The following is a 54,612-nucleotide window of genomic DNA, read 5'->3' as shown; positions in this document are numbered from 1 at the left end:
TTGGTTTTGTGCTGTTTTGCAGATCGCAGGCTTCGCCAGCTCCTACAATCTGTGAGATCTTCACGCCATTGGACTTTGCTGGAGTTGCTTGATGCTGTCACTGCTCACCAATCACCCGTTGCTTAGCGCGCTGATCCTGATTCTGATCGATCTGATGTTGTGGCGCTTGATCACGGCCAGTAGCAGCAACTGGAAACTGGCCGCGCGGGTGGTGATCTTCGCGTTGTTCAGCGTGCTGCTGTTCAACGAAGGCCTGAACCCCATGGCACCGGCGCCCTGGGCCGACAATGTGCCGTTGCACCTGGCGGCAACCGGTTTGCAGATCGGCTGGTGGCTTTACGCAGCGCGCACCCTGACGGTGTTGCTCGGCGCGGTGATGATGCAACGGGTCGGGCACACCGGGCGCTTGTTGCAGGACTTGCTCGGCGCGGTGATTTTCCTGATCGCGGTCATTGCTGCCCTGGCGTACGTGCTCGAATTGCCGGTCAAGGGCGTGCTGGCGACATCCGGCGCGTTGGCGATCGTCGTCGGCCTGGCCTTGCAAAGTACCCTCAGCGACGTGTTTTCCGGGATCGTCCTGAACACCACCAAACCCTATCAACTGGGTGACTGGATCTCCATCGATGGCACCGAAGGTCGGGTCACCGATATCGATTGGCGCGCCACACGTCTGCAAACTTCCCAAGGCAGCATGGCGGTGATTCCCAACTCCCTGGCGGCCAAGGCCAAGATCATCAATTTCAGCCGGCCCAGCGATATTTTCGGCGTCTCGATCAGTTTGCAAGTGAGCCCTCACGCGCGTCCGCAAACGGTGATCGATGCCCTGGAACGGGCCATGCAGGGGTGCCGCTTTCTGTTGGATAAACCGGCACCGTGCGTGGCATTGAAAAGCTCCGGCAGCACCGGCGTGGAATATGAAATCAGCGGCTTCGTGGTCTCCATGGATCAGAAACGCATGGTGCGCAATCTGCTGTTCGACCTGGCGTTCCGGCACTTGCAGGCGTCCGGCGTGATCCTGTTGTCGAACGTCGAGCCCAACGCTCCTGCTGTGTTGTCACGGCAGCGGGCGTTGCTGGACAGTTCGAGCATCTTCTCGACCCTGCGTCAGGAAGAGAAAGAAACCTTCAGTCAGAACATGAAGCTGCAAACCTTCCGCGCCGGAGAAATGATCCTGCCAGCGGGGGAGGTCAGCGATCATCTGTTCATCATTGAATCCGGCGTCGTGTCGGTGGAGCTGAGCCGCGGCGGGGTCAAGATCGAAAGCGGGCGCATGGGGCCGGGAGAGGTGATCGGCGAGGGCGGGATTTTGTCCGATATGGCGATGCCGGCGGATTTTAAAGCCAAGACGAACTGCAGCTTGTACCGGATCGAAAGGGAATACCTCCAGCCGTGCCTGGATGCGCGGCATGACATCGGTGAAGCGATGAAGGCGTTGCTGGATTTCCGCTTGAACAAGGCTCAGGCGCTGAGTCAGGAAACACCCAAGGTGGTGGAGAAAAAAGGGTTTTTGCAGTGGTTGCGCAGCCGTAGCCATGGGTAGCCCGGTGTTTTTGTATTGCCCATTCTGACGCCTTCGCGAGCAAGCCCGCTCCCACATCGGATCTTCAGTGAACACAAGTTCGGTGTTCGGCAAAGATCAAAATGTGGGAGCGGGCTTGCTCGCGAAGGCGTCGGCACCCTCTCTGAATTTCTTCTGGTCTATTGGCATCCTCAACTTCCCAATAATTGGCTATTTGTTCAACCTCAGGTCCGCATTAACGTAGCGCCAACACCCATTGTGATTGGAGCTCGCCATGCAAACCCGTATCGATTTCTACACTGCCTCCCCAGACGCCTTCAAAGCCATGATGGCCCTTGAAGCCGCTGTCTCGAAACTGCCCCTGGAAAAGTCGCTGATTGAACTGGTGAAGCTGCGTGCGTCGCAGATCAACGGCTGCGCCTTCTGCATCGACATGCACACTGCCGATGCCATGAAGGATGGGGAAACGCCACGCCGGCTGTTCGCCGTGACCGCCTGGCGCGAGGCACCGTTTTTCACCAATCGCGAGCGCGCCGCACTGGCCTGGACTGAGTCCATGACCCAAGTGAGCCTGACCCACGCGCCGGACGAAGACTATGCGCTGCTCAGCGCCGAGTTCAGCCCCAAGGAAATGGTCGACCTGACTGTGGCGATTTCCACCATCAACAGCTGGAACCGCCTGGCCGTGGGCTTCCGCAAGATGCCTCAGGCCTGACTTTTTGAGGAGCCGCCGGGCTCAATGAGCATCGGCGCTCGGCGCGGCCGGTGGTTGCACCTTGCGCATCAGGGGCACCATCGCCGTGGCGAGAATGAAGCAGACCATGATCATCAGGAACGCGTCGCCGTAGGTTTGTGTCTGCGCTTCGCGATACGTCAGCAGCCACAGCTGACGCAGGCTGGCGGTGAGGCCGATGTCACCGCTCTGGCCGAGGGCGGCGAAGTTATGGCCGACCTGGGACAGCCACTGATTGAGTGCTTCGTTAGTGCTGTTGAGGTTCTCCGCCAACCGGGTGAAGTGCAGGTTGGTGCGGTCATTGAGAATCGTCGCGCACGCGGCGATCCCCATCGCGCCGCCAAGGTTACGCATCAGGTTAAATAACCCCGAAGCATGTTTGAGCCGCGCCGGTGCCAACCCGCCAAGGGTCAGGGTCACCGCCGGCGGCACCGCCAGTTGTTGCGCGATCCCGCGCAAGGCTTGCGGCAGCATCAATTCTCTAGCCCCCCAGTCATGGGTGATCGGGCTGAAATCCCACATCGACAGGGCGAACAGCCCAAGGCCGGTCATCATGATCCAGCGCAGGTCGATGCGATTGGCCAGAAAGGCGTACAGCGGAATCGCCATGATCTGGAACACCCCGGTGGAAAAAACCGCCAGGCCAATGTCCAGCGCGCTGTAGCCACGCACCCGGCCGAGAAACAGCGGCGTCAGGTAAATCGTCGCGAACAGGCCGATCCCCGTAACGAACGAAAAGAAGCAGCCGAGGGCGAAGTTGCGGTCCTTCAAGGCGCGCAGATCGACGATCGGATTGGCCACGTGCAAGGTTCGACCGATGAAGGCCAAACCCGCCAGGCCGCTGATCCACGCGGTGGTCAGAATTGTGCTGTCGCTGAACCAGTTCCAGCGCGGGCCTTCTTCGAGGGTGTATTCCAGGCAACCGAGAAACACCGCCATGAACAGCATGCTCAGGTAGTCGGCGCCTTTGAGCAGCGACAATTCCGGCTGGTCGATTTTCACCAGCATCGGCACCGCCACCGCAACGAAAATCCCCGGTACCAGGTTGATGTAAAACAGCCAGTGCCAGGACGAAATGTCAGTGATCCAGCCACCGATGACCGGCCCCAATGTCGGTGCCAGCGAGGCCACGGCGCCGATGGTTGCAGCGGCGATCACCCGTTGCTTGCCGGTGAAGAAAAAGAAGGCGGTGGTGAACACCAGCGGAATCATCGAGCCACCGAGAAACCCTTGCAGGGCGCGGAAGGCGATCATGCTCTGGATGTTCCAGGCCACGCCGCAGAGCAGGCTGGCCAGGGTGAAGCCAATCGCCGAGGCGCAGAACAACCAACGGGTCGAGAACACCCGGGACAACCAGCCCGACAGCGGAATCACGATGATTTCGGCGATTAGGTAACTGGTCTGCACCCAGGCAGTTTCGTCGGTGCCGGCCGAGAGCCCGCCGCCGATGTCACGCAGCGACGCCGAGACGATCTGGATATCCAGCAGCGCAATGAACATGCCGATGCACATCGTGGCGAAGGCGAACACCTTGGTCGCCGTCGCCATGTTGGCGGCGTTGAACGGTTGCGCGGGGGCGGCGAGGGCGCGGCTCATGGCGCGCTGGCCACGGTTGGGGTTTGCGCTTCAGGCTCGGCGCGGGTGTCCACTTCGGCAGTCACCGACAGGCCTGGACGCAGATGACCGAGTACGCCATCCGCCGGGTCGAGCAGGATCCGCACCGGCACCCGCTGGACGATTTTGGTGAAGTTACCGGTGGCGTTTTCCGGTGGCAGCACGCTGAACTGCGAACCGCTGGCCGGCGCCAGGCTGTCCAGATGCCCGTGGAATTCACGCCCCTTGAGCACGTCGGCATGCACGATCACACGTTGGCCCGGCGTCATCCGCGCTAGCTGATCTTCCTTGAAATTGGCATCGACCCACAGCCCGCTGGCCGGCACCACCGACAACAGTTGCGAACCGGCCTGGGCATAAGCGCCGACCCGCGCCCGGCGATTGCCGATCACGCCATCGACGGGGGCTTTCAACTCGGTATAGCCGACGTTCAACTGCGCCAGATCACGCTCGGCCCGCGCCTGTACCAATGCGGCACGGGCTTGTTGTTTCTGGGTTTCGATCACGTTCAACTGGCGTTGCGCGGCCAGCAGTTCGGCCTGGGCCCGGGCACTCTGCGCCTGGGCCGTCTTGAAGGTAGCGTCGGCCCGTTGCGCGCTTTCCACCGAGACGGCATTGCTGCCCACCAGGCGTTTGTAGCGGGCATTGTCGTCCCGCGAGCGCGCGGTTTCGGCGCCCGCGGCATCGATACCGGCGCGGGCCTGGCCGATCACCGCGTGTTGCAGTTGTTCGGTGGCGTCGAGGTTGGCGAGCAACGCTTCTTCAGCGGCCACCGCGCCTTCAGCCTTGGCCAAGTTGGCGCGATAGTCACGGGCGTCGATCCGGATCAGCACATCGCCGGCCTTGACCCTCTGGTTGTCGGTCACCAGCACTTCTTCGATATAGCCGGCAACCTTCGGGCCAATCACCGTGACGTCGCCACCAATGTAGGCATCGTCGGTTTCTTCAATGAAGCGCCCGGCAGTCCACCAATGGTTCGCGTACAGCCCGATAAATACCAGGGCTGCGATGGCTGCCGTCAGCAGCACCAGCCGTTTCAGCAGGGGAGGCTTGGGTGGGGTCGCTGCGACGGCAAGGTCGGGTTCGAGGCTGGGCATGCTGGTCATGGAGAAATACCTGTGGAAAACGAGGCTTTATTATGGATGTAATATGACGTAGGTAATATTCAGTGACAATGGGTTTTTGCTACCGGTCGTCTGGTGCCGGACGTTTCTATCGCTGGGGAGCCTTGCACATACCCTGTGAGAGCGGGCTTGCCCGCGAAGCCTTTAAACCTTCAACACTTTGCCGCCAATCGCCACGGCCACCAGCAACACCGCCATCAACCCAAAGGCAAAACTCAAACTGCTGCCATGGGCGATGAAGCCGATCACCGCAGGTCCGGCGAGAATCCCGGCATAGCCCAACGTGGTAATGGCCGGCACGGCAATGCTTTCGGGCATGACGGTCTGTTTGCCGACGGCGGTGTACAGCACCGGCACAATGTTCGAGCAGCCAGCCCCGAGTAATGCATAACCCACCAGCGCTGCCTCCCACGTCGGTGCGAATGTCGCCAGCGCCAGACCTGTCGCAGCCGTCAGCCCACCGAACACAATCACGCGCGTATAACCAAGACGCCGAACGATCCTGTCACCGGTCAAGCGCCCGAGTGTCATGGTCAGCGCAAATGCCGCATAACCCAACCCGGCATACGCGGTGTCGATCCCGCGCTCCTGCGCCAGGAACACCGCGCTCCAGTCGAGTGCCGCGCCTTCGGCCAGAAACACGATGAAGCACATCCCGCCGATAAACAGCACGATGCCATGGGGCACGGCAAACGCCGGGCCGGAGCTTTCACTGCCGTAAGGCAGCAGGTGCGGCGCGGCTTTAAGCAATGCCAGCACGAGCACCACGATCACCACCAACATCGCCCCCAGCGGCGAAAAACCCAACCCGAGCAGGGCGCTGACCCCCGCCGCGCCGACGATCCCGCCGAGGCTGAACAGCCCATGAAAGCCCGACATCAAGGTCTTGCCGCTGGCCCGCTCGACGATCACCGCTTGCAGGTTCACCGTCGAATCCACCGTGCCCAGGCCGGCGCCGAACATGAACAACGCCGCGATCAACGCCGGAATCGAAGACACCGTCGCCAACAGCGGCAGCGCCGCGCAGATCAACAAGGTGCCGCCGCTCAACACCCGACGGCAGCCGAAACGCGTCGCCAGAATCCCGGCCATGGGCATCGCCAGAATCGAACCCCCGCCCAGACACAACAGCAACAGCCCGAGGGTGCCTTCATCCAGCCCGGCCCGTGCCTTGGCGTAAGGCACCAGCGGCGCCCAGGCCGCGATGCCGAAACCGGCGATGAAAAAGGCGATGCGCGTGGACATCTGTTCCAGACGTCCGGGGACGAAGGCGGCTTGGGTGTTGAGGCTGGTCATATCGATCCTTGGCAAAAAACGTCGCGTCCCCAAAGGACAGTGAACAACCGCAAAGGGTTCGATCACCACGTTCGGGTGGGGCAGCAGCAGGCAGGGTGACATCCTTGCACAGCCAGCGACTGTTTCGCGATATCGTCGACGTTTCAATTGTTCATGCAAGGGGGAACCATGACGCGGATGTACGATGCACGAGGGAATATCTACGTAGTGGTTGCGCCGGACAATGTGCGCGGTAGCGGTATCGACCTGCCTGAACAGGCCAGCCACGCCGCGCAAACCCGTGAGGCCTGGGCGTTGTCTGCCATCGAGGCATTCTGCGGCTGGGCTCCCGGGACACAACCGCCCGGCAGCAAGGCGCATCGTTGCGATGGCTTGCTGGTGGGGCCGTTTCAATCTTCGCCGCCGTTTGACCTGTTGATCGTCAACACCGATGGAAGCCTGGCCGAGCGCAGTGGCAATGGTCTGACGATTTTTTCCCAGGCCCTGATAGAACAAGGGCTGATGCCGAGGGAGGAGGCTTGCTTGCTCAGGGTTCATCACGACAAGCGCGATGCGCTCTCGCCAGTGGCGACTTCGGTGAAACCCGCCGAAATCGATGGTGTGCAAGGGTTCTGGCTGGACTTGGGGCAGCCTTCGTTCGGGCCGGAAGCGGTCGCTGCACAAGGGGTTGAACCGGTGACGTTGAATGGTCGTGAAATCAGTCATGTGCGGCCATTGTCTGCGCTCGATCCAGCCTGGAACCGCAGCCAGTTCGTGCGCATCGGTAATCCCCATTGTGTGACGCTGGTGACAGGCGCCGATGCGTTGCCCAGTAATGCGCAGATGCGTGAGCCGGGGTTGTCCGACGGATTGACCCGCATCGCTTACGCCACGCCAACCGGGGCAGGACTGCCGTGTGAGGCCGGGGTGAACCTGCAATGGGCGATGCTTGAATCCGAAGGGCGAATCGTTGCGCGGGTGTTCGAGCGTGGCGAAGGACCGACCGAGTCGTCGGGCACCAGCGCCAGTGCGGTGGCGTGCGCGGCGTGGCGAGTGGGGTGGGTGGCGGCCGGGGCTGTGAAAGTGGTCATGCCCGGCGGCACGGCGCCGATTCTGCTGGAAGAACGGGAGGGCGAATTGAGTCGGGTCAGGTTGTTTGGGACGGCGCGGTTGATGGGGTGATTTTAAGACTGTCATCGCGAGCCTGCTCGCGATGACGCCCGAACGGTCAGCGAAGATTCAGGGCCGATCCGCCCACTCAACCACCGGCATCTGCCGCTTCATCAACACCTTGCCCCCGCGAATCGAATACAGCGGCAGGCCCTGGCTGCGGATCACTTCGTAATCGCTGTCCGCCGACAGAATCAGCAGATTCGCCGGTCGGCCCCGTTCCAACCCGTAGCGATCGCCCAGGTTCATCGCCTTGGCACTGTTGTCCGTGACCAGGTCCAGCGCACTCTGCAAATTGCGATAACCGAGCATGTGGCAGATGTGCAAACCGGCCTCGAGCACCCGCAGGATGTTGCCATTGCCCAGCGGATACCACGGGTCGACGATCGAGTCCTGACCGAAACACACGTTCATCCCCGCTTCGAGCAACTCATTCACGCGAGTCACGCCACGGCGTTTCGGGAAGTTGTCGAAGCGGCCTTGCAGGTGAATGCTTTCGGTGGGGCAAGAAACAAAACTGATCCCCGAATGCCCGAGCAGTCGAAAGAGCTTGGCGCAGTAGGCGTTGTCGTAGGAGCCCATCGCCGTGGTGTGGCTGGCGGTGACGCGCGAGCCCATGTCGCGGCTGCGGGCCTCTTCGGCCAGCACTTCAAGGAAGCGTGAGTGCGGGTCGTCGGTTTCATCGCAATGCACATCCACCAGACAGCCCGTGCGTTCGGCCAGGTCCATCAGGAACTTCACCGAGCTCACGCCCTGGTCCCGGGTGTATTCGAAATGCGGAATGCCCCCGACCACATCGGCGCCCAGGCGGATCGCTTCTTCCATCAACTCCCGACCATTGCGGTACGACTCGATGCCTTCCTGGGGGAACGCGACGATTTGCAGGTCGATCAGGTGGCGGCTTTCCTCGCGGACTTCGAGCATCGCCTTGAGCGCGATCAGTTCCGGGTCGGTGACATCGACGTGGGTGCGCACGTGCTGAATGCCGTGGGCGGCGAGGGTCTGGATGGTTTTTTTAGCGCGTGCTTTGGTGTCTTCCTGAGTGATGGTGGCCTTGCGCTCGCCCCAGCACTCGATGCCTTCGAACAGCGTGCCGCTCATGTTCCAGCGCGGTTCGCCGGCCGTCAGGGTGGCATCGAGGTGAATGTGCGGTTCGACGAAGGGCGGCACCACCAGATTACCGCCGGCATCCAGATCGTCAGGTCCCAGTGACGGGGCTTCGGTTTGCCGGGCGATGCTGTGAATCAGGCCGTTTTCCAGGTGCAACTCATGCAGGCCTTCTTGGTTGCGCAGGCGGGCGTTGATGATGTGCATCAGGCGAGTCCTTTTATAGATCTTGTAGTGGTGCTTCGGCGGTACGGGCACCCAGTACGCCGGTCAATAACACATACGTTAGCGCGGCAGCGGCGATCCCTACCAGTGGCGCGACCCACGGGGAGCTGAATGCCGCGACGGTGCCGACTGCATAAGCGCTCAGGCCTGGCCAGTTGAATGCCGGCAACCGGGCATCGGCCAGGCGCGGGTATTGACCACGATGGCGGAAGAAGAAATCCGCCATGATCACTCCGCCAATCGGCGGAATCACCGTGCCCAGCAGAATCAGGTAAGGCACCAGCATGTCGTACATGCCCAGCAGCGCCAGCAGCGTGCCGAGCACCGCGCCGGCCAGGGTCACGGTTTTGCGCCGGCCGGTGCGTAACAGATTGCAGCCGGCGACGGCGAAGTTGTAGATGGTGTTGTCCTGGGTGCTCCAGATATTAAGCAGCAGCATCGCCATCGCGGCCATGGCGAAACCTTGCAGCAACAGCACTTCGACCACGTCCGGTTGCTGATAGACGATCGCGCCATAGGCACCGATCAGCACCATCAGGCCATTGCCGATGAAAAAGCCGATCAGGCTCGCCAGCACTGCGACCCGCGCCGACCGGGAGAAACGTGTCCAGTTGGTCGCTTGCGTCGCACCGCTGACAAAGGTGCCGAACACCAGGGTAATCGCGGTCGACCAGTCCAGTGTTGCTGTCGGCACCACCGCGAGCAAACCCTCGAGCCCGCCGACTTTCACCGTCGCGACCCACATCGACAGCATCAGCAACAACATCATGGCGGGTACGGCGATGTACGACAGAATCTCCAGCCCGCGATAGCCGATATACGCTGTGGCGCAAAAGCCCAGGCCGAACAGGACCATCAGCCCCAGAACGGTGCTTTCATTCAGTTCGAAATATTTGCCGAGTACCACGGCGGCGGTCGCGGTGCCCCAGGCGTACCAGCCGATCTGGGTGAAGCCGAGGATCAGGTCGCTGAGCTTGCTGCCCACTTCGCCGAAGCAGAAACGGCCCATCAACACCGAATTGAGGCCGCTTATGAAGGCGATGTAGCCAAGCCCGGCGGCGTAGATTCCCAGCAGCAGGTTGCCGACGATGATCACCGTCAGCATCTCGCCGAAACTGAACGCCACCCCCAGCTTGCCGCCGGCAAACATAGTCGCTGTGAAGAAAGTAAAACCCAGCAGCACCATGGCCGTGGAGGCGAGCCCCTTGCGGGCATGCATCGGGACTTCGCTGAGGGGATAGTCGTTGCCCGGATCGTTCTGCGTCATGTGGCGTTCCTTGCTGGATGGGGACGCGAGGGTGTTGCAGTGCTCGTGCCAATGGCGCGAGGGTGTTGTTATTTATAGACGAGCAGGCGGATTTGGCCTGAAGAGGGGCACGAAAGCAGTGCGGCTGTGGTTCAAATTGGGACGCAGCAATCAGGTAGTCACAAAGCCCCCTCGCCACAGGGTCTCCGTCAATCAGGCGTTCTGTGCCAACGGCAGAAACCGCAATATCGCCGCCATGATCGCCTCCGGTGCATCCTCCTGCACCAGATGCCCGGCATTCGCAACGGGATGAAACTGCGACCCCGCAATCATCTGATGCAATGCCCGGCCACGCTCAATGGGAATCCACTGATCGTCTTCCCCCCAGAGAATCTGCACCGGGCAGCGAATCGTCGGGTACAGCGTTTCGATCTCGCGGGTATAGCGTTCATCCATCTGCGCGATCTGCCGATAGAACGCCGCTTGCCCCGAATCACCCAGCCAAGGCAGCACGTAGGGCGCCAGCTCCTGATCGGAAATCTCGCGCTTGATCGCGCCACGAATGTAGGCCGGCACAATCGCCCGCTGAATGTAATCGGGCAGGCCGCTGAACGCCGCTTCATGCTGACGCACATGCTGCACGAACGGCGAACCCCATGGCGACAGCGCCACCGGGTCGATCAGCGTCAGGCTGCGGTAATCCTTGCCATTGAGCAGATGCGCGCGCAACGCAGTGGCGCCGCCGAAATCGTGAGCCACCACGTCTGGCCGTTCCAAGCCCCAGTGTTCCAGCAATTGCGCCAACAGTTGGTTTTGCACGCCCAGGGACACATCGCCGTCCGGCTGTGCGGACTGCCCGTAACCCAGCAAATCGAAGTAATGCACCCGGTGCGTGGTGATGAAGTGCGGTGCGATCCGGTGCCACACATGAGAAGAGAAGGGCGTGCCGTGCACGAACACCAGCGGCGGGCCGTCGCCACGTACGGCGTAGCGAACGGAGTGCCCGTTGAAACGATAGGTCTGAGCCAGCGGCCAGTCAGTCATGGGTGCGTCCTCTTGGCGTGTGCGAGCCCAAAAGCATAGGCATAAAAAAACAGCCATTGAAGGCTGTTTCTCTATTCACTGACGAAACGCATTTTCCTGGTAGGAGCCCTGTGGCGAGGGGGCAAGCCCCCTCGCCACAGGGATTTGCGTTGCTTCAGGCTGTTTACTCACCGCGATAGATGCAACCGCTGGTGCAGGTCTCGTGGATGCGGATCGCGCTGAGTTCCGGCAACAATGGCTTCAACTCATTCCAGATCCACTTGGCCAGCACTTCGCTGGTCGGGTTTTCCAGGCCGGGAATGTCGTTCAGGTAGTTGTGGTCGAGGCGCTCGTAGAGCGGCTTGAAGATTTCTTTGATTTCCGAGAAATCGCGGATCCAGCCGGTGTGCGGATCGAGGTCGCCGCTCAGGTGAATCGCCACTTTGAACGAATGACCGTGCAGGCGGCCGCACTTGTGGCCGTCCGGTACGTGGGGCAGGCGATGGGCGGATTCGAAGGTAAATTCTTTGAAGATTTCCACAGTGATGTTCAGCTCTTTCAGGTGGCGATCGCCGCGGCGATGTGGGCAGGTGGCGAGTTTACCAGAGCTCCGGGCAAAACACTGACTAAAGGGTCAGCAAGCGCTCGCCGAGGCGACCGTTGGCGGTCAGTTCGAGGAACTCATCGCCCAGACGACGGCTTTCATCCATCGTCGCGCGCCAATACTTCTGCCGGCTCGGGGCATCGCCCATGAAGCGCTTGAAGTCGTTGCGGTCCGGCAGTTTGCCGTAGGGCAGGCGTGCCAGGTATTCCTTCGACGGTGCCAGCAGCAGAACATCCTGCAGGCGCTCGGGGCAGGCGCGGCGCCATGGCAGCGTCTTGTCGAACCAGCCGGGGATCACCCGGTCGGTGAAGTGCGGATACAACACGATGTCGTTGCCGCTGTAGGGCAGGTCGAGGTGATAGTCCAGCAGACCGCCGTCGCGGAACGTCCCCGCGCCGGCCCCCGGCAAGTCGCGTACGCCTTGCATGAACATCGGGATCGAACCCGAGGCCAGCAGGGCCTGGCGCAGGTTGCCGGCATTCAGTGAGATGAAGCGCGACGGGAAGTCATTCAGCGCATTGACCGGTGGCGCCTGGCGCGGGTCGTGGATGATCAGCCGCTCGAAGTGCCGCGACAGCCGTGCGCGACCGCGCAGGTTGTCGGCGATCACCGACGACAGGCCCAGCCCCAACCGGCCGCGATGATCGTCCGCCAACAGGCCGTGGCTTTTGACCACCATGATGTTCAGGCGGTAGTGGGCGTTATCCAGAATTGCGGCATCGTGGCTGTCGAGCAAGTCATTGAGCATGCGCCGGGAGCTCTGGCTGATCTGCGCCATGGTCACGCCCTTGGCGAAGTTCTGCTCGGTGTACAGATGGCCGAGGCGGCGGATGCCTTCGGCGGCATCCGGCAGGCAGGCACTGGCGAACCGCCAGGAACCCACCGAGGCGCCGATCAGCGAACGCTCCCGGGGCGCCGCCGGCAACCATTCGCCAAACAGCGCCAGGTCCAGACCCTGAATCCCCAGCGCTTTCGGGCCACCGGCGGCGCCCGGCAACGTGCCCACATCGGCAGCGCTCAAGCCGTTGGCACGGATGCGCGCCAGAGCACGCGGACCGGCCTTGAGGGTCAGGGCAGGGAACTTGATGTGGATAGCGGTCATACCGGTCTCGATGTCTGACGAACGGGGATTATGTGGGAGCAGGCTCGCTCGCGAAAGCGGTGTAACCGTCGACATGTTTGTTGAATGTTAAGCAGCCTTCGCGAGCAAGCCTGCTCCCACAGGTTTTGTGCTTGTCCGTGATGGCGCATTGAGACCATCAGTGATGGCAATTCAGTTTCAATTAAGTTCGAATCGCTAAGGTCGCCTCGTAGCAACACATAAGAAAATACGGAGCCACCCCATGAAAATCCTGACTGCCCTGTTCACCGCGTCCCTCATCTGCCTGACCGCCAGCCTCGCTCATGCCCGCGACCTGGGCCCCGACGAAACCCTGAGGCTGCGCGACGCTGGTACCATTGTGTCTTTCGAGAAGCTCAACGCCACCGCTCTGGCCAAACACCCCGGCTCGACCATCACCGGAACCGAGCTTGCAGAAGAGTACGGCAAGTACAAATACCAGATGGAACTGCGCGACCCGCAAGGCATTGAGTGGGATATGGAATTGGATGCGGTCAGCGGGCAGGTTCTCAAGGATCATCAGGATACGTAATGAAGGTGCTTTCATTTTCAAGCATGGCGCTGGTGCTTCTGGCTTTTTGCTCGGTAACCGTGGCCCGCGACCTGGATCAGGACGAAGCCCTGCGCCTGCGCCAACAGGGCGTGATCCTGCCGCTGGAGCAGCTCTTGCAGCAAGCGCTGGACCGCTATCCCGGGGCCAAGTTGCTGGAAGCCGAGCTTGAAGAAAAACACGACGTCTATGTTTATGAAGTCGAGCTGCTGACCGCCGAAGGCGTGGTGCGCGAGCTGGACGTCGATGCCACCACCGGCCACGTGCTGAAAGACAAGGAAGATTGATCGATGCGTTTGCTCCTGGTGGAAGACCATGTGCCGCTGGCCGACGAATTGATGGCTGGCCTCAACCGGCAGGGTTACGCCGTGGACTGGCTGGCCGACGGCCGCGATGCGGTGTACCAGGGCAGCAGCGAGCCTTATGACCTGATCATCCTCGACCTCGGCCTGCCGGGTTTGCCGGGGCTTGAGGTGCTGGCGCAGTGGCGGGCCGGTGGCTTGGCCACGCCGGTGCTGATTCTCACCGCGCGCGGTTCCTGGGCCGAGCGGATCGAAGGCCTCAAGGCCGGCGCCGACGATTACCTGAACAAACCCTTCCACCCGGAAGAACTGCACCTGCGCATTCAGGCATTGTTGCGCCGCTCCCACGGCCAGGCCAATCAGCCGATGCTCAAGGCTGCCGGCCTGCACCTGGATGAAGGTCGTCAGTGCGTGACCCGCGACGGCGCCGACATCCAGCTCACTGCCGCCGAATTTCGCCTGCTGCGCTATTTCATGCTGCACCCCGAACAGATCCTTTCCAAAAACCACCTCGCCGAACACCTCTACGACGGTGAAACCGAGCGCGACTCCAACGTGCTAGAAGTCCACGTCAACCACCTGCGCCGCAAGCTCGGCCGCAGCGTGATCGAAACCCGTCGCGGTCAGGGTTACCTGTTCGGCGGGCAAGCCCAGTGAGGTCGATCCAGCGTCGCTTGAGCCTGGGCCTGATCAGCGTGATGGTGATCGTCGGCCTGGTGCTGGCGCAAACCAGCCTGTGGCTGTTCGAAATGGGTTTGCAGCGCTACCTCGAAGCCGGGTTGCGCAACGACAGTGAAAACCTGCTGGTGGCGCTGGTGCGCGGCCCACAGGGGTTGCAGCTGGATGAGCGACATCTGTCGCCGGCCTATCAGCGCCCGTTTTCCGGGCACTATTTTCGTATCGACTTTGCCGACAGCCATTGGCGCTCCCGCTCGTTATGGGATCAGGACCTGCCGCGGCTCGAACACCCGGGCCTGAACAGCAACCTGCAACTGGGGCCGGAAGGGCAGCAGTTGCTGGTGCTGCGTTCGGACTACCGGCGGCTGGGCCAGGCGATTTCCATCAGCGTCGCCCAGGACTACACGCCGGTGCGCGAGAGTTTCTGTCGCATGCAACAAGTCGGTCTCGGGTTGGGGCTGGCGGGGCTGTTGCTGATTTTGCTGTTGCAACGGATCACCGTGCGCCGCGCCTTGCGCCCGCTGGAAAAGGCCCGCGAGCAAATTGCCCAGTTGCAGCAGGGCCAGCGCTCGCAACTCGACGAAGCCGTGCCGGTGGAGCTGGAACCGCTGGTGGCGCAGATCAACCATTTACTGGCCCACACCGAAGACAGCCTCAAGCGCTCGCGCAATGCTCTGGGCAACCTTGGCCATGCGTTGAAAACCCCGATGGCGGTATTGTTGAGCCTGGCTTCAAACGAAAAACTCGATGCTCACCCGGAACTGCGCAAAGTCATGCAGGCGCAACTGGAACAGGTCCAGCAACGACTCAATCGCGAACTCAATCGCGCCCGATTGTCCGGCGATGCACTGCCGGGGGCGTTGTTCGATTGCGATGCCGAGTTGCCGGGGTTGCTGGCCACGTTGAACATGATTCACGGCGAACACCTCGACCTGAGCTACCGCTCACCGGCTGGTTTGCAACTGCCGTGGGATCGCGAAGATCTGTTGGAGTTGCTGGGCAACCTGCTGGACAACGCCTGCAAATGGGCGGATGCGCAGGTTCGGTTAAGCGTGGTTGAAACGGCTGAAGTTTTTCAGTTGAGCGTGGAAGACGATGGACCGGGGATTCCCGAAGACCAGCGTGATCAGGTATTCAGTCGCGGCACCCGTCTGGATGAGCAGACCGATGGTCATGGGTTGGGATTGGGTATCGTGCGTGACATCGTCGACGCGTGGGGCGGGGTGTTGAGGTTGGAGGAAAGCGAGTGGGGCGGGTTGAAAGTGATGATCGAACTGCCCAAACGCTGACCCCGCACTGAAGGGTGCAGGTTACCTGTGGCTAGGGAGCAAGCTCCCTCGCCACAGGTGTCAGGTCACACGCGAAACTGGTCCATCAAGCTCTGCTGCTGATTCGCCAGGCTGTTAAGCGACTGACTCACCCGCGCCGATTCATTGGCTTGCCCCGACAGCGATTCGGTCACGTCCCGAATGGTCGCCACGTTGTTATTGATTTCCTCGGCCACCGCGCTTTGCTCTTCCGCCGCACTGGCAATCTGCAGGTTCATGTCGCTGATCACCGTCACTGCGTCTCCAATCTGCCGCAACGCCGTCACCGCCTGACCCACCTGTTCGACACTGCCCTGAGCCTGGCGATGGCTGTTGTTCATCGAGCTCACCACATCCTGGGTTCCGTCCTGCAATTGCTCGATCACCTGACGGGTTTCCTCCACGGATTCCTGAGTACGTCGCGCCAGGTTGCGCACTTCATCGGCGACCACGGCGAAACCACGTCCTGCATCACCGGCCCGGGCGGCTTCAATGGCGGCATTCAGCGCCAAGAGGTTGGTCTGCTCGGCAATGGCGCGAATCACCTCCAGCACCGAACCGATTTTCTCGTTGTTCGCCGCCAGGCCTTCGACCTGCACCATGGCTGCGCTCATGTCGGCGGCGAGGTGGTCGATGCTGGTGGTGGTGCGGTCGATCACGGTCAAGCCCTGACGGGTGGCCTGATCGGCATCGCGTGCTGCTTGTGCCGCCTGCGCGGCGCTGCGGGCGACGTCCTGGGCGGTGGCGCTCATTTCATGGGAGGCGGTGGCCACTTGGTCGACCTGGCGGTATTGCTGTTCCATGCCGGCGCTGGTCTGGGTGGCGATGGCGGACGATTGGTCCGCCGTGCTACGGGCGTCCTGCACCGAGCGTTTCACTTGGGCGATGATCGGTTGCAGCTTGTCGAGGAAGCGGTTGAACCAGCCGGCCAACTGGCCCAGTTCATCTTTTTTGTCGTAACCCAGACGCCGGGTCAGGTCGCCTTCGCCGCTGGCAATGTCTTCCAGCATGCGGGCCACGCCGAGGATCGGTTTGGTCACGCTGCGGGCCATCAGCCACACCAGTAACAAACCGACGAGCGCCGCCAGTACACCCAGGCACAGTTCAACCAGGGTGCCGGCGGCGTTGCTGTCGTCGAGTTGTTTTTTCAACGCTTCGGCGGGGCCGACCAGCACCTTCTCCGGTACGTCGAGCAACACGCCCCAGGATTTGCCACCGGGAATCGGTTGGAACGGCGACAGCACTTTCAGTTGCTGGTTGCTGTGCAGGCTCTCGGTCTTGCTGCTGGCGGCGAGCCGGCGCAGCAGTTCGGCGCCGTTGCTGGTGTCCACGGCGTCGAGGCGCTGGCTGAGCTTGCTGGCGTCCGGGCTGTAGCCGGCCAGCAAACCGACCGGGCTGACGATGCTGACGCTGGTCTGGCCGTCATAGAGTTTCTTGCTGGCGCTCTGGCTGATCGCTTGCAGGCTGTTGAGATTGATGTCCACCGACAGCGAGGCGATGACTTTGCCGTTGACCATCAGCGGGAACACGATGCTGGTCATCAGCACGTTCTGGCCGTCGATCACATAGAAGTAGGGTTCGATCACGCAAGGCTTGAGCGTAGTGCGCGGGCAGGTGAACCAGGCGTTGGCCGGTTCGCCGCTGGGGCCGGTGCTGGTGTCGGCCATGTCGCTTTCCGGCAGGGCCATGGAGGTCACTTTGCCGGGTGTCGGTTGCGACCAGTACAGGGCGAAACGGCCCTTGTCGTTACTGCCCAGCTCCGCCTGACCGGCGAACAGATTGTCCTTGCCGTCCAGCGCATTAGCCTCGAACACCAGCGACAGGCCGAGCAGGTCCGGGTTGGCCTGCAGGGCCGACTTGACCTGCCGGGTCAGGTCTTCACGCAGGTCGAAGGCATCGAGAAAGCGCTTCTCGGCCTGATCGCGCAAAAACAGCACCTGCCGCGAAAAGCCATGGCCATATTGATAGGCGTCCATGAACTGCTGACGAATTCCCAGCGCCTGCACTTCACCCTGGGATTCGATGCGCGCCTGGGCGGCCTCGGTGAGCATTTCCATGCTCGAGGCCTTCACCAGCGCCGAGCTGTGCTCCATGCGATACAGCGAAAGCCCTACCAGCAGGGTCACGATGCCCGCCAGGCAGAGCCCGGCCAACAGGGTGATTTTCCATTGAATGGAAAGGTGTCTGAGCGACATGGGAACGTCCTTTTATTCGATAAATATCTGAGACTTTGCACTGTAGCGGCCGTGATTCGGCTTTCTTTATGTCGCAGGCTGAATAACCAATCCCGATCACTGCAACCTATGTGGTGAAGGGGCCTGTGGCGAGGGAGCTTGCTCCCGTTGGGTCGCGAAGCGGCCCCCCAGCATCTAGTCAGACAGCCCGCATCGGCAGGTTTTACGACTGCTTCGCAGCCGAACGGGAGCAAGCTCCTTCGCCACAGGAGAGACGCAATCAATGGGCGTGCGCTTTGACAAGGGGACGATGCTGCGGCACAGTGCGCGCCCTCTAATAAAACCCTCTCTTCAATCCGCTGGCCGCGCTTGTGCGCACTGCCGGCCGGACTCTTTCCGCTTGCCTTGAGGTAACGATGATTAATGCAGTAATTGCCGCGGTCGGCATCATGCTGATACTCAGCCTGTCCCGCGTGCATGTGGTAATCGCGCTGATTGTGGGCGCGCTGGTCGGTGGTTTGACCGGTGGTCTGGGCATCGAAGCGACCCTCAAAGCCTTCAACAGCGGCCTCGGTGGCGGGGCGACGGTGGCGTTGTCCTACGCCTTGCTCGGCGCATTTGCGGTGGCCATTGCCAAGTCCGGCCTGGCCCACGCCCTGGCGGACAAAGCCTTGGCCATGGTCGATCGCCAGCACGCCAACGGTGGCGGCCATGTCAAATGGCTGCTGATCGGTTTGCTATGGGTGGTGGCCATCGCCTCGCAGAACATTTTGCCGATTCATATCGCCTTTATCCCGTTGCTGGTGCCGCCTCTTTTATATGTGCTGACCAAACTGCAACTGGACCGGCGGTTGATCGCCTGCGTGATGACCTTCGGGCTGATCACGCCGTACATGTTCCTGCCCGTGGGCTTCGGCAACATCTTCCTCAATGAAATCCTGTTGGCCAACGTCGCCCGTAGCGGCGTGGACATCAGCGGTATCAATGTCACCCATGCGATGGGCATTCCGGCGCTGGGCATGGTGTTTGGCCTCGCGGCAGCCTTCATCAGCTACCGCAAGAAGCGCGTTTACGACCTGGAGAAGATCGAGCAAGTCGAACAGGTCGCGGTGCAGTACAACCCCTTGAGCCTAATGGTCGCCGGTCTGGCGATTGTCGTGGCGTTCATTATTCAGCTGTTGCTGGACTCGATGATTATCGGCGCGCTGGTGGGCTTCCTGATTTTTTCGGCGTCGGGCATCGTCAAGTGGCGTGAAACCGACGACCTGTTCACCGAAGGCATGAAGATGATGGCGATGATCGGCTTCATCATGATCGCCGCGTCCGGTTTTGCCGAAGTGATGAAAGCCACCGGTCATGTGCAGACACTGGTGGAGTCCTCGGCCTCGTGGATCGACCACAGCAAAGGCATCGGGGCGCTGTTGATGCTGCTGGTGGGCCTGTTGGTGACCATGGGCATCGGCTCGTCGTTTTCCACCGTACCGATTCTGGCGGCGATTTTCGTGCCGTTGTGTGTGCAACTGGGCTTCAGCCCGATCGCCATCGTGTGCATCGTCGGCACTGCCGGCGCGCTGGGCGATGCCGGTTCACCGGCGTCGGACTCGACCCTGGGCCCGACCTCCGGTCTGAACATCGACGGCCAGCATCATCACATCTGGGACACCGTGGTCCCGACCTTCCTGCACTACAACCTGCCGTTGCTGGCGTTCGGTTGGGTGGCGGCGATGGTTCTGTAACACCTCTGACCCTGTGGGAGCGGGCTTGCTCGCGAAGGCGGTAGCACATCCAGCATTCATGTGACTGACATTCCGCCTTCGCGAGCAAGCCCGCTCCCACAAGTACTGCGTTCAACTTTTGATCTGGCCTGCCGTTATAGCCTTTAACCACGCCAATAAAATCAAAAGAGTGAACGTCATGCGCATGAGCTTGAAGGCCAAAGTCCTGTCCCTTGCCGTCCTCCCGGTGTTGCTCTTTGCGCTGGTGATCAGCCTGACCACGCTGTTCATCCTGCAAGAGCAGGCCCGCAAGGAAGTCGAGGAAACCCGTCAGCGCCTGCTCAGCGATGCCAAGGCCACCCTGCAAAGCTACGTTGCCGTGGCCATGACCACGATTAAACCGCTCTACGACGCCGCCGCTCCCGGCGATGACGCGGCACGGGCGCAGGTGATCAAGTTGCTGTCGAGTATCACCTACGGCAAGGACGGCTACTTCTTCGGCTACGATTCCAACACCGTGCGCCTGTTCAAGGCCAACAGCCCCGAAGGCGTGGGCCAGAGCTTCAAGGACAACCGCGACCCGAACGGCGTCTACGTCAACCGCGACCTGGTGAAAGTCGCCAAGGACGGGACCCACTATCTGCAATACAGCTCACCGTTGCCTGGCAACAGCCAAGTGCTGGTGCCCAAGCTCGGCTACACCGAATACCTGTCGAAGTGGGACATGGCGGTCGGCACCTCGGTCAACCTCGACGGCATCGAAGCACAAGTAGCGCTGGTCGAGGCCAAGGTCCAGGATCGCATGCAAGGCGTGGTGCTGAGCATTGTCGGGATTGCCGTGGTGGTGCTGCTGGTGATCGCCGCGGCCGGGATGTTGCTGGCCAACACCATTTTGCGTCCGCTGAACCTGATGAAAGCCAACCTCGACGACATCGCGGCGGGCGAGGGCGACCTGACCCGGCGCCTGACCATCACCAGCCAGGATGAACTCGGCGAACTGGCCGGCTCGTTCAACCGTTTCGTCGACAAGATCCACGGCCTGGTGCGGCAGATCACCGAAATGACCTCGCAACTGACCGGACTGGTGAATCAGGTGTCCGATCAGGCCCAACGCTCGGATCAGGCCATGGAGCGCCAGCGTCACGAGACCGATCAGGTGGCCACGGCGATCAACCAAATGTCGGCGGCGGCCCAGGAAGTGGCCAAGAGCGCGCAAAACGCCGCGGTCGCTGCCCAGCAGACCGACGAAGAAGGCCAGGCCGCCAAGCGCGTGGTGGCCGGCAGCATCGTGAAGATTCATGCACTGGTGAACGACATTCGCAGCAGCGGCGTGTCCCTCGACAGCCTGCAAAAAGACGTGTCGTCGATTGTCAGCGTGCTCGGGGTGATCCGTTCGATTGCCGAGCAGACCAACCTGCTGGCGCTCAACGCCGCCATTGAAGCAGCCCGCGCCGGTGAGGCCGGACGTGGTTTTGCGGTGGTTGCCGATGAAGTGCGGGCGTTGGCCAGTCGCACGCAAATCAGTACCCAGGAAATCCAGGGCATGATCGACCGCTTGCAGGCCGGCACCCAATCGGCGGTCGAGTCCATGCGCCGCTCCAGCGAGGCCGGCGACGGCACATCGGCCCAGGCCAACGAGGCCGGGGCGTCGCTGGACGCCATGGCCCAGTTGATCGGCACCATCAACTCGATGAACGCGCAGATCGCCAGCGCCGCCGAAGAGCAAACCGCCGTGGCCGAAGAGATCAACCGCAGCGTGCACCAGATCGCCGTGGCGGTGGACAGCGTCGCCGACGAGACCCAGCGCGGCGCACAAACCTCGCGCAGCCTGGCCGATCTCGGTCAGCGCCTGGGGCAATTGGTTGGGCAATTCCGTATTTGAGTGATGTCGCTGAGAGAGTTTTGCGATCTGTAGCAGCTGCCGAGCCCGCGAGGCTGCGTTCGGCTGCGAAGCAGTCGTAATTCAGTCAATACCTTTTAACTGAAAGAACGCGGTGACAGGTTTTGCGACTGCTATCGCAGCCGAACGCAGCCTCGCGGGCTCGGCTGCTGCTACGGGGGAGCCCCATCGCGACTACCCTCAATAGTAAGCGAACACCGTCCAGGCATCTGTTTGAACCAGTTTCTGCAAAGGGCGGTCATTTGCTTCAGGTGCCGCGCACCCGCGGCACCCGGACGACCCTAACCATGGAGTCAGACTCATGAGCAACGGTACCTGCGACTGCCCGAAATGCTCCTGCAAACTGGGTGATCACCCCATCGTGCGTCATGGCAAGCACTATTGCTGTGACGCCTGCGCCAAACATCACGAGCACGGCGAGGAATGCTCCACCAAAGGCTGCAAGTGTGCTAAGCACTGACCGCTCACCCAAAAAAAGTGGAGCCGCTGCGGCTCCACTTTCAGTTTGAATATTTACCTTCCCTTTCAAAGCTCAACTCGTCGGCCTCCAGGTCACATTCTCGACGCCGAATTTTTCCGCCATTGGTTTGCTGGTTTTTTGCACCCGCTCACGGCCAAAGCGCGGGATCCGGCCTACGCCGGCGTCGCAACTTGCCCAGTGCCAAGCCTCTGCATTGTCCATTTTGTCCAGGCGGATGATGAAAGACTTGGGCTTGCCGTGAAGGGTGTATTCAATAACGAAAAGTTTTGCGTTGTTCATAAAGCCTGTATTCCTCCCTGTTGTAATAGAGGGATCGCGAGGCGCGCGAAAAATTCAGTCGGATTGTAAGTCGGTTACAGTGACTGGCGACACACTGCACGCCTCGCTACCATGGAGCCTTTCCCCTCAATGATCCTAGCCTATGGCCAAGGCCGCACCGCCTGATTTAAGCGATACCGATGTGCCCGTGCAACCGCTGGCACGTACTTACCCGCGTGGTTTGTATATCGAGCCTCATGAGCACGTCTGGGGCCAGTTGCTGTACGCGATGAGCGGTGTGATGTGGGTCGAGACTCCCCATGAAGCGCTGGTGGTGCCGCCACAACGGGCGGTCTGGCTGCCGCCGGGTGTGCCGCACGGGATTCGCGTGGTCTCCGACTTGCAGATGCGCAATATCTACCTGCGGCCGTCGTTGGCGGCGACACTGGACGACAGTGTGCAAGTGATTGAAGTCGGCGGCTTGCTGCGCGAACTGATCGTCGGGCTGGTGGAGCAGGGCGACGACGGTGCCCCGGATTACTACGACGCGCTGGTCGGCCTGGCCTTGCTGGAGCTCAAGCGCGCCCGACGTTCATTGCTGAAAATACCGCTGCCGGACGATTCCGACCGGCGACTGATGAACCTGTGTCAGGCGGTCATGGCCTCACCGTCGCTGGACATTCCCTTCGAGCAGCACGCCGAAAATGCCGGTGCCAGCGTGCGTACCCTGGCGCGCTTGTTCAAGGACGGTTTGGGCATGGGCTTCGCCGAGTGGCGGCGGCAGGTGCAACTGGCGACCGCGGCGGCTGAATTGATTCAGGGTGTACCGGTCAGCACGATTGCCCGGGAGCTGGGTTATTCGCCGAGCAGCTTCAGCGACATGTTCCGCCGGGAACTGGGCGTCGCGCCTTCGCAGTTTTGCGTGAGCCAGCAACGGGGCGGCACTGCGTAAAAAGCACTTTGGCCGACATTCAGAAGTACTTGGCCGACGTCCGTGGCGACCTCTCTCTAGACTCTGCGCATACCCCCTTATGCCACGGAGTCTGTCATGAACTACCTTATCTCGTTGGGTATCGGTCTGGGCGTCGGCCTGCTCTATGGCGCGCTGGATTTTCGTTCCCCCGCACCACCGGCCATCGCGCTGGTGGGTCTGCTGGGCATGCTCGCCGGTGAGCAGTTGTGGCCCTTGGGCCGGCAACTGGTGGCGGGCTGGATCTCCTGAAACCTCTTATCCATTTGGTGGAAATGCCCATGAAAGCACTGCAATTCGACAAAACCGGCGACCTCTCGGCCCTGCGCTACGTTGAGGTGCCCACCCCCGTTCCCGGCGCTGACGAAGTGCTGGTCCAGATCAAGGCGGCGGGCCTCAATCCCAGTGATGTGAAAAACGTACTGGGGCGCTTTCCCTACACCACGTTGCCGCGGATTCCCGGGCGTGATTTCGCCGGTATCGTCGTCGAAGGCCCGCAGGCGCTGATCGGCCAGGAAGTCTGGGGCACCGGCCGGGAGCTGGGCTTCTTTGCCGACGGTTCCCACGCGCAATTCGTCAAACTGCCGGCCAATGGCGTGGCGCTGAAGCCGACGCATCTGAGCTTTGCCCAGGCCGCCAGCCTCGGTGTGCCGTACACCACGGCGTGGGATGCGCTGGAACGCAGTCTTGTCACGACCGGAACGCGGTTGTTGGTGATCGGCGGCGGGGCGGTGGGCAGCGCAGCATTGGCGCTGGCCAAAGTCCGGGGCGCCCAGGTGCTGGCGGCGGCGCGGCGGCCGGAGCAGGTCAAGGATTTGCAGGCTCAGGGTTATCAGACGCTGCAACTGGATAAGCCCGAAGAGCTGGGGGCACAGGTCAACGCCGTGTATGCCGGCGGCGCCGACGTGATCTTCGACACCACCGGTTTCTGGCTACCGGCCTCGGTCCCGGCGCTGGCCGCGTTCGGTCGCATCGCAATCATCGCCGCGCCGGCGGATGGGCATGTGCAGTTGCCGGCCTTGGCGCTGTATCGCAAGGGCGGTTCGGTGGTGGGGATCAATTCGTTGCTGTACGGGGTTCAGGCGTGTGCGGCGATGCTCGAACAGTTCGGAAACTTTTTCGATCAGGGCCTGTTGCCGTTGCCGGAAGGGCTAGTTGAATCGCCGTTGGCCAAGGGGCTGGAACGGTATGCCGAGGTGAATCAGGGCAGCGGTGACAAGGTGATTTTGTTGCCGTAAAGAGCTTCGCGGGCAAGCCTCGCTCCTACAGGTTGGTGTCGATTTCGAACCGTAGGAGCGAGGCTTGCCCGCGAAAGCGTCCTCAAGCCGAACTCAAACCTCAGGCACGCCTTTCTCCCAAGCCGACCAATTCTTTAAGATCTCCTGCACCAACGGATTCCCCGTGCGGTACAGATTCTCCAGTGCCGGCACAAACCCGCCCTGATCGGCGTATTTGAGCAGGTTATCCACTTCGCTCTGGCCCGGCGCCGGCCGGTCGAAGTCGGAACCGGCGCGTACCACCGCCAAACGGCGGACATCCACCAGACCTTCGCGACTGGCCCGCAGCAGTGCCTCGTAGGTGGAGTTGTCTTCCTGCTGAGTGGTGCAGTAGACACCTTCGTTGTTGGTCAGCAATTTTGTCCAGACTTCCGCCCGCTCACTCAAGCGCGTCCCGGAAAACCAGGTATTGCCCGCCAGCGTGTCGCACTGGGTCACCACCGGCGGCTGATTGGCCGGGGCCGACGGATACTTCAAGCGCCACGCCGCCGATTCCTTGCTCTCGCTCAGTTCGACTTTGTGGCTCAGGGCGAAGGCTTTGGCCTGCAACTTCGGATTGAGTTCGAAGACTTCGGTCTTGTAATCCAGCGGCGGTTTTTCGTTCGGGCCTTTGGTGTTGATGCCCAGGTAACCGGTCGGCCAGTCTTTCGGCGCGTCCCGGGAGTCCAGTTCCCACTGAGTGCCGAACTCCACCAGGTAGTGCGCCCACGCGGTGGTGCCGATGGTCCCGTGTTTCGGGCTGATGCCGGCAATCCCGGCGATCAGGAAGTAACTTTTGCGCAGGTCGAATTTCGGCGACAGCGCCAGGGCCAGGGTCGAGGCCGCCGCATTGGTCTGGCCCATACCGGTGACCATCAGGCACACCTGTTCGGTGTTGCAGCGAATGTTCGGGTACTCGGCGGACAGGCCCGGTACTCGCACTTCCTGCTTGAGTTCCAGGCGATCGATCCAGTTCTGCGCCTCGGGAGCGAACATGGTGATCAGCATCACTTTCGGCTGGATCGGCGCTTCTACCGCCCAGGCAGAGGAAGAGAGCAGGGTGCTTGCCGCAAAACCGACAGACAGGGAAAGACGCGTCATTGCTTTCATAAAACCTCCTGATTCAAATGAGCCTTAAAACTGATAGCCAACACCGGCGTAGTAACCCCAGCCGTTGGAACGGGCGCGGAAGTCGCCGTCGCCGAAATTCAACTCACTGCCGTCCTCCCAGTTGCCGCCGTTGTGGAAGTAACGGCCGACCAGGGTGAAACGCAAGTGGGTGAAGGCGTAGAGCAACACGTTGGTGGCCACGGTGGCATTGGCGGTGCGGGCCGGGTTGTCCTTGTGCAGGTCGGAGCCGAAGTCGAAGTTGGTGAAACCGATGTAGGTCAACGAAGCGCCGTTGCTGAAACTGCTGATGGGCACGATGTATTTGAGCTGGGCGCGGTAGCCGTCCCACGAGTATTCGTTGCTGGCGCCGTAGTTTTCCCACTGGTAGCGACCGTAGAAGTTGGCCGACAGGTTGACCCGCGAATGGGTGTCGATGTCGGTGCCGAGGCCGCTGTACAGCGTGTTGGCGCGGTTGGCACTGTTGCTGCCATGGTCGTAGATCCAGTCGAACGCCACGTACCATTCCTTGAACGGCCCGACGGCCAGGCTGCGGCCGGCGAGGTAGTCGATGGAAATCCGCGGTTCGTGCTCCATGAACACTGGCGAGCCGTGGTCCCACACGCCTTTGTCATGGCTGTTGCCGATGTCGAAGATCTTCGGAATGTCGATGTAGCCGTACAACTCGAACGGCCCCTTGCGGCCGAAGTATTCGTACTCCAGGTAAATATCGTCGGTCGGTTGCGGGCCGAAACTGATGTCCTTGCTGCCGATGACGGTCAGGTCCTGATTGAACCAGTCCGACAGGTACGCGCCTTTTTTCGGTGGGTTGGCTTCAGGGCTGAGGGCTTCGCCCTGGGCGGATTCTTCGGTGGTGGCCAGTTGGGCCAACGCGCAGCTGCTGAGTAGTCCTGTAACGCTGGCCAACAGCAAGGAAACAGCAAACGTGCGCGAGCAAGTCACGCGACTGGAGGTGCAATGCATTAAAAGTCCCTTTTCGTGCGTATCGAAGGCCCGATGGTGCGGGCTTGTGCGGTTTAAGTGGCGAACAGGCCGGTATCGGCGACTCGCAAACGTTTGCACAAGCTGTACCAATTTTCTCAAAGCGCTGAAAAACCGGAGGAATTGGCGGTTTTGCTGTCCTTTCGGTCAAGGATTTCGCGGGGCGGGGGAAAAGAAGGGGAGTCGGACGCACCAAAGTGAGTTTCGCTGCACAAAGATCGTTCTTGCGCGGCTCCTGCCAAATGGGGTTGCTGTAGAATCCTCGCCATTGACTTCACAAGGTGCATCCCATGAGCGAGCCGATTCGTCTGACCCAATACAGCCATGGCGCAGGTTGCGGCTGCAAGATTTCGCCCCAGGTACTGGAGGTGATTCTGGCCGGCAGTGGCGCGCAGAACCTGGACCCGAAACTCTGGGTCGGCAACGCTTCGCGCGATGACGCGGCGGTGTATGCCATCGACGAAGAGCGCGGCGTGGTCTCGACCACCGACTTCTTTATGCCGATTGTCGACGATCCGTTCGATTTCGGCCGCATCGCCGCCACCAACGCAATCAGCGATATTTACGCCATGGGCGGCGACCCATTGATGGCGATTGCGATCCTCGGCTGGCCGGTCAATGTGCTGGCGCCGGAGATTGCCCGGGAAGTGATTCGCGGCGGGCGGGCGGTCTGCGATGAAGCGGGAATCCCCTTGGCCGGCGGCCATTCCATCGACGCGCCGGAGCCGATCTTCGGCCTGGCCGTGACCGGGCTGGTGGAAAAGCGCCACATGAAGCGCAACGACACCGCCACCGCCGGATGCCTGCTGTACCTCACCAAACCCTTGGGAATCGGCATCCTCACTACCGCCGAGAAAAAGGGCAAGTTGCGCAATGCCGACATCGGTCTGGCCCGCGACTGGATGTGCACCCTGAACAAACCCGGCAGCCGTTTCGGCAAGCTCGACGGCGTGACCGCCATGACCGACGTCACCGGTTTCGGTCTGCTCGGGCACTTGGTGGAAATGGCCGACGGCAGCAATGTGACGGCCCGCATCGCCTATGACCGTGTGCCGCGCCTGCCGGGCGTCGAGTATTACCTCGATCAGGGCTGCGTGCCCGGCGGCACGCTGCGCAATTTCGACAGCTACGCCAGCAAGGTCGGTCGGCTCCAGGAGTTGCACAAACGCGTGCTCTGCGACCCGCAGACCAGCGGCGGTTTGCTGATTGCAGTCACGCCCGAAGGAAACGCAGCGTTCCTGGCGGTGGCGGCCGAACTTGGGCTGGTCCTTCAGCCCATCGGCGAACTGGTTGAGCGACAGACCCACGCGGTTGAGGTGGTTTGATGTCCAGAGACTTCACCGATTACCGCGACATCTTCCTCAACGACCGGCCGATGATGGATGTGCGCGCGCCGATCGAATTCCTCAAGGGCTCATTCCCTGGCGTAGTCAATCTGCCGCTGATGAATGACCACGAGCGGCAACGGGTCGGCACTTGCTACAAACAACAAGGTCAGCAAGCGGCCATCACGCTGGGGCATCAATTGGTGGCTGGCGCGATCAAGGCTGAGCGAGTCCAGGCCTGGGCCGATTTTGCCCGGGCGCATCCGGATGGTTATTTGTATTGTTTTCGCGGCGGGCTGCGTTCACAGATCACCCAACAGTGGCTCAAGGACGAAGCGGGCATTGACTATCCGCGGGTCGGTGGTGGCTACAAGGCCATGCGCACCTTCTTGCTCGACACGCTCGACCAGGCCGTTGCCCAATGCGATTTCGTTTTGCTGGGCGGCATGACCGGCACCGGCAAGACCGAGGTGCTCGCACAATTGAGCAACGCGCTGGACCTTGAAGGTCACGCCCATCATCGCGGCTCCAGCTTCGGCAAACGCGCCACCGGCCAACCCTCCAACATCGACTTTGAAAACCGCCTGGCCGTGGACGTGCTGAAAAAACGCGCCAGCGGTATCGAGCAGTTTGTGCTCGAAGACGAGAGCCGCGCGATTGGCAGTTGCGCGCTGCCGTTGCCGCTTTATCAGGGCATGCAGCAGTTTCCGATGGTCTGGCTGGAAGACAGCCTGGAAGGGCGCGTCGAGCGGATCCTGCGCGATTACGTGGTGGATTTATGCGCCGAGTTCACCGAGGTGTATGGCGATGAAGGCTTCACGCTGTTTTCCGAGCGGATGTTGGCGAGCCTGAACAATGTCCAGAAACGCCTGGGCGGCGAACGCCATCGGCGGATGCTGACCTTGATGGAAGACGCGCTGGCGGAACAGGCTAATAGCGGCGCGGTGGACTTGCACCGGGGCTGGATCGAAGGGTTGCTGCGTGAGTATTACGACCCGATGTATGTGTTTCAGCGGGAGAAGAAGGGCGCGCGGATCGAGTTTGTCGGGGATCGGGGGGCGGTTCTCGAATATTTGCGGGAGCGGGGGTAAGCAGCGGGGGTGATGTTGTTTTTGCTGGCCTATCGCGAGCAGGCTCGCTCCCACATTGATCTTCAGTTACCACAAAATCGTGTACCACTGAGATCCAGTGTGGGAACGAGACTGCTCGCGATGAGGGCGCTGGGAAGCGCCAAGTCTCTTCAATCCGATCTGCCCGCCGAACTCGGACACATCTCTCATTATCAAGCTCCCACCTTCTTAGGGGCACTTTCCATAGACCAAAAAGCCATTGCAGTTAGTAAGTGTGTCTGTTTTTTCAAGAGGGGCTGAGAGCTGTTGAACGACTTGATCACGATCTTTGTACTGCCAGCTTAGCGCGGCTACTGTATGCCCATGGCCTGTGCCCTCGGGCATATTGGCTGTATGCCCTCCAAGGGCTGAACATGTTACGTCAATATTGCAGGTTCCTTTGGGAGATTGAGTGATAGGGCTGTTGCCATTGCAAGTTTGATTGGCGGAGCTCTGTCCCCATTTCTCCCAGCACTCCTCATCTCGCTTAGGCTCTAGTTTTGGAGCATTGTCCCTCATTATTTTGCTTTCCAGTTCTGCTCTAATCCTTGCATCTTCCAGACTTTTTCTGTACTCATCTTCTGTTTGTGCATGTGAAACTGGAGCAGTTGTCAAACTAAAAAACATTGCGGCATACAAAGCATGTGTTCGTTTCATGGCTTCACCTCCAATTGAAGTGATAGCGTGAAGCGATAGCATGAAAGACGCTACTGTCAGAAATAATAGATTTTAGTTTGGTTTTAGTTTTTTACTTAATAAAGAAATATTTTTAATGAATTAGCTGTCGGGAAGCCGTCGACTCGTTACGTCGGACAAGTCTCCCGACCGTTATCCAGCCCTTGCTTGTAGAGGTGGCTCTGCAGGCTGGCCTTGCCGTTGTGCCAGGTCAGCGTGAGCACGTACAGCGAGTCATAGTCGCTGGATGCCCAGTCATCGGTGATGCGCTGTTCTGAGCCGACGGCTTCCCCGGCGACCTTGTTGATCAGCTCGGGCAGGTAGCCATGGGACCAGGCGGTATAGATGATCGAATTGTGATACTTGTCGCGAAGCAGTTCCTCGGCCAGGTCGCTGGTGTCGTTGGCCGAAAATTCGATGTTCACCGGCAAGCCGAGCTTGATCGCGCTGGGGCTGATGGTCATCAGGGGGCGGATGTAACTGTAGGAGTTATCCAGTTCGCCTTCCTCGACATTGCGCGTCGGGTTGGCGGCAAACACGTAGTTGGCCTTGCCGAATTTTTCCGGCAGCAAGGTGGCCAGGTCGATGGCGCGGTTCAGTCCCTGGCAATTGAGCTGACCCAGGCCGCCGGCCGGTTTTTCCGCGTGACGCAAAAACACCAGCGTCTGTGTACCGTCCACCGGCTGGGCGCGGCTTACACTGGACTCCAGCGACAAAAGCAACGCGCTGGCCGCCAACAGAGCGGGCAGGAAGATATAAGCACGATGTTTGAAGCGGTTGGTGAATTTCAAAGGATTCATCATCGAATAGGTGATCTTCAGCGCATTTGGTTAAGGCTGACAAACATTGACACCTCAAGCTCCTAGCATAGGGTGTTTTCCATGTCGTTGACCCGGTCCATTTCTAACAGGGCAATGCTCAGAGTCCGATGAAGCCCTTTTGGTTCGATTCGAGCTTCGATCCGAGCGAGGTGCCTGGCACTTTAGCGGCAACCTTGAACGGATTGGGGGGAAGGTTATCGACAGGATGTTTCGGATTTATGGACACAGTACACATCTTGGCCCCGTCCCCCTTATGATCTTCACTCCGATTTTCCCGTGGAAGCTCCCGATGACCGATTTGTCTGCATTCCCCATCACTCGAAAATGGCCGGCCCAGTACCCGGAGTGGATCCAGCTCTATTCCTTGCCAACGCCCAATGGCGTCAAGGTTTCGATCATGCTCGAAGAGATCGGGCTGCCCTACGAGCCGCATCGTGTGGGCTTCGACACCCAGGATCAGCTGTCCCCTGAGTTTTTGTCGCTGAACCCCAATAACAAGATCCCGGCGATCCTCGACCCCCACGGCCCGGGCGACCAACCGCTAGCGCTGTTCGAGTCCGGGGCGATTCTGATTTACCTCGCCGACAAGAGCGGGCAACTGCTGGCGCAGGAGTCGGCAGCGCGTTACGAGACCCTTCAGTGGCTGATGTTTCAGATGGGCGGTATCGGGCCGATGTTCGGCCAGCTCGGTTTTTTCAACAAATTCGCCGGCAAGGACTACGAAGACAAGCGTCCCCGTGATCGCTACGTCGACGAAAGCAAGCGCTTGCTCAAGGTCCTCGATGGCCGCTTGCAAGGGCGCGACTGGATCATGGGCGAGCGCTACACCATTGCCGACATCGCGACCTTTCCGTGGGTGCGCAACCTGATTGGCTTCTACGAGGCTGGCGACCTGGTCGGCATCCAGGATTTCCCCAACGTCACCCGCGTGCTGGAGCGTTTCCTGGCAAGACCGGCGGTAATTCGCGGGCTGGAAATCCCCAAGCAATCCCTTTGAATCCTTCATCACCAAGGCAGGCAATGAGCGCATTCGATTTCAAGCAAGTAGATGTTTTCAGCCCCGTCGCGCTCAAGGGCAACCCGTTGGCGGTGGTGTTTGGCGCAGACAGGCTCAGTGATGAACGCATGGCGGCGTTCGCGAACTGGGCCAACCTCAGTGAAACCACGTTCGTGCTCGAACCTCGAGACCCCCGGGCCGACTATCGAGTACGTATCTTCACCACCTTGCAAGAGCTGCCGTTCGCCGGTCATCCGACGCTGGGCACGTGCCATGCCTGGCTCGAAGCCGGTGGAGTGCCCAAGGGTGAGGAGATTATTCAGGAGTGTGGTGTCGGCCTGGTGCGGGTGCGTCGGCAGGGAGCGGAGCTGGCGTTTCTCGCGCCTCCGCTGCTCAGGTCCGGCCCGGTGGACGCCGGGCTGGTCGAGCGCGTACGGCAGGGGCTCGGGTTGGCGCCGGGGGCGATTGTGCGCACGCAATGGGTCGACAACGGTGCCGGTTGGCTCGCCGTGATGGTCGAGGACCGCCAGCAGATTCTGGACTTGCAGCCGGATCATGCACAGATGCTCGGCCTCGCCGTCGGTGTCATCGCGCCATGGCACCCGGAGCGCGATGGCACGGATGCGCAGTTCGAAGTGCGGGCGTTCATCTCCGGCGATGGCATGCCGGAAGACCCGGCCACCGGCAGCCTGAACGCCGGGATCGCCCAATGGTTGCTCAGCGAAGGGCTGGCTCCGGCGTCTTATGTCGTCAGTCAGGGCCTGACTATGGGCCGCGCCGGGCGGATTCGGGTGGAGCAGGTGGGGGATGAAATCTGGATTGGTGGTGCTGTGGTGACCTGTATCAGCGGCACACTGACGATCTAACCTATGGGCTTGCTCGCGAAAGCGGTGAGTCAGTGACATCAATGTTGAATGGCAGGTCGCCTTCGCGAGCAAGCCCGCTCCCACTGGGTTTTGTGCTGGATGCGGGGATTGTTGCCGAACCGGTAACGCTTTGTTCCGCGTCTGAGGTTTGTGTCCAGCTCCACACTGGACATAAGCTTCGCCCCTACGAATATCGTCTCATCCGTTTTTTTCAGGAAGGCCCATGCCCAGTCAGTTCCCCGAAGCACGTCCACGCCGTCTGCGCCGCAATGCGAGCCTGCGCAGCCTGTTCCAGGAAACCGAGTTCAGCTTGAATGACCTGGTGCTGCCGATTTTCGTCGAGGAAGAAATCGACGATTTCGTGCCGATCAAGAGCATGCCCGGGGTGATGCGCATTCCCGAGTCGAAACTGGCCGGCGAGATCGAGCGTTACGCCCGGGCCGGGATCAAGTCGGTGATGACGTTCGGTGTGTCTCATCATCTGGACAGCAACGGCAGCGACACCTGGAACGATAACGGCCTGGTGTCGCGGATGTCGCGCATCGCCAAGGACGCTGTGCCGGAAATGATCGTGATGTCCGACACCTGTTTTTGCGAGTACACCGACCACGGCCATTGTGGCGTGTTGCATCAGCACGAAGTCGACAACGACCAGACCCTGATCAACCTTGGCAAACAAGCCGTGGCCGCCGCCCGGGCCGGCGCTGATGTGATCGCGCCGTCGGCGGCGATGGACGGGCAGGTCCAGGCGATTCGCCGGGCGCTCGATACGGCGGGGTTCAGCCAGACCGCAATCATGGCCTACTCGACCAAATTCGCCTCGGCGCTCTATGGCCCATTCCGTGAGGCCGGTGGCAGTGCGCTGAAAGGCGACCGCAAAAGCTATCAGATGAACCCGATGAATCGCCGCGAAGCGGTGCGTGAGTCATTGCTGGATGAACAGGAAGGCGCCGATGCGCTGATGGTCAAACCGGCCGGCGCGTACCTGGACATCATCCGCGACATCCGCGAAGCCTCGCGTCTGCCGTTGTCGGCGTATCAGGTGAGCGGTGAATACGCGATGATCAAATTCGCCGCCCAGGCCGGGGCGATCGATGAAGATCGGGTGGTGCGCGAGAGTCTGGGGGCGATCAAGCGGGCGGGGGCGGACTTGATTTTCACCTACTTTGCAATGGACCTGGCCCTGGCCGGGATCTGAAGATCACCCCATAACCCCTTGTGGGAGCGGGCTTGCTCGCGAAGGCAGTGTGTCATTCAGCATTGATGTTGGCTGACCCGACGCCTTCGCGAGCAAGCCCGCTCCCACATTTTTGATCTTCGGTGGTATCGGGTTCAGCTGATGAAAGGCCGTATCCCATGATCGCGGAAATAGCGTTCGATCACCTTCGGGTCGGCGCTGTAATCGGCGATCGCCACATAGGTATCCGGTCGAAGCAGGTAAAACCCGCTGCGCGCCAGCCCCACGGTCTCAAACACCGGTCGCCAGTCGAACACCTGCAACGGCATATGATGCTCATTGCACCAGGCGATCATCTCGTCGCTGGTGTCGCCATACACATGCACCTGCCAGGTCGGGTATTTCAGCGATTCGAAGTTATCTCCTTCACCGTCATGGGCCCAGGGCAGGCGATCACCGCCGTGAACATGGCCGGCAACGCCCTCGCTCAACGGCATGCCGCGATAGTTGAGGGTGGTTTGCGATACCGTGCGAAACAAGAACTCCCGGGCTGCCTCGAACGAGATCATTTTCGGGATCAAAAAGGGGGCCACACGCATGCGCATAACATCGGCAATTGGCCCATCGGCGGTAACGAAATTGAACACCCGGTCAGTGGTGGCCACCAGGCGCCGGGCAAAGGCGATGCGTTCGGTTTCATAACTGTCGAGCAGTTTGGACGTGGCGCTGCCGCTTAGTACTGCCGCGAGCTTCCAGGCCAGATTGATCGCGTCGCCGATTCCGGTGTTCATGCCCTGACCACCCGCCGGGCTGTGGACGTGGGCGGCGTCACCCAACAGAAACGCGCGCCCCATGCGAAAGTGATCCGCTACCCGGTGATGCACGCGGTAGGTCGAGAACCAGTTCACCTGATCGACCTGCACCTTTAAATGCTCGATGGCCCGGCTGCTGACGTCTGCAAACTGAAGGGTTTCGGCGCGGGCGGCGCGTTCGTCGCGAACCGTGCCAATCAAGCGGGCGCGACCATCGCCGGCCAAGGGGAACACGGCGAGAAAGTCGGCTTCGTCGAGGTCCACATGCAATTCACCGTTGAACGTCGGGCCACGGGCCTGCACATCCGCTACGTAGAAAATCTGCTGGTAGGTGCCCCCGGGAAAATCGGTGTCCAGGGATTTGCGCACGATCGAGCGGGCGCCGTCGCAGCCTGCGAGGTAACAGGCCTGGCAGGTTTGCTGCTGGCCATCGGGCAAGCGCAGCGTTGCGGTGATGCCATCGCCGGTTTCCTCGAAACTTTGCAGTTCGGTGTTGCGCTCCACCGTAATGCCAAAGGTCTCCAGGCGTTCGATCAGCAGTTGTTCGTGCTCGTCTTGCGGATAGATTTCCAGAAACGCATAGGGCGTCAACCCCTCGCCGATGGTGCTCAACGGCAGGTGTGCGACCGCTTCGCCCTTGACCCAGAAATTCGCTGCGCAGACGCGATGGCCGTTCTGCACCACGGCGTCGCTGAGGTCGAGCTGGCGATACAGCTCCAGCGTTCTGGCCTGTACTGCCAACGCGCGTGAGGTGGTGCCGGGGGCCGAGGTCTTGTCGATAATCCGCACCCCAATCCCCAGCTTGCTCAGCCACAGTGCCAGGACCAGCCCGGTCGGGCCGGCGCCGATGATCAGCACGTCGCTACGGTTCATGAGCCTGTCCTCCTCGGTGTGTGGATCAAGTATGGTTCAACCGGGATGCGCTCGCGGACCGACTGCTCAACGGAGAAGCGCCACGGCGGCTACGGAACAGTGAGAGGCCGCGACAGTCATAGCCTGCGCCATGCCATTGATCGTATGGTTAACCCGGCTCAACGGATTTGATGGAGCACCATGCAAGCCAATCGATTGATCATGAGCGTGGCCGCGCTGTTGGTACTGGCCGGTTGCGGCACTCAGCGTCCTCAGGAACCAGCGGCCCGCAAGCCTGCCGAGGTCAAGGCCGAGATCGTAAGCCTGCTGCCGGCCAAGACAGTCGACCGCCAGGGCTGGGCCACGGACATCTATGCGGCGTTTGCCGCGCAAAAGATTTCGCCGACTACGCAAAACCTGTGTTCGGTACTTGCGGTCGCTGAACAGGAGTCGACGTTTCAGGCTGATCCACCGGTGCCAGGCCTGGGCAAGATCGCCCGGGACGAAATCGACCGCCGCGCCGACAAAGCCCACATCCCCAGCCTGCTGGTCAGCGGTGCCTTGCAGGTGCGTTCACCCAACGGCAAAAGCTACAGCGACCGGCTGAATGCCGTGCGCAGCGAAAAAGAGCTCAGCGCGATTTTCGATGACTTCATCGGCATGGTGCCCATGGGCCGGACCTTGTTCGGTGGCTTCAACCCGGTGCACACCGGCGGGCCGATGCAGGTCAGCATCGACTTCGCCGAGCAGCAGGCGCGGGATTATCCCTATCCGGTGAGCGGCTCGATTCGTCACGAAGTGTTCACCCGTCGCGGTGGCCTGTATTTCGGTATCGCCCACTTGCTCGGCTATCCGGTGAGCTATAAGCAGCCGCTGTATCGCTTCGCCGATTTCAACGCCGGTTGGTACGCCAGCCGCAATGCGGCGTTTCAGAACGCGGTCAGTCGTGCGACGGGTATCCCGCTGGCGCTGGATGGCGACCTGGTGCGCTACGACTCGATCATGCCCGGCACCACGGAACTGGCGGTACGCACCCTTGGCAAGCAATTGAACATGCGCAACCCGACCATTCGGGATCAACTGGAGGAGGGTAAAAGTCTTCAATTCGAGGACTCCACGCTCTATCAACGCGTCTTCGCCCTGGCCGAACAGGCCGAAGGCCGGCCATTACCCCGGGCGGTGTTGCCGGGGATCGTGCTGCAAAGCCCGAAAATCACCCGCAAACTCACCACGGCGTGGTTTGCCAAGCGGGTCGACGAGCGCTATCAGCGCTGTATGAAGCGCGCGGGAGGGTAACCGGGCAAGCTCGCTCCCACAGGGTTCGCGCGCATTCTTTGGCATCTGCTACAAAGAGAGAGTCGCAGAGGAGATTTAGTCATGTACCAGCTCTATGGGCATCAGAATTCTGGGGCGGCCGCCATCGAGGCCGCGCTGGAACTGTGCGAGGTTCCTTATCGTTTCATCGACGTTTCATCGTCCCCGGAGGCGGTGCACGCGTTGGAGAAGCTCAACCCGCTCAAGCAGGTTCCCACTCTGCAACTGCCCGACGGCGGCGTGCTTACCGAGAGTGCAGCCATTCTGATTCATCTGGGCCTGACGTTCCCGGAGTCGAACCTGTTGCCGGAAAACCCGATCAAGCGTGATCAGGTGATTCATGGCCTGGTGTACATCGTCAGCAATTGCTACGCCGCCATCGGCATCATCGATTACCCCGAGCGCTGGCTGGACAAGGCGGACGAATCGTCCCGGAAAAACCTCATGGCCGGTACCCGCCGGCGCCTGCACTGGCATTGGGAGGTGTTTGCCGATCAGTTCGCCGGCAAGTTGTACCTGGGCGATGGAAAACCGGGCGCGCTGGATATTCTGGCGGCGGTGGTGACGCGGTGGGCGGGCACCCGGGAGCACTTGCGGGTTGCACGGCCGGGGTTCTTCGCCTGGCTCGAACGTTTCGACCGCCATCCCGCATTGGCGCCGGTCTTCTCGCGGCATTGGCCATAGGACACCGCCAGATAAAGGTGGGAGCGGGCAAGCCCGCTCACACAGGGGATGTGCGGTGCGCAGGGATCACTCGCCGCGAATGTACTGCTCCAGCTGCCGAATCAGTTCAGCCTGTTCGGCAATGGCTTCCTTGACCAGGTCACCGATCGACAGCAAACCCATCAGCTCACCGTCCTCCACCACCGGCAAGTGCCGCAGGCGTTTGTCGGACATGATGCCCATGCAGGTTTCGACGGTTTGATGGGTGTCCACGGTGATCACCGGCGACACCATAATGTCGCTGACTGGTGTGCCGACGGAGGAGCGCCCCTTGAGCACCAGTTTGCGCGCATAGTCCCGCTCACTGATGATGCCGACCACCTTTCCATCTTTCAGCACCGGCAACGCACCGACGTTTTTCGCGGCCATCACCATCAGTGCTTCCAGCACCATTTGATGCGGCGCAATGGTGTGGACTTCCTGATTCTGTTGGGCCTTTAACTTGAGCAACTGGGCGACGGTTTTCATGACGGCTTCTCGGGTGTTGTCGTTGTTCTTGAAGAATCGTAGAGACACGCTCACAGAGCAAGGCACAAAGCGGCAGATAACACGCAAATAGCGTCATTCAGTGATTTTTCTTTCGTAAACCTCCCGATCTGTCGCGAGAGAGCGTCTGTCGGCCGGATAGACTGAGGCCTGGAGGGCGTTCAGTTTTGTCGCGTGTCGATCCGGGAGCCCAGGTAATGGGGGAGTATGGATTTTTTGGTTAATACCTTGAAATAGAGAGAGGGAAATCGAATAAAGAAGTTCGGGTAGGCTCGCACCTCCAATAAGTCACGGATGACTCGTTATTATGTTTGATGCTCTAACGGCTGCTAAATCTACGCAGCGTTCACTGCCTGAGTCTATGACTCAGAGTCCGCACACACCTTTCATTGCCAAGTCTCTTCCAGACTGGCTGTTGAGCACCCGTGCAGAAAATCGCGTCGCTTTAAAACAGAATGTCGGACCTGCCATGCCCTGGTATGACAGGGCGTCGGCGCAATTACGTGGAGAGATGAAAAGGGCGTTTGAGGACAGTTGGGTATCACAAAACGAAACTGATAAAACCCTGAACAAAATTCAGGAAGTCGAAACGTTCGCAGAACAGCTTTTAATCACTGCACTGAAAGACAAGTACGGCATTACCCTGGATGTCAAAGCGACCTACCTGCGGCTTTACTGCCCCAAGGGCATTGTCGTCGGGTTTGATGTGCGGACGCTGTCGCTGCTTGAGGCCTCGCTGCATAACTTCGAAGTTAAAGAAACCCGAGCGGGTTATTTCGACAGGGCGAGTGACTTCATTACAAAGCCTTCTGCTTCCGGGCAATTCGACGTCGTGCCGATCAAACATAAACTGTCTGTCGAGGCCTTTGCAGCGCTGTGTCGTGAACTGGATATCGGGGCTCGATACCAAACTTACCTGAAGGTGTTCATTAGCTTCACCAACCCGGTGGCGAGGGCGGTGTTACAACATAAAGTAAAGAACAGCCAACAGGATGCGTTGCGTGCGGCCAGTGTTCTGGCGCTCATGAAACAAGATATCGATCATGAAACTCACCGCCTGCTGTTGAATCTGGTTGCGGGGCATCAAACACTGACTTTGCGCGGTACACCGATGTACCGCTACGAGTTGACGATGATGGACACAGCCCTGACAGGCATTGTTCTGATTTCGGCGGACCTCGATCGCAGCCGTCAGCTCGAACAAGTCATCGCTTATATCCCTCATGATCCGGAACATCCGGTCAAACAATACCCCTCCCTGGCCAGCTTCTACAGAGAGCTGATCACTCAATTACGCGTCCCTGGGTATCAGCGCTTTTTCAGCCGGTTCGTCCCTCACCAACAGCGGGGCACCTTCTTTTTCCAGCTCAATAACCGGCTTTCAAGCATTCAATGGCATGCATCCTTGCCGTTTGAGCAAAAGCCGGCGTGGCGTGAGGAGCCGAATATCAATCCTGATTTACGGATGACCTATCTGCGAAACAGCGGTGACTTCTGGACCCATGACTTTCACCAGAAACTGAACAAGATCCTCGATGATGCTCGGGCTATGGCGGTCCCCACTGACGATGAGGATGAAAAATCTCGTTGGGCGCGTTGGGATAGTTTTCAAAAAGTTGCCGTCGCCGTTCTTGAAGTGGCCGCTTTTGTGGCGACGCCCTTTGTACCGTTGCTTGGCGAGTTGATGCTGGCCTATACCGCCTATCAACTGCTTGATGAAACGTTCGAAGGGATTGTCGAGTGGTCAGAAGGGCAGCGGAGCGAAGCAGCCGGGCATCTGATCGGTGTGGCTGAAAGCCTGATCCAGTTGGGTGCATTCGCGGCAGGAGGCAAAGTAGTGGGCACCCTGTTGCCGCTCAAGTCGTCGCCCTTTATCGAGGGCATGAGGGTCGTAGAAAAGAGCGATGGCAGGTCGCGGTTATGGGAGGCGGATCTGGGGCGCTACGCACAGTCGGTCACCCTTGATGAGTCTGCCCGGCCGGATGAAAAGGGCATTTATCGACATTCCAGGCAGGAAGTGCTGCCGCTCGATGGCAGGCAGTTTGTGATTGAGCCTGATCCAGGATCGGATCAGTACCACATCCAGCATCCTCGTCGGCCCGACGCGTATGCCCCCCGTCTTGTACACAATGGCGTTGGTGCGTGGACGCATGAGGCTGAGCGCCCTCAGGCCTGGCAGGGCGTCACCCTGATGCGACGCCTGGGACATCGCGTCGATTCGTTTTCCGATCAAACCCTGGAACAGATCCGGATCGTCAGCGGTGTTGACGATGCGGTATTGCGCAAACTACATGTTGAGCATGAGCGGCCACCGGCGTTGCTGGTGGCAACCATCAAGCGTTTTACCGCTGACCAGGAGGTTAAAACCTTCATCGAGCGGATCAGCAGCCATGATCCGCAGGTGTATGGTCAGGCCGATGTGCAGACTCAGCTGGAACTGCTGACGCTTCATCGCAAATGGCCCAAGAACCGTACCGTGCAGTGGCTCGACGCTCAAGGCAAGGTGCTCTGGCAATCTTCGCCAGACCTGGGCGAACCGATAATCAAGGTCAGATCCGGGCAGACTGGTTACCACGATCTGGCCGCAACACTGCTGTCCCAACTGCAGGAACAGGAGGTCAAGACGCTGCTGGATGAAGCGTTTGGCAATGGAACCATCGCCCTGGATGTGCGGGCGGCCAGACTGCGTGCGCTCATCGCCGCGGCGGCCAGGGAGCAAAAAACGACGTTGGTGGATGCTCGCTTCAGACTCGATGAAGCACCTGTCGACCCTGACGTTGCGGCGCACGTTGAATGGTTGCGTAGCGAGTTTCCGCAAATGCCGGGTGTCATCATGGATGAGTTGCTGGTCGGTATCACCGAGGCGGAACAAACACAGATGAGCGATCGACAGCATTTGCCGTTGCGACTGCGACAGGAGGTCCGCTTGGCGATGCGTGAATGGCGGATTGTGCGGGCGTACGAGGGGTTGTATTTACCGTCGAGCGCGAATCTGGATACCAGTCGGCTGGCGTTGTACAGTCTTGAGCGACTGCCAGGCTGGTCGCCCGAGGTGCGCATCGAGATTCGCAACCAGTCGTTCGAGGGTCCGCTGCTCGACAGTATCGGGCCGGAGCATGCGTCCATTCGCAAAGTGCTGGTGCAAACCCTGGAGAACACCTTTCAGCCCTATGACGAAGAGGGTAATACGCTGCATGGCGCCGACGATTTCTATACCGCCCTGTTACAAGCCTTGCCTGACGCCACGCGCAGAAAACTGGGCCACGAAATCGGCCAAGGCATCCAGTTGCGACAGACATTGCAGAACGCACCGCTGACGCATGCGGCGCTGCGCGAAATTCTCCCGGATCCCTCTGTTCAGCAGGTTTTGGACACCGCGGCCGCAACCCGTTTGCGCGGAGCCGTTCAGGGATATGCGCGGATCAATGAGCCTCTGCTCGGTACAGGGGGGACCTTGAGTTTGGAGGATCGGTTCAAGGTGCTGTATCCGCAGGCGAATGCGGATACGTTTGCCGATTTTGTCCGCTCATCGGGCTCGCAGACTCAGGCGTTACGGCTCATCGACGAACGGGAATTGGAGTTCGAGGAGCTGACCAAAACCCTGTATAGCTGGGTGGCGATCGAGAGAGGAGAGCTTCTGCCTATGGATCAGCGCTACCACAAAGGGCGTTTTGCCAAGGCAATCAAACAATGCTGGCAGGCAGCACAAGCGTCGGGGCCGGAGGGCTACGCGCTGGATCTGGATTTTCACTGGACGAGTGATTTTCTGGAGTATCTGCCAGTGTTGAACGCTGATTTTCAGCATGTCAGTTCGCTGCAGTTCCGCCATGTCGAATTGCGCACTGATATCACCGGTTTTCTTGGTTATTTTCCCAATTTGAGAGCGCTGGATTTGAGCGATAACGCGCTGGTCGCCGCCCCTCGCTTGCAAGAAAGTCTGCCAGTGCTCGAGCATCTGAACCTCTCCGATAACCAACTGACGCTGACCGCTGACAGTGCGGCGGATCTGGCCGGTCTGACCCGTCTGCAAACGCTGAGACTGGCCGGTAACCCGGCGCTGTCGCAGATGCCGGATGTCAGCAGGATGGCCGAACTCGACCTGTTGGATCTGCACGATACCGGTATCACGGAGTGGCCCACCGGCCTGCTCTCGCTGCCGCGACCGCGCGCCTTTGAACTGGATCTGCAGGGCAATCCGATCGAACAGGTTCCCCAAGTGACACCCGGTTCGGAGCAGGCACGGCTTGTTGCCCGCACCCGTTTGAGTCGCGACCGGTTGTCTGATCAAGGTCGTGAACAATTTCAGAGCTATATGCGCTCGGTAGGGTATGACCCGGCACGCAGTTACCCGCCCAAGGGCGAGGAGACCAGTGTGTACTGGCTGGAAAGTTTGTCTGACGTACAACGAGAAGGCAGGCAAGCGAGCTGGGATGAGCTTGAAGGGGAGCCGAATGCCCAGGGATTTTTCGAGGTGCTGGAGCAACTCACCGACTCAGCCGATTACGTCGAGCAAGCCAGCCGCCCCGGGCTGACACAACGAGTGTGGCGCATGCTCGATGCCGCTGCCCAGGACACCCCGCTACGCGAAGAACTGTTTCGTATGGCGAGCAACCCTGATTCCTGCGCTGACGCCGGTGCGCAGATTTTCAATGAAATGGGGATCAAAGTACTGGTTCACGAAGCGCATCTGGCCGGCAGCCCTGAGCAGGTCGAAACGAGCCTGATCAAGTTGGCGAAGGGCAAGTCCCGTCTGGATCAGGTTAATGAAATCGCCCGCGCCACCGTCCAGAGCCGATTGCAGGCCGGTGAAAGCTTTATGGCGGTCGATGAAGACGGGGACGTCACGGGTACCATTGATGAGGTGGAAGTTTATCTGGCGTTTCAGACCGGCCTGGCGGATCGGCTTGATCTGCCATGGCAATCGCGAGGGATGTTGTTCCGGGAGATGGCCGAGGTCAGTGATGCGCAGATAGATCAGGCGTATGAATCGGTTTTGTCGCTCGAGGCGGGTGAGGGGGGGCTGAACCGGATTATTGAACAGCGGTTCTGGCGCAAGTACCTGAAAAGTCGCCACGCGCAAGCGTTCGCACAGAATTCGACGGTGTATAACGCCAGATCAGAAGAGCTGCTCAATCGGCATTTGGCGGGCGCTGTCTCGCAGCAGGTGTATGAGCGCGAACTTCTTGAGTTGGGTGAGGGGCGTAAGGGGTTGTTGAGGACGTTAACAGTGGAGGCGTTGAAAAAGGCCGCATAGCCTGCACGGTCCCGCATCGCATCACGCGACCGGTCTGTCGTTGCGGATAGACCGGTCTTTTTCAGGCCGTTAGCGTGTTTGGCCCCAGAAGGATATTGCCCTATCGGTACTCCTCTATCGCGCTGTTCCACTGGGAACGAGTCGTCGCCGTTCTCCCTGTCAAGACATCAAAGGCTGACGTATTGTCGTAGGACTCAAGCAAGATATGGGTGCAGTTGAAACAGGCGGGAAAGGCAGCTGCTGCTTGCGCCCCTTGTAGTTTTTGCGTCACCACCTCAATGAGCGCCGGGTCAGTTATCCCGGTCTGCGCTTGCTGGATATAAAGCGCAAGATTGGCCGCTTGAACTTCTGCGTGGGCGGCAGGGAGTCCACTGGATTGGGGCAGGTCACCCTCGCTCGCCGCTACATGACCTTGAATACGGTTCTTTATCAGCGGATGAAGTGGTGTTTGTTCATACTCTACGCCTGCCAGGCTAATCGTTTTAGATGTCGTCCCTTGGTAGATTTTCACAGTTAGCGCGGGATCTCTGATTCGCTCGATATACCGGTTACTCATATATTCGGTGTATTTATCAGGATCGCTGAATCTCAGGATGCCACCTGCAACCGGATTGTCTCTACCGAGACCGTCATCTGCATTTCTGTGCACCTCTACACCATGCTTGGCTTTAGTAAGCGTTACATTTTTCTCTAAAGGGATGTTGAAAGTGTCGGTGATGTAAATGGTGTCGTCAGGTGTTGAGCCTTTAATTGCTGCTCCCGCATGCGCGACAGCGACGTTGGATTTGAAATTTTTTGAGAACCGCGCATCCGGATGCTCTTTAAAGTGCGCCTCGTCTGACGCCAGTTGTTTGGTCGCGGAGCCTTTTACTATAGGCGCTGGATGAGTGCTCGGCCCCGCGAGCATAGCGGTAGTTCGGTCACTTACCCGCTTGGTAAGTGCGTCTCCTTTGGCAAGTCCGAGGATATCCACAAAACTCATCGGATTATTCCCCACCATCGCATACAGATTCAACCCATCCACAGCCCCCGCCGGGTCGGCACTGATCCAGCGCTGCAACCAGGGCGCGTAATAGCGCCGTCCATAGTAGTAAAGTCCGCTGTCATCCATCTCCTTGCCCGAATAGCGGATGGTTTTATAACTGACTTCCCGCACCGAATCCGCTCTCAGCAAGGCTGTGCCGCCGAAGGGATAATATTCTTCGTGGCTGATCAGGCGGGCCGTTTGATCGAGTTCGATGAGACTGGAACCCTGATTGTCGTCGAGGCAGTAGCGCACCTGGTCGGCATCGATGTCCCCCGGGTGACCGTTGAGCCAATGCAGGCAACGCACGTTGCCGATCACGCTCGGCAAGATGATGACATGCAACTCTTCACCCGTTTCACGGGTGTGTATTTCAAGGCCGGGAGCGTAGTGCACATCGTGAAAATGACTGGTCGTTGACGTGTGGGTTTCGTGGTGTTTATAGACACGTTCGCCTTTGCTGTAGCAATAGGTTTCCTTATCGTCGAGGCCTGTCTTGCGCTTGATCAGCGTGACGGAGGCCAACTGATCAAGGATGTTCCAGTGCAAGGCTTGGCCCGGTTGCAAGGCCTTGAGATTGCCATGACGGTCAAACAGCGTTGAGAAATCGGGTTCAGAACCCTCCTCTTTCCAGCGCACGCCACGGTTGCTTGAGGGGTCAATGCACATCTCATGGGTGTAGCCGCCCACCGCGCGACTATGAGTCAATTTGGTCAGGTTGCCGCCCGTGTCGTACTCGTAGAATTGTGTGTAGTTCAGGATATTGTTGGGGTCGTTCGGCAACGGACGCCCCGGCATGCTAGAGGGCGGAGTGGTGTCATGGCCGGTGGCGCTGACCAACCGGTACAGCGAGTCATAGGTGAACAGGCGGGTTCCATCAATGTACTGGTTGGCGAAGAACACCGGATTGAAGGTGTGATCTTTAATGCTCAGCACGTTACCGACGTTGTCATAGCCATATTCCAGATCTTGCCGCGGGGCCTGGCCAGGTACACCGGCCTTCATGTTCGTCAGACGACCATCCGCCTGGTCGTAGATCCAGATTTTGGTCACGCCGTTGCCGAGTCGTTGTTCGATGACCTGGCCTTCGGCGTTGTACCGCGCGTCCTTGAGGATGTCCTGAATGGTATCGCTGGCATCGATTTGCAGCGTTACCTGCTTGAGTTGCCCGGCAATATCGTAGCGTGAATGTTGCTGATGATTGCCGGCATCCGTCTGGCTCAGCGCCTTGCCGTCTGCACCGTAGCGCCATCGTGTGGTGTAGGCGCTGCCATCGAATAAGGTGCGGATTTCTTCAAAAGGCAGGTAATGGAGGCTAAAGGAGCCGAATGCCATCGAGCCCGAAGGATCGACTTTCTTGATCAACTGACCACGCAGGTTTCGCCCTGGATCCGCATCGGCCTGCCCATAGGTCAAGACCTCGACGTTCGGTTGAGCATTGACGTCAACCGCCAACATGCGCAATTGATCATCGTAGGTATTTCGCCATTGATTACCGCGCTCATCCCAGCGATTGAGGACTTCACCGGCCACTCCCAACAGGCTCAGACGCCAGCCGGAGTCGACGCTGTCGACCTTCAGCGCTTGACCGGCCAGCCCATGGACTGTCGTCAGGTTAGACCTCGAGCCGTACAGGCGTGGATCCCAGTGCTCCACCGCTCTGCCTGCGACGTCATGACGCTGTCGGGTGATGAGTGTTTCCAGAGGAGCGCCAGTGCTCTTGCGCAGGTAGGCTACCTGGCGAACCGCCAGGCCGCGACCATCATAGACAGTCACTGATGGGGTGTTCCGATGCACGGTGAGATCCATCTCTCAACCTCCTTCGATGCATTGCATCGGTCATGGCAAAGGGGTTTCTCCAAGCCTCGATGCTATCAACGTAAGAGAGGTGTGTAACCTGTCATACATGACAGGTGAAGCGGCCTGTCCCGGCGCATCCACACGGTTGCCCAATGGCGCGTAGAATTACGCCTCAGTATCAATTTTGAGGTTACAGTGGTGGATTTACAGCAGGGCTTCGTCCTGACCCGGCATTGGCGCGATACCCCGGCCGGCACCGAAGTCGAGTTCTGGCTGGCGACCGATGCCGGTCCCCGGCGCATCCGCCTGCCGCATCAACCGTCGGTCGCGTTCATTCCACAGGCCATGCGCGAGCAAGCCGAAACGGTGTTGCGCGGCGAAAAGAATGTCGAGCTGCGGCCATTGGCGCTTCTGGACTTCGAGCACCGCCCGGTGCTCGGCCTGTATTGCCAACAGCACGGCCAGCTGATGCGCCTGGAAACCGCACTGCGCAAATCGGGCGTCGAGGTGTTCGAAGCCGACATCCGTCCGCCGGAACGCTACATGATGGAGCGGTTCATCACCGCGCCGGTTTTGTTCGGCGGCACGCCCGGTGCCGACGGCCTGCTGCTCGACGCGCAAATGAAGCCCGCCCCCGGCTACCGGCCGAACCTGCGGCTGGTCTCGCTGGACATCGAAACCACCGCGCAGGGCGAGCTGTATTCCATCGCCCTGGAAGGCTGCGGCGAGCGCCAGGTGTACATGCTCGGGTCGCCCAATGGAGATGACAGCGGGGTGGATTTCCAGCTCGAATACTGCGACTCGCGAACCCTGTTGCTGAAAAAACTCAACGAATGGTTCGCCCGACATGATCCCGACGCGATCATCGGCTGGAACGTCGTGCAGTTCGACCTGCGGGTGCTGCACGAACATGCCCGCCGCCTGGCGGTGCCATTGAAGCTGGGGCGTAGCGGTGAAGAAATGCAGTGGCGCGAGCACGGCAGCGGCAATCATTATTTTGCCTCGGCTGCCGGTCGGTTGATCATCGACGGCATCGAGTCGCTGCGTTCGGCGACCTGGAGCTTCCCCTCGTTCAGTCTGGAAAACGTCGCGCAAACCCTGTTGGGCGAGGGCAAGTCGATCGACAACCCGTACCAGCGCATGGACGAAATCAACCGCATGTTCGCCGAGGACAAGCCGGCCCTGGCCAAGTACAACCTCAAGGACTGCGAACTGGTGACGCGGATCTTCGCCAAGACCGAGTTGCTGACCTTTCTGTTGGAGCGCGCCAGCGTCACCGGTTTGCCGGCGGATCGCAGCGGCGGCTCGGTGGCGGCGTTCACCCATTTGTACATGCCGTTGATGCACCGCCAGGGCTTCGTCGCGCCGAACCTTGGCAATAAACCACCGCAGGCCAGCCCCGGCGGGTTTGTCATGGACTCGCAACCGGGGCTGTACGAATCGGTGCTGGTGCTCGATTACAAAAGCCTTTATCCGTCGATCATCCGCACCTTCCTGATCGACCCGGTGGGCTTGATCGAAGGGCTCAAACACCCCGACGATAGCGAGTCGGTGCCGGGTTTTCGCGGTGCCCGTTTCTCACGGACCCGGCATTGCCTGCCGGCCATCGTCGCCCGGGTCGCCGAAGGCCGCGAAACCGCCAAGCGCGAGCACAATGCGCCGTTGTCGCAGGCTCTGAAGATCATCATGAATGCGTTCTACGGCGTACTCGGTTCCAGCGGTTGCCGCTTCTTCGATACGCGACTGGCCTCATCCATCACCTTGCGTGGGCACGAGATCATGTGGCGCACCCGTCAATTGATCGAAGCTAAGGGCCACGCGGTGATCTATGGCGACACCGACTCGACCTTTGTCTGGCTGCGCCGCCCCCATGGTCAGGCCGAAGCCGCGCAGATCGGCCACGCGCTGGTGGACCACGTCAACCAATGGTGGCGCGAGCATGTGAAGCAGGAGTACGGGCTGGAAAGTGCCCTGGAACTGCAGTTCGAAACCCACTACAAACGCTTTCTGATGCCAACCATTCGTGGCGCCGAGGAGGGCAGCAAGAAGCGCTATGCCGGGCTGGTCACCCGCGCCGACGGCACCGACGAAATGGTCTACAAAGGCCTGGAAACCGTGCGCACCGACTGGTCGCCGCTGGCCCGGCAATTCCAGCAGGAGCTGTACCTGCGCATCTTCAATCGCAAGCCCTATCAGGATTACGTACGTGACTATGTGTGCAAGACCTTGGCCGGTGAGTTCGACGAGCGCCTGATCTACCGCAAACGCCTGCGTCGCCCCCTTGATGACTATCAACGCAACGTGCCGCCCCATGTACGGGCTGCGCGGATTGCCGATGACTACAACGACCAGCAGGGGCGGCCACGGCAATATCACAACGGCGGCTGGATCAGTTACGTGATCACGGTCGCCGGCCCCGAGCCGCTGGAAGTGCGCAGCGCGCCCATCGACTACGACCATTACGTCACCCGACAGCTGCAACCGGTGGCGGATGCGATCCTGCCGTTCGTGGATGACGATTTCTCAACGCTGATTGGTGGGCAGCTGGGCCTGTTTTGAGTCCAGCAGCGACAGCGTCCAGTCATCCGGTATGCCGTGAAAGTACTGATCCAGCGCCTGATGGAACAGGCTGCCTTTTGGCGAAACCTGGGCGAACAGCGTCATCGATGAGTGAAACTTGAGGTTGTCGGGGTGACCGAAAATCCTGGTAATCGAGCGTTGAGGAACATCCAGCACCAGTTGCGTGCAGGTGCGCAAGCGTGGCCCCAGCAACGGATGCTCCAGGTACGCCGCAGCTTCCTCACTGGAGCGAATGGCGAAGTAGCGGGACATTTCGCTGTCACCCAACCCGGCAAACTGCGGAAAGATGAACCACATCCAGTGTCGGCGCTTCTGGCCGGCGCGCAGTTCATCCTGAACCCACTCAAACACAGGGTTCTGCGCCTGGACGAAGCGTGGCAAATTGAAAGAGTCGAGCTGATCGGTACTTCTCATGCCGATGCCCTCTGATATAACCGTGCTGGCTCAGACCATGGCCAACCGCTGCTTGCGTTGTGGCGCGCGAAGCGCTTGGTCCAGCGCCTCCAGATCCCCAGCATCCAGACTCAGTTGTGTCGCTTGTGCGTTGAGTCGCACATGCTCGGGGTGGACCGCTTTGGGGATAGCGATCACTCCGCTCTGACGCAGAATCCATGCCAGCGCTACCTGCGCAGGTGTCGCCTGGTGACGGGCGGCAACCTGCTTGAGCGTTGGATTGGCCAGCATATGCCCGCCCTGGCCGATTGGACAGTAAGCCATCACCGGCATTTTCTGCTGTTGGCTCCAGGGCAGTAGATCGAATTCGATGCCGCGCTCTTCCAGGTTATACAGCACCTGATTGGTGGCGCAGGCCGGTGAAGCCAGTTCTTCCAGGTCATCCAGGTCGAAGTTGGACACACCCCAACGGCCGATCTTGCCGTCTTCGCGCAGGCGTTCGAAGGCTTCGACGGTTTCTTCAAGGGGATACTCACCGCGCCAGTGCAACAGGTAGAGATCGATGTAATCGGTATTCAGCCGCCGCAGACTGCGTTCGCAGGCCTGGGGGATACCTCTGCGGCTGGCGTTGTGGGGGTAGACCTTGCTGACGAGGAAAACCTGGTCACGCAGGCCTGCAATGGCTTCACCCACCACCTCTTCAGCGCCTCCTTCAGCGTACATTTCAGCGGTGTCGATCAGGGTCATGCCCAACTCGATGCCCAGGCGCAGCGCTGCAACTTCCTTGGTGTGTTGGGAGCGTTCCTCTCCCATGTGCCAGGTGCCTTGGCCGATGACCGGCACAGGGCGGCCGGCCAGCTCAAGAGTACGCATGAATCCTCCTTGTCTAAGTCCGATCGATACTACAGTTGGCAGCAAAATAGCAGGGTGGTTCCGTCGCCATCATGAAAGATCGCAGCCCGCGGGGGCGGGGTTATACCCGCGATATTGGAGCTGCCGCGGACTGCGATCTTGTTTGAACTAGCGGGCTGAAAACCTGAACACGGTGGTCTGGGCATAGGTCTTGCCCGGATCCAGCCGCGTGGACGGGAAGGCCGGCTGGTTCGGTGAGTCTGGATAATGCTGGGTTTCCAGAGTAAAGGCACCCCAATGCGGGTAAATCTTGCCGGCCTTGCCCTTGACCGTGCCGTCGAGGAAGTTGCTGGTGTAGAACTGTACGCCAGGTTCGGTGGTGTAGAGCTGCAAGCGACGGCCGGATTGCGGATCGCTGACATCGGCGGCGAGTTTGCCCAGGTCGCCCTTGGCATCCAGCACCCAGTTGAAATCAAAACCACCTTGTTTCGGTTCGGCGAATTTCAACTGTGGGTGATCGGCCTTGATGTGTTGACCGATGGCGGTCGGTTGGGTGAAGTCCATCGGCGTGCCGGCGACCGGGGCCAGTTCGCCGGTGGGAATCAGTTTGCCGGTGACCGGCGTATAACGGGTGGCGTGCAAGGTGGCGAGTTGCTTCAACACATCGCCGTTACCCGCGCCGGCCAGATTGAAATAGCTGTGGTTGGTCAGGTTCAGCACTGTGGGTTTATCGGTGCTGGCCTTGTAGTCGATGCGCAGCTCATTGTTCTCGGTGAGGCTGTAGGTGACCTCGGTTTTCAGGTTTCCCGGAAAGCCCATTTCGCCATCCGCCGACAGGTACGTCAGCGTTACGCCCACTGAATCCTTGCCCTTGCTCGGTTCAGCTTTCCACACCCGCTTGTCGAACCCTTGAGCCCCACCGTGCAGCGAATTGGTGCCGTCGTTGAGTGGCACCTGAAAGCGTTTGCCGTCCAGCTCGAAGGCACCATTGGCCAGGCGATTGCCGAAGCGGCCGATGGTCGCGCCGAAGAACGCCTTGCCGCTTTGATAACTCTGCACGTCATCGAAGCCGAGCACCACATCGTCGAGCTTGCCGTTTTTGTCCGGCACTTTCAGCGATTGGAGAATCCCGCCGTAGGTAATGACCGTGGCCTGCAGGCCATGGCTGTTGCGCAAAATGTATTGCTCGACGGGTGTGCCGTCATTGGTTTTGCCGAAGGCTTTTTGTTCGCTGGACAAACCAGTGGCGTGAGCGGAGAGGGTGGCGATCATCAGGGAGAGTCCGAGGCCAGAGAGCAGGTGTCGGGATTGAAGCATGGTTGACCTTCCTTTTTGTTGTTTTTAAGAAGTAGTCATACTAATGATCGTGATTTAGCGCGATCAAGGAAGGATTTATAGTCTATGTCTCAAGTATTGCAATTATAAAGTATGACTAATTTGAGCGATCTTTTGCGATAGCCCGCGCTTACGGACCACCGGTACTGCACTTTTTCAGCTTTCACGGTTCTATCCTTGGCCAGCCTGCGGCGATCCCCACCGCCGGCCCATGCCCAAGTTCAAGAACCCATGGCTCGAGTTTTACCCCGTTTTACCCTGCACATTCGCCGTCATTGCTTGCTGCTGATTAGCCTGTCGATGCTCTTCGTCAGTGGCTGCAGCCATCAGCCGGGCAACGATGTCATCAGCCAGTTTCGCAATGGCAAACCCCAGGAATTCCTCCAGACCAGCGTCGACCGCATGGCGACCCTGACGATGCGCGACAACCTCGAAAGCCTCTACCTGCTGATGAACAAGCTCTACCTGCGCAACCCGGATGAGCTGAAAAAGTCCGGCTTCCTGGATGTCGGCACCGCAGAAAAACAAGTGCGCATGGCCATCGAACAGCAAGAGCCGCTGCCCACGCTCGGCGGCAAAAAAGACCTGGCGGCGCTGAGCTTTGCCATGAGCCCGGAGTTCCTCGGTGACCGGGTCGGCGCGTTCATCTATGCCATCGGCAGCATGCTGGTGACGGCCCATGGCAATCGGCTGGAGTTCTACATGACGGATGCGCTCAACCCGACCTTCGTCAGCAATGCCGCGCGCAACATCGAAAAAGCCACCTGGATCTTGAGCCAGCGGCAAAACAGGCAAGGCGAGCCTTTGCTGTTCTCCAATGAAATTTCGGAGGAGGGCAGCAACCTGAGTTTTGCCGTGGAGTTCGGCAAGATCGTCGCGCGGCTGGACCTGCTGACCCAGATGCTCGACGAACGGTACCGGCGGATCGGCCTCAACTACGCTCAGAGTTTGCTGTTTTTGAATTTTTTGCCGGTGCAATAAGACGAGTGATGCTGTGTCAGTTAGAACACGATTTCCTTGTGGGAGCGGGCTTGCTCGCGAAAGCGGTTTAACATTCAACGTTTATGTTGACTGACACACTGCCTTCGCGAGCAAGCCCGCTCCCACAAGGGATTGGTATTGAGGAGGAGATCGCTGTTCCAGATCGGTGAATTGGCATAACGATAGACCGCATCGATATATGTGGTTATAAGAAAAATCGCTATGCTGCTGACCGGTTTGTTTATTGCGAATTTCTGGACGTATTAATGGATTTCGGTAATTTCGGGTTGGTCGTGGCAGGTCTGGTGGTCGGCTTTATTGTCGGCATGACCGGCGTCGGGGGCGGTTCGTTGATGACGCCGATCCTGCTGTGGTTCGGCGTTAACCCGGCCACGGCGGTGGGCACGGATTTGCTGTACGCGGCCATTACCAAATCCAGTGGTGTACTGGTTCATCGCAAGAACAAGAATATCGACTGGGCGATCACCGGTTGGCTGACCCTCGGCAGTGTGCCGGCGGTGGCCCTGACGCTGTGGTTCCTGAGCACTTTGCAGACCTCGCCCGAGGCGATGAACGCCATCATCAAACAGGCGCTGGGTTTCGTATTGTTCGCTACGGCGCTGGCGATTTTCTTCAAGAAACGCTTGCTCGATTTCGCCCACAAACGGGCGGGCGGCCACTACAACCCCAGCGGTTCCCGGTTGAATGCACTGACCGTGATCACCGGTCTGGTCCTCGGCACCATGGTGGCCCTGACCTCCATCGGCGCTGGCGCCCTGGGCACCGTTGCGCTGTTCATCCTGTATCCGCTGCTGCCCACTCGTCGCCTGGTCGGCACCGAAATCGCTCACGCGGTGCCCCTGACCCTGGTCGCCGGCCTGGGCCACGCAAGCATGGGCAACATGGATTGGCACGTGTTGGGCTTCTTGCTGGTCGGCTCGCTGCCAGGGATTTACCTGGGCAGCCATTTGACCGGGCGCATCTCCGACGAACTGCTGCGTCCGTGTCTGGCGACGATGCTGGTGCTGATTGGCTATAAACTGGCTTTCTGATCCGATACTTCTTCCCGAGTAAAAATCTCCAGCAGATGCCCGTCCGGGTCATCGAAATACACACGCCGGCCACCGGCGTAATCGTTGATCTCGTTGGGCCGCTGCTTACCGGGGTCGGCCCACCACGGCTGCTTGATCGCCTGCAGGCGAGCGAAGGCCGCATCGAAGTCGTCGTCTCCAATCAAGAACGCATAGTGTTGGGACGCGATGGGCGGGTCGTTGTTGTAGAAATCCAGCGACACCCCGTTATCGAACTTGACCACCAGCATCGGCCCGAACGGCTCGGGATCGGGCAGGCCGAGGAGGTCGGTCAGGTAGCGTGCCGAAACCTGTTTGTCACGGCACCAGACGATGGTGTGGTTCAGCTGAGCGCTCATGGATAAACCCTCACGATGAATCAGCTATGAGATTAGCTCAGGCTGTTGCGCAATGACCGCCCTGACCTAAGCTTGGGCAAGGCGGAACACAATCGCGGTGCATCGCCCGGAACGATCACCGCGATGCGCAATCATTAGAGCGTGGATATCAAAAGGAGATGCGCATGCTCATCAGGTCTTTGACCCTGGCTACCCTGTTGGCTTTCGTCGGTCCTTCATTCGCCGCCGATGACGATTCCCCGCTGGTTAAAGACGTGGGCCGGGCTCGACCCCTGATTGTCATCGCGCCCAGTTCGGTGGACCCGGTTTGGCTCAACCTGAAAAAATCACTGGACGACTCTGCCAACCGCAAGGGCTTCACCGATCGAAACATGGTGCTGTACACCGTGATCAATACGATGGGCCAACGGGACGGCAAAGACCTCGACCCGCAATCGACGATGGCGTTGATCCGCTCGCTCAAGCTGGGTGCCGGGGCGAAGAGCAAAATTATCCTGATCGGCAAGGATGGCGAAAAGAAGCTTGAGCAGTCGGATGCAGTCGAGTTGAAAGAGATATTCAACACCGTCGACCAGTTGCCGACGGCCGAGAAGGAAGCAACGGTACCGGTGCCAGCGCCGGTGGCTGAAGTCGCACCGGTCAAAGGTGCTAAAGGCGCCAAAGGCAAACCGGCGAAGCCTGCCAAGCCGGCTGAGCAGCCGGATGATTGAATTTTCGCTGGTCAGTCAAGAAATCTGAGCGACGAAAATCCTGTGGGAGCGTGCGGTGCGGCGATCCCACAGGTTCTGCGTCTTGACCATTTTTCGTTTATCCCCCGATCGTCCGTAGCAGCTGCCGAGCCTGCGAGGCTGCGTTCGGCTGCGCAGCAGTCGCCAAACCTGCCACCGCGTGCTTTCAGGCAAATCGCGTTCACCGGATGACGACCGCTTCGCGGCCGAACGCAGCCTCGCAGGCTCGGCAGCTGCTACGGAGTCGGGGCGTCCTAGGACGTTAAGTCTGCGCCTTCGTTTGCGTCGGACATTTCCTGCAAGACGTAGCGCATTCCATGAACTATCGCCCCGTCGACTGCCCGGATAACCTTCTTCTGCCGCTGCAAAATCAGTGGTCGGATGTGGAAGTCCGTGGTCAGAGATACTTACCAACGCTTGTAAAGCGCATGGCGACATTTTTTATGTCAACATTGCCGCGTTATGGCGGCTGTGCGCGGGAGCACCGTCGGGTGCGCCGGGTTTTGGTGAGTTTCCCTGGTCTTCCACACCTGCGTACAGCTGCCACCCTCATGTGGAAGTGAGATGGGTAGCTCCCCCTGAAACTCAACAGAGTACTTCCCATATGAAGAAACAAACG

General features: G+C 59.8%; 46 protein-coding genes and 3 pseudogenes (1 of these 49 running past the window's edge). 27 read left to right on the top strand and 22 right to left on the bottom strand.

Features of this window, described 5'->3' with window-relative positions; genetic code table 11:
• Nucleotides 1-91 precede the first annotated feature (91 nt).
• Nucleotides 92-1,540 (top strand): mechanosensitive ion channel domain-containing protein, encoded by a 1,449-nt coding sequence (locus tag AC30D7_RS14575; RefSeq protein WP_490134529.1) that lies wholly within the window; start codon nucleotides 92-94, stop codon nucleotides 1,538-1,540.
• A 253-nt stretch (nucleotides 1,541-1,793) separates the two neighbouring features.
• Nucleotides 1,794-2,234 carry a carboxymuconolactone decarboxylase family protein gene (locus tag AC30D7_RS14570; RefSeq protein ID WP_490134528.1) on the top strand — a complete coding sequence of 147 codons (441 nt, stop codon included), beginning with the start codon at nucleotides 1,794-1,796 and terminating at the stop codon, nucleotides 2,232-2,234.
• 21 nt (nucleotides 2,235-2,255) lie between these two features.
• Here the strand turns inward: AC30D7_RS14570 and AC30D7_RS14565 are convergent, their stop codons facing one another.
• From AC30D7_RS14565 to AC30D7_RS14555, 3 genes are all read right to left on the bottom strand, one after another.
• On the bottom strand, nucleotides 2,256-3,848 hold the full coding sequence (locus AC30D7_RS14565; RefSeq protein WP_490134527.1) for a DHA2 family efflux MFS transporter permease subunit: 1,593 nt from the start codon (nucleotides 3,846-3,848) through the stop codon (nucleotides 2,256-2,258).
• Nucleotides 3,845-4,972, bottom strand: a complete 1,128-nt coding sequence (locus AC30D7_RS14560) for an HlyD family secretion protein (protein WP_019579956.1) — start codon at nucleotides 4,970-4,972, stop codon at nucleotides 3,845-3,847. Before AC30D7_RS14560 ends, AC30D7_RS14565 begins: the two co-directional genes overlap by 4 nt.
• A 162-nt stretch (nucleotides 4,973-5,134) precedes the next feature.
• Complete coding sequence (locus AC30D7_RS14555; protein WP_490134526.1) at nucleotides 5,135-6,286, bottom strand: MFS transporter; 1,152 nt, start codon at nucleotides 6,284-6,286, stop codon at nucleotides 5,135-5,137.
• 168 nt (nucleotides 6,287-6,454) lie between these two features.
• Between AC30D7_RS14555 and AC30D7_RS14550 the strand changes: the two genes are divergently transcribed.
• On the top strand, nucleotides 6,455-7,447 hold the full coding sequence (locus AC30D7_RS14550; RefSeq protein ID WP_490134525.1) for a diaminopimelate epimerase: 993 nt from the start codon (nucleotides 6,455-6,457) through the stop codon (nucleotides 7,445-7,447).
• 57 nt (nucleotides 7,448-7,504) lie between these two features.
• On the opposite strand, the gene codA is transcribed toward AC30D7_RS14550, so the two are convergent.
• The 5 genes from codA to AC30D7_RS14525 all read right to left on the bottom strand — a co-directional run bounded on the left by codA (nucleotide 7,505) and on the right by AC30D7_RS14525 (nucleotide 12,742).
• The gene (gene codA, locus AC30D7_RS14545) at nucleotides 7,505-8,749 is read right to left on the bottom strand and encodes a cytosine deaminase (RefSeq protein ID WP_490134524.1); all 1,245 of its coding nucleotides are present in this window, start codon (nucleotides 8,747-8,749) and stop codon (nucleotides 7,505-7,507) included.
• Between the two features lie 13 nt (nucleotides 8,750-8,762).
• Nucleotides 8,763-10,034: a cytosine permease gene (gene codB, locus AC30D7_RS14540; RefSeq protein WP_490134523.1), complete on the bottom strand. Its 1,272-nt coding sequence runs from the start codon at nucleotides 10,032-10,034 to the stop codon at nucleotides 8,763-8,765.
• Nucleotides 10,035-10,226: 192 nt separating this feature from the next.
• Nucleotides 10,227-11,057: an alpha/beta fold hydrolase gene (locus tag AC30D7_RS14535; protein WP_490134522.1), complete on the bottom strand. Its 831-nt coding sequence runs from the start codon at nucleotides 11,055-11,057 to the stop codon at nucleotides 10,227-10,229.
• A gap of 163 nt (nucleotides 11,058-11,220) precedes the next feature.
• On the bottom strand, nucleotides 11,221-11,577 hold the full coding sequence (gene queD / locus AC30D7_RS14530; RefSeq protein ID WP_007933061.1) for a 6-carboxytetrahydropterin synthase QueD: 357 nt from the start codon (nucleotides 11,575-11,577) through the stop codon (nucleotides 11,221-11,223).
• 85 nt (nucleotides 11,578-11,662) lie between these two features.
• On the bottom strand, nucleotides 11,663-12,742 hold the full coding sequence (locus tag AC30D7_RS14525) for a patatin-like phospholipase domain-containing protein (RefSeq protein ID WP_490134521.1): 1,080 nt from the start codon (nucleotides 12,740-12,742) through the stop codon (nucleotides 11,663-11,665).
• A 241-nt stretch (nucleotides 12,743-12,983) separates the two neighbouring features.
• Here AC30D7_RS14525 and AC30D7_RS14520 point away from each other — a divergent pair, with 241 nt between their 5' ends.
• Genes AC30D7_RS14520 through AC30D7_RS14505 form a run of 4 tightly spaced genes read left to right on the top strand, consistent with a single transcriptional unit; the run spans nucleotide 12,984 to nucleotide 15,579 of the window.
• Nucleotides 12,984-13,292 (top strand): PepSY domain-containing protein, encoded by a 309-nt coding sequence (locus AC30D7_RS14520; RefSeq protein ID WP_349746446.1) that lies wholly within the window; start codon nucleotides 12,984-12,986, stop codon nucleotides 13,290-13,292.
• Nucleotides 13,292-13,597 (top strand): PepSY domain-containing protein, encoded by a 306-nt coding sequence (locus AC30D7_RS14515; protein ID WP_490134520.1) that lies wholly within the window; start codon nucleotides 13,292-13,294, stop codon nucleotides 13,595-13,597. Before AC30D7_RS14520 ends, AC30D7_RS14515 begins: the two co-directional genes overlap by 1 nt.
• A gap of 3 nt (nucleotides 13,598-13,600) precedes the next feature.
• The gene (locus tag AC30D7_RS14510; protein ID WP_490134519.1) at nucleotides 13,601-14,269 is read left to right on the top strand and encodes a response regulator transcription factor; all 669 of its coding nucleotides are present in this window, start codon (nucleotides 13,601-13,603) and stop codon (nucleotides 14,267-14,269) included.
• Nucleotides 14,266-15,579 (top strand): sensor histidine kinase, encoded by a 1,314-nt coding sequence (locus AC30D7_RS14505; protein WP_490134518.1) that lies wholly within the window; start codon nucleotides 14,266-14,268, stop codon nucleotides 15,577-15,579. Before AC30D7_RS14510 ends, AC30D7_RS14505 begins: the two co-directional genes overlap by 4 nt.
• 65 nt (nucleotides 15,580-15,644) lie before the next feature.
• Here the strand turns inward: AC30D7_RS14505 and AC30D7_RS14500 are convergent.
• Both AC30D7_RS14500 and AC30D7_RS14495 read right to left on the bottom strand, forming a co-directional pair.
• A pseudogene (locus AC30D7_RS14500) lies at nucleotides 15,645-16,190 on the bottom strand (methyl-accepting chemotaxis protein); the annotation flags it as partial.
• Nucleotides 16,191-16,502: 312 nt separating this feature from the next.
• Nucleotides 16,503-17,573 (bottom strand): annotated as a pseudogene (locus AC30D7_RS14495) (cache domain-containing protein); the annotation flags it as partial.
• Between the two features lie 617 nt (nucleotides 17,574-18,190).
• Here AC30D7_RS14495 and AC30D7_RS14490 point away from each other — a divergent pair.
• The 4 genes and pseudogenes from AC30D7_RS14490 to AC30D7_RS14475 all read left to right on the top strand — a co-directional run bounded on the left by AC30D7_RS14490 (nucleotide 18,191) and on the right by AC30D7_RS14475 (nucleotide 21,846).
• On the top strand, nucleotides 18,191-19,507 hold the full coding sequence (locus AC30D7_RS14490; protein ID WP_490134531.1) for a Na+/H+ antiporter family protein: 1,317 nt from the start codon (nucleotides 18,191-18,193) through the stop codon (nucleotides 19,505-19,507).
• Nucleotides 19,508-19,685: 178 nt separating this feature from the next.
• A pseudogene (locus AC30D7_RS14485) lies at nucleotides 19,686-20,462 on the top strand (cache domain-containing protein); the annotation flags it as partial.
• Between the two features lie 84 nt (nucleotides 20,463-20,546).
• Entirely contained in the window at nucleotides 20,547-21,368 is an 822-nt protein-coding gene (locus tag AC30D7_RS14480; RefSeq protein WP_370695268.1) for a methyl-accepting chemotaxis protein, read from the top strand.
• Between the two features lie 319 nt (nucleotides 21,369-21,687).
• Nucleotides 21,688-21,846, top strand: a complete 159-nt coding sequence (locus tag AC30D7_RS14475) for a metallothionein (RefSeq protein WP_490134517.1) — start codon at nucleotides 21,688-21,690, stop codon at nucleotides 21,844-21,846.
• 72 nt (nucleotides 21,847-21,918) lie between these two features.
• Here the strand turns inward: AC30D7_RS14475 and AC30D7_RS14470 are convergent, their stop codons facing one another.
• Nucleotides 21,919-22,146, bottom strand: a complete 228-nt coding sequence (locus AC30D7_RS14470) for a DUF6555 family protein (RefSeq protein ID WP_490134516.1) — start codon at nucleotides 22,144-22,146, stop codon at nucleotides 21,919-21,921.
• A 142-nt stretch (nucleotides 22,147-22,288) separates the two neighbouring features.
• Between AC30D7_RS14470 and AC30D7_RS14465 the strand changes: the two genes are divergently transcribed.
• The 3 genes from AC30D7_RS14465 to AC30D7_RS14455 all read left to right on the top strand — a co-directional run bounded on the left by AC30D7_RS14465 (nucleotide 22,289) and on the right by AC30D7_RS14455 (nucleotide 24,333).
• Nucleotides 22,289-23,077, top strand: a complete 789-nt coding sequence (locus tag AC30D7_RS14465) for an AraC family transcriptional regulator (protein ID WP_019579971.1) — start codon at nucleotides 22,289-22,291, stop codon at nucleotides 23,075-23,077.
• Between the two features lie 96 nt (nucleotides 23,078-23,173).
• Nucleotides 23,174-23,347, top strand: coding sequence for a DUF1427 family protein (locus AC30D7_RS14460; protein WP_007933035.1), 174 nt, complete (start codon nucleotides 23,174-23,176; stop codon nucleotides 23,345-23,347).
• Nucleotides 23,348-23,376: 29 nt separating this feature from the next.
• Nucleotides 23,377-24,333 carry a quinone oxidoreductase family protein gene (locus AC30D7_RS14455; RefSeq protein ID WP_490134515.1) on the top strand — a complete coding sequence of 319 codons (957 nt, stop codon included), beginning with the start codon at nucleotides 23,377-23,379 and terminating at the stop codon, nucleotides 24,331-24,333.
• Between the two features lie 93 nt (nucleotides 24,334-24,426).
• Here AC30D7_RS14455 and AC30D7_RS14450 read toward each other — a convergent pair whose 3' ends face one another.
• Nucleotides 24,427-25,461: a purine-nucleoside phosphorylase gene (locus tag AC30D7_RS14450; RefSeq protein ID WP_490134514.1), complete on the bottom strand. Its 1,035-nt coding sequence runs from the start codon at nucleotides 25,459-25,461 to the stop codon at nucleotides 24,427-24,429.
• Between the two features lie 24 nt (nucleotides 25,462-25,485).
• Nucleotides 25,486-26,442 (bottom strand): nucleoside-specific channel-forming protein Tsx, encoded by a 957-nt coding sequence (locus AC30D7_RS14445; protein ID WP_490134513.1) that lies wholly within the window; start codon nucleotides 26,440-26,442, stop codon nucleotides 25,486-25,488.
• A 308-nt stretch (nucleotides 26,443-26,750) separates the two neighbouring features.
• Here AC30D7_RS14445 and selD point away from each other — a divergent pair, with 308 nt between their 5' ends.
• The gene (gene selD / locus AC30D7_RS14440; RefSeq protein ID WP_490134512.1) at nucleotides 26,751-27,785 is read left to right on the top strand and encodes a selenide, water dikinase SelD; all 1,035 of its coding nucleotides are present in this window, start codon (nucleotides 26,751-26,753) and stop codon (nucleotides 27,783-27,785) included.
• Nucleotides 27,785-28,876 (top strand): tRNA 2-selenouridine(34) synthase MnmH, encoded by a 1,092-nt coding sequence (gene mnmH / locus AC30D7_RS14435; RefSeq protein ID WP_490134511.1) that lies wholly within the window; start codon nucleotides 27,785-27,787, stop codon nucleotides 28,874-28,876. Before selD ends, mnmH begins: the two co-directional genes overlap by 1 nt.
• Before the next feature lie 207 nt (nucleotides 28,877-29,083).
• Here mnmH and AC30D7_RS14430 read toward each other — a convergent pair whose 3' ends face one another.
• A complete protein-coding gene (locus AC30D7_RS14430) occupies nucleotides 29,084-29,551 on the bottom strand; it encodes a hypothetical protein (protein WP_490134510.1) in 468 nt (155 codons plus the stop codon).
• 146 nt (nucleotides 29,552-29,697) lie between these two features.
• On the bottom strand, nucleotides 29,698-30,369 hold the full coding sequence (locus AC30D7_RS14425; protein ID WP_490134530.1) for a histidine phosphatase family protein: 672 nt from the start codon (nucleotides 30,367-30,369) through the stop codon (nucleotides 29,698-29,700).
• 310 nt (nucleotides 30,370-30,679) lie between these two features.
• Between AC30D7_RS14425 and AC30D7_RS14420 the strand changes: the two genes are divergently transcribed.
• The 3 genes from AC30D7_RS14420 (at nucleotide 30,680) to hemB (ending at nucleotide 33,451) form a co-directional block, all read left to right on the top strand.
• A complete protein-coding gene (locus AC30D7_RS14420) occupies nucleotides 30,680-31,387 on the top strand; it encodes a glutathione binding-like protein (protein WP_018925387.1) in 708 nt (235 codons plus the stop codon).
• A 23-nt stretch (nucleotides 31,388-31,410) separates the two neighbouring features.
• Nucleotides 31,411-32,253: a PhzF family phenazine biosynthesis protein gene (locus AC30D7_RS14415; RefSeq protein ID WP_490134509.1), complete on the top strand. Its 843-nt coding sequence runs from the start codon at nucleotides 31,411-31,413 to the stop codon at nucleotides 32,251-32,253.
• Nucleotides 32,254-32,476: 223 nt separating this feature from the next.
• Nucleotides 32,477-33,451: a porphobilinogen synthase gene (gene hemB / locus AC30D7_RS14410; RefSeq protein WP_490134508.1), complete on the top strand. Its 975-nt coding sequence runs from the start codon at nucleotides 32,477-32,479 to the stop codon at nucleotides 33,449-33,451.
• 134 nt (nucleotides 33,452-33,585) lie between these two features.
• Here hemB and AC30D7_RS14405 read toward each other — a convergent pair whose 3' ends face one another.
• On the bottom strand, nucleotides 33,586-35,115 hold the full coding sequence (locus tag AC30D7_RS14405) for an FAD-dependent monooxygenase (protein ID WP_490134507.1): 1,530 nt from the start codon (nucleotides 35,113-35,115) through the stop codon (nucleotides 33,586-33,588).
• Nucleotides 35,116-35,295: 180 nt separating this feature from the next.
• Between AC30D7_RS14405 and AC30D7_RS14400 the strand changes: the two genes are divergently transcribed.
• The gene (locus AC30D7_RS14400) at nucleotides 35,296-36,390 is read left to right on the top strand and encodes a DUF1615 domain-containing protein (RefSeq protein WP_490134506.1); all 1,095 of its coding nucleotides are present in this window, start codon (nucleotides 35,296-35,298) and stop codon (nucleotides 36,388-36,390) included.
• 81 nt (nucleotides 36,391-36,471) lie between these two features.
• Nucleotides 36,472-37,092, top strand: coding sequence for a glutathione S-transferase (locus AC30D7_RS14395; RefSeq protein WP_490134505.1), 621 nt, complete (start codon nucleotides 36,472-36,474; stop codon nucleotides 37,090-37,092).
• 66 nt (nucleotides 37,093-37,158) lie between these two features.
• Here AC30D7_RS14395 and AC30D7_RS14390 read toward each other — a convergent pair whose 3' ends face one another.
• Complete coding sequence (locus AC30D7_RS14390) at nucleotides 37,159-37,599, bottom strand: CBS domain-containing protein (protein ID WP_490134504.1); 441 nt, start codon at nucleotides 37,597-37,599, stop codon at nucleotides 37,159-37,161.
• A 433-nt stretch (nucleotides 37,600-38,032) separates the two neighbouring features.
• Here AC30D7_RS14390 and AC30D7_RS14385 point away from each other — a divergent pair, with 433 nt between their 5' ends.
• A complete protein-coding gene (locus AC30D7_RS14385) occupies nucleotides 38,033-42,871 on the top strand; it encodes an NEL-type E3 ubiquitin ligase domain-containing protein (protein WP_490134503.1) in 4,839 nt (1,612 codons plus the stop codon).
• Between the two features lie 100 nt (nucleotides 42,872-42,971).
• Here the strand turns inward: AC30D7_RS14385 and AC30D7_RS14380 are convergent, their stop codons facing one another.
• Nucleotides 42,972-45,704 (bottom strand): RHS repeat-associated core domain-containing protein, encoded by a 2,733-nt coding sequence (locus AC30D7_RS14380; RefSeq protein WP_490134502.1) that lies wholly within the window; start codon nucleotides 45,702-45,704, stop codon nucleotides 42,972-42,974.
• Nucleotides 45,705-45,893: 189 nt separating this feature from the next.
• Here AC30D7_RS14380 and AC30D7_RS14375 point away from each other — a divergent pair, with 189 nt between their 5' ends.
• A complete protein-coding gene (locus AC30D7_RS14375) occupies nucleotides 45,894-48,254 on the top strand; it encodes a DNA polymerase II (protein ID WP_490134501.1) in 2,361 nt (786 codons plus the stop codon).
• Here the strand turns inward: AC30D7_RS14375 and AC30D7_RS14370 are convergent.
• From AC30D7_RS14370 to AC30D7_RS14360, 3 genes are all read right to left on the bottom strand, one after another.
• Nucleotides 48,219-48,689 carry a DUF1810 domain-containing protein gene (locus AC30D7_RS14370; protein ID WP_490134500.1) on the bottom strand — a complete coding sequence of 157 codons (471 nt, stop codon included), beginning with the start codon at nucleotides 48,687-48,689 and terminating at the stop codon, nucleotides 48,219-48,221. The genes AC30D7_RS14375 and AC30D7_RS14370 overlap by 36 nt on opposite strands.
• 30 nt (nucleotides 48,690-48,719) lie before the next feature.
• Nucleotides 48,720-49,541, bottom strand: a complete 822-nt coding sequence (locus tag AC30D7_RS14365) for an aldo/keto reductase (protein WP_490134499.1) — start codon at nucleotides 49,539-49,541, stop codon at nucleotides 48,720-48,722.
• A gap of 147 nt (nucleotides 49,542-49,688) precedes the next feature.
• Nucleotides 49,689-50,837 (bottom strand): aldose epimerase family protein, encoded by a 1,149-nt coding sequence (locus AC30D7_RS14360; RefSeq protein WP_490134498.1) that lies wholly within the window; start codon nucleotides 50,835-50,837, stop codon nucleotides 49,689-49,691.
• Between the two features lie 249 nt (nucleotides 50,838-51,086).
• Between AC30D7_RS14360 and AC30D7_RS14355 the strand changes: the two genes are divergently transcribed.
• Together AC30D7_RS14355 and AC30D7_RS14350 are read left to right on the top strand one after the other, a co-directional pair.
• Nucleotides 51,087-51,836, top strand: coding sequence for a hypothetical protein (locus AC30D7_RS14355; RefSeq protein ID WP_490134497.1), 750 nt, complete (start codon nucleotides 51,087-51,089; stop codon nucleotides 51,834-51,836).
• 266 nt (nucleotides 51,837-52,102) lie between these two features.
• Nucleotides 52,103-52,888 (top strand): sulfite exporter TauE/SafE family protein, encoded by a 786-nt coding sequence (locus AC30D7_RS14350; protein ID WP_490134496.1) that lies wholly within the window; start codon nucleotides 52,103-52,105, stop codon nucleotides 52,886-52,888.
• Here the strand turns inward: AC30D7_RS14350 and AC30D7_RS14345 are convergent.
• Nucleotides 52,870-53,265: a VOC family protein gene (locus tag AC30D7_RS14345; RefSeq protein WP_490134495.1), complete on the bottom strand. Its 396-nt coding sequence runs from the start codon at nucleotides 53,263-53,265 to the stop codon at nucleotides 52,870-52,872. The genes AC30D7_RS14350 and AC30D7_RS14345 overlap by 19 nt on opposite strands.
• A 164-nt stretch (nucleotides 53,266-53,429) precedes the next feature.
• On the opposite strand from AC30D7_RS14345, the gene AC30D7_RS14340 reads away from it, so the two are divergent.
• Both AC30D7_RS14340 and AC30D7_RS14335 read left to right on the top strand, forming a co-directional pair.
• Complete coding sequence (locus AC30D7_RS14340) at nucleotides 53,430-53,975, top strand: DUF4174 domain-containing protein (protein ID WP_490134494.1); 546 nt, start codon at nucleotides 53,430-53,432, stop codon at nucleotides 53,973-53,975.
• A gap of 622 nt (nucleotides 53,976-54,597) precedes the next feature.
• Nucleotides 54,598-54,612 carry the 5' portion of a DUF6124 family protein gene (locus AC30D7_RS14335; protein ID WP_490134493.1) on the top strand. Its footprint extends 363 nt past the window's final position, so only the first 15 of its 378 coding nucleotides appear in the window; its start codon is at nucleotides 54,598-54,600; the stop codon falls past the right edge of the window.

It is taken from the genome of Pseudomonas sp. DF5, assembly GCF_058148225.1.
Note: the sequence above shows the minus strand (reverse complement) of the source record. Positions and strands in the feature narration are given on the sequence as shown.

Excerpts from the sequence above, each read along its gene's own strand:
- AC30D7_RS14370 (WP_490134500.1), bottom strand. The coding sequence starts at position 48,689 with ATGAGAAGTACCGATCAGCTCGACTCTTTCAATTTGCCACGCTTCGTC.
- AC30D7_RS14360 (WP_490134498.1), bottom strand. The coding sequence starts at position 50,837 with ATGCTTCAATCCCGACACCTGCTCTCTGGCCTCGGACTCTCCCTGATG.
- AC30D7_RS14380 (WP_490134502.1), bottom strand. The coding sequence starts at position 45,704 with ATGGATCTCACCGTGCATCGGAACACCCCATCAGTGACTGTCTATGAT.
- hemB (WP_490134508.1), top strand. The coding sequence starts at position 32,477 with ATGCCCAGTCAGTTCCCCGAAGCACGTCCACGCCGTCTGCGCCGCAAT.
- AC30D7_RS14570 (WP_490134528.1), top strand. The coding sequence starts at position 1,794 with ATGCAAACCCGTATCGATTTCTACACTGCCTCCCCAGACGCCTTCAAA.
- AC30D7_RS14445 (WP_490134513.1), bottom strand. The coding sequence starts at position 26,442 with ATGCATTGCACCTCCAGTCGCGTGACTTGCTCGCGCACGTTTGCTGTT.
- codA (WP_490134524.1), bottom strand. The coding sequence starts at position 8,749 with ATGCACATCATCAACGCCCGCCTGCGCAACCAAGAAGGCCTGCATGAG.
- AC30D7_RS14450 (WP_490134514.1), bottom strand. The coding sequence starts at position 25,461 with ATGAAAGCAATGACGCGTCTTTCCCTGTCTGTCGGTTTTGCGGCAAGC.
- AC30D7_RS14405 (WP_490134507.1), bottom strand. The coding sequence starts at position 35,115 with ATGAACCGTAGCGACGTGCTGATCATCGGCGCCGGCCCGACCGGGCTG.
- AC30D7_RS14345 (WP_490134495.1), bottom strand. The coding sequence starts at position 53,265 with ATGAGCGCTCAGCTGAACCACACCATCGTCTGGTGCCGTGACAAACAG.
- AC30D7_RS14470 (WP_490134516.1), bottom strand. The coding sequence starts at position 22,146 with ATGAACAACGCAAAACTTTTCGTTATTGAATACACCCTTCACGGCAAG.
- AC30D7_RS14340 (WP_490134494.1), top strand. The coding sequence starts at position 53,430 with ATGCTCATCAGGTCTTTGACCCTGGCTACCCTGTTGGCTTTCGTCGGT.
- AC30D7_RS14460 (WP_007933035.1), top strand. The coding sequence starts at position 23,174 with ATGAACTACCTTATCTCGTTGGGTATCGGTCTGGGCGTCGGCCTGCTC.
- AC30D7_RS14510 (WP_490134519.1), top strand. The coding sequence starts at position 13,601 with ATGCGTTTGCTCCTGGTGGAAGACCATGTGCCGCTGGCCGACGAATTG.
- AC30D7_RS14560 (WP_019579956.1), bottom strand. The coding sequence starts at position 4,972 with ATGACCAGCATGCCCAGCCTCGAACCCGACCTTGCCGTCGCAGCGACC.
- AC30D7_RS14550 (WP_490134525.1), top strand. The coding sequence starts at position 6,455 with ATGACGCGGATGTACGATGCACGAGGGAATATCTACGTAGTGGTTGCG.
- AC30D7_RS14425 (WP_490134530.1), bottom strand. The coding sequence starts at position 30,369 with ATGAATCCTTTGAAATTCACCAACCGCTTCAAACATCGTGCTTATATC.
- AC30D7_RS14465 (WP_019579971.1), top strand. The coding sequence starts at position 22,289 with ATGGCCAAGGCCGCACCGCCTGATTTAAGCGATACCGATGTGCCCGTG.
- AC30D7_RS14430 (WP_490134510.1), bottom strand. The coding sequence starts at position 29,551 with ATGAAACGAACACATGCTTTGTATGCCGCAATGTTTTTTAGTTTGACA.
- selD (WP_490134512.1), top strand. The coding sequence starts at position 26,751 with ATGAGCGAGCCGATTCGTCTGACCCAATACAGCCATGGCGCAGGTTGC.
- AC30D7_RS14520 (WP_349746446.1), top strand. The coding sequence starts at position 12,984 with ATGAAAATCCTGACTGCCCTGTTCACCGCGTCCCTCATCTGCCTGACC.
- AC30D7_RS14475 (WP_490134517.1), top strand. The coding sequence starts at position 21,688 with ATGAGCAACGGTACCTGCGACTGCCCGAAATGCTCCTGCAAACTGGGT.
- AC30D7_RS14480 (WP_370695268.1), top strand. The coding sequence starts at position 20,547 with ATGACCTCGCAACTGACCGGACTGGTGAATCAGGTGTCCGATCAGGCC.
- AC30D7_RS14350 (WP_490134496.1), top strand. The coding sequence starts at position 52,103 with ATGGATTTCGGTAATTTCGGGTTGGTCGTGGCAGGTCTGGTGGTCGGC.
- AC30D7_RS14515 (WP_490134520.1), top strand. The coding sequence starts at position 13,292 with ATGAAGGTGCTTTCATTTTCAAGCATGGCGCTGGTGCTTCTGGCTTTT.
- AC30D7_RS14455 (WP_490134515.1), top strand. The coding sequence starts at position 23,377 with ATGAAAGCACTGCAATTCGACAAAACCGGCGACCTCTCGGCCCTGCGC.
- AC30D7_RS14555 (WP_490134526.1), bottom strand. The coding sequence starts at position 6,286 with ATGACCAGCCTCAACACCCAAGCCGCCTTCGTCCCCGGACGTCTGGAA.
- AC30D7_RS14415 (WP_490134509.1), top strand. The coding sequence starts at position 31,411 with ATGAGCGCATTCGATTTCAAGCAAGTAGATGTTTTCAGCCCCGTCGCG.
- AC30D7_RS14565 (WP_490134527.1), bottom strand. The coding sequence starts at position 3,848 with ATGAGCCGCGCCCTCGCCGCCCCCGCGCAACCGTTCAACGCCGCCAAC.
- AC30D7_RS14400 (WP_490134506.1), top strand. The coding sequence starts at position 35,296 with ATGCAAGCCAATCGATTGATCATGAGCGTGGCCGCGCTGTTGGTACTG.
- AC30D7_RS14535 (WP_490134522.1), bottom strand. The coding sequence starts at position 11,057 with ATGACTGACTGGCCGCTGGCTCAGACCTATCGTTTCAACGGGCACTCC.
- codB (WP_490134523.1), bottom strand. The coding sequence starts at position 10,034 with ATGACGCAGAACGATCCGGGCAACGACTATCCCCTCAGCGAAGTCCCG.
- AC30D7_RS14420 (WP_018925387.1), top strand. The coding sequence starts at position 30,680 with ATGACCGATTTGTCTGCATTCCCCATCACTCGAAAATGGCCGGCCCAG.
- AC30D7_RS14365 (WP_490134499.1), bottom strand. The coding sequence starts at position 49,541 with ATGCGTACTCTTGAGCTGGCCGGCCGCCCTGTGCCGGTCATCGGCCAA.
- AC30D7_RS14575 (WP_490134529.1), top strand. The coding sequence starts at position 92 with ATGCTGTCACTGCTCACCAATCACCCGTTGCTTAGCGCGCTGATCCTG.
- mnmH (WP_490134511.1), top strand. The coding sequence starts at position 27,785 with ATGTCCAGAGACTTCACCGATTACCGCGACATCTTCCTCAACGACCGG.
- AC30D7_RS14390 (WP_490134504.1), bottom strand. The coding sequence starts at position 37,599 with ATGAAAACCGTCGCCCAGTTGCTCAAGTTAAAGGCCCAACAGAATCAG.
- AC30D7_RS14395 (WP_490134505.1), top strand. The coding sequence starts at position 36,472 with ATGTACCAGCTCTATGGGCATCAGAATTCTGGGGCGGCCGCCATCGAG.
- AC30D7_RS14355 (WP_490134497.1), top strand. The coding sequence starts at position 51,087 with ATGGCTCGAGTTTTACCCCGTTTTACCCTGCACATTCGCCGTCATTGC.
- AC30D7_RS14525 (WP_490134521.1), bottom strand. The coding sequence starts at position 12,742 with ATGACCGCTATCCACATCAAGTTCCCTGCCCTGACCCTCAAGGCCGGT.